Genomic DNA, 53970 nt, shown 5'->3' with positions numbered 1-53970 from the left:
CGGAAGGTGTTCTTGCGGCGACCTCTGTAACCCTTGGCTTGGGAGATGACCTTGCGGTGGCGGGCGTGAGCGGTCGTGCCGCCTTTCACTCGTGCCATGATGAAACCTGTAAGCTGAGAGCGTGAAAAGAGAACCCCGGCGGCGCGTCAGCGCGCGTAGGGCATGTACTTCTTGACGACCTTCTGGTCGGCTTCGGACATCACGGTGAGGCCGCGCTTCTGGCGGATCTGCTTGGGCGTGCGCTTGATCATGCCGTGGCGCTTGCCGGTCTGGCCCGCCTTGATCTTGCCCTTGCCCGTGATGCGGAAGCGCTTCTTCGCGCCCGACTTCGTCTTCAGCTTCGGCATTTGAGACCTCGTGATGGTACGTGTGGGGCCGCCTGGGCATGCCGTTCGCCCGGCGGCCGGAAGGGGGGCGCTATAGGCGCGGGCGCGCGTCCGCTCAACCCCCCGCGAGGATGCGGCCGAGGGCCGGCAGGGTCAGGGCCAGGACGACGGAGATGAAGAGCCCGAGCCCCGCCTTGCCGGCATCGGAGAGGACGATCTTGCTCGTGCCCTTGAGGTCGCGCGTCTTGAAGAGGTGCGCCATCACGTACTCCCGCCCCGCGATGAGGCCGAGGAAGACGAAGGTCGTCGACATCGGGATGTTCGAGAGCTGCAGGAAGAAGAGGAGGAGCGAGGCGTAGGTGAAGTCGATGATCGTCGCCGAGCGGATGTCCGTGACGGCCGTCTTGGAGCGCAGGATGCGCTGCACGGGCCCGCCCTGGTTCGCGAAGGTGATGCCGAGGAGGACGATGATCACCGCCATCGCTGAGAAGGACTGGGCGGCCGAAAGCTCGCGCGGCAGGAAGACGAAGATGTTGGCGAAGTCCTGCGCCAGCCACACGCCCCAAAGATAAGCGGTGACCGTCCATTGAAGCCCGATCCAGACGAGGCCGCGCGGCCGGTCCTCCGTGCTGCGGAACCAGCGCTCGAGCGTCGGGGTCAGGACCGCGTAGACGACGCCGCCGGTCACGAAGGCGACGACGTAGCCGATCAGCGACTTGTTCAGCATGGAGGTGAGGCCCGACGCCTCCGCGAAGATCGCCAGCACCATGAAGGAGGTCGAGACCGGGATGCCGAGCCGCGTCAGGACCAAGAGCACGAGGGGCGGAATGGTGTGGTACCACCGGACTTCGAAGACCGGGTACTTCGCCGTGTTGGTCAGGCGCCCGAAGGACGGATCGCCGCCGTTCCTCATCCAGCCATAGGTGAAGACCGCGACCAGGATGACGGCCGCGAAGGCGAAGAGCAGCGTCCAGTGGACGTGCCGGTTCGAGTTGATGAACGTCCCCAGCGTCTGCAGCGCGTCGTTGCCGACCACGGCGTAGGCCGCGAAGGCGAAGCCGAGCATCGCCCAGAACTCAATCCCCAGAACCATGGAATGCCCCGCTCACGCGTCGTCGTTCGCGGGCGGTAGCTGCGTCGTGCGAAGCTTTCGTGACACTCTCTTCGAGTGCGCTACCGCCTTCGGCTACTTGAGCGCATGAGGTGCGCTACCGCCTTCGCTACCTGAGCGCATGAGGTGCGCTACCGCCTTCGGCTACGTGAGCGCATGAGGTGCGCTATCGCCTTCGGCTACGTGAGCGCCTGGGCTGCGCCGCCGGCCTCGAATCCCGTCGCGGGCGCCGCCGCCCTGCTCCCTGCCCTGGCGCCCGTCGGCTCGGGCTCTACGTCCTGCGCAAGGAACAGAACGACTGCGTAAGGAGACGGACCATGGACGGCAGCTTCACGATGATCGGGCTCGGCAGGATGGGCGCGGGCCTGACCCGGCGGCTGATGGCCGCAGGCATCGAGGTCAACGTCTTCGACGTCCAGTCGGAGGCGGTGGACGCGCTCGCGAAGGACGGCGCCTCGCCGCTGAGCGGGCTGGAGGCCATCACGGACCTGCCCGCGCCCCGAACGGTCTGGGTCATGCTGCCCGCCGGGCGGATCACGGAGGACACGATCCGGCAGCTCGGCGAGATGCTGGACCCGGGCGACTGCGTCATCGACGGGGGCAACACCTACTACAAGGACGACGTGCGGCGGGCGGGCGAGCTTGCGAAGCGCAGCATCGACTACGTCGATGTCGGCGTGTCCGGCGGCGTGTGGGGCCTGCGCGAAGGCTTCTCCTTGATGATCGGCGGCAACGAAGCGCAGGTCGAGAGGCTCGACCCGGTCTTCGCCGCCCTCGCCCCCGGCGAGGACGCGGCGCCGCGCACGGAAGGGCGGAAGGCCGAGGACGACCGGCCCGACCGCGGCTACGCCTATTGCGGCCGGACGGGGTCCGGGCACTTCGTGAAGATGGTCCACAACGGCATCGAGTACGGCCTGATGCAGGCCTATGCCGAGGGCTTCGATGTGCTTCGCAACGCAAGCTCGTCCTTGCGCGCCGACGACCTCTGCTACGACCTCGACCTCGCCGGCATCGCCGAGGTCTGGCGGCGCGGCTCGGTGATCCGGTCCTGGCTCCTCGACCTCAACGCCAACGCGCTGAACGCGGATCAGCACCTCGAGTCCTACTCCGGTCACGTCTCGGACAGCGGCGAGGCGCGCTGGACGCTGGAGGCCGCCGTCGAGGAGGAGGTGCCGGTGCCGACCATCGCCGCGGCCCTCTTCGCGCGGTTCGAGTCGCGGCGTCAGAGTTCGTTCGGGAACAAGCTCCTCTCCGCCATGCGGCATCAGTTCGGCGGCCACATCGAAGGCGGCGGCGAGGCCGGCCCCTCCGTCCCCGCAGAGCCGCGCGACTGAGCTAGCGCCGCCGGCCGCCCACCTCATCGAGGTGGCGAAGGAGGTCGGCGGGGTCCTCGAAGACGCGGAAGGCCCCCGCCTCCTGCAGCTCTCCGGTGCCGTAGCCGCCGGAGAGAAGGCCGATACCGAGCGCGCGGCAGCGGATCGCCGCGTGCATGTCCCAGATCGAATCGCCGATCACCATGGCGCTCTCGATCGGCACGCCGAGCCGCTCGGCCGCGGTGACGAAGAGGTCGGGGTCGGGCTTGGCGAAGCGGACCTGGTCGCGGGTGACGATCGTCTTCTTGCCCGGGTCGACGCCGAGCCGTTCGAGGTTCACCGCCGCCGTCTCCATCCGCCCGGACGTCGCGACCGCCCAGGGAATGCCGCCCGCGTCGAGCGCGTCGAGCAGCTCAACGGCGCCCGGCAGCGGCCGCACCCCGCCCGCGAGGTCCTTGTAGGCCTTGGCGTGCGCCGCGCGGAGCTTGTTCGAGTGCTCCTCGGTCACCTCGACCCCCGTCTCGCGCAGGAGCTGGTTCGTGAAGAGGCCGCCCGACATGCCGATCTTGCGGTGGATCCGCCAGACGGAGAGGGCGATCCCCTCCTCGTCGAGCGCCGCCTTCCAGGCGAGGACGTGCTGGTAGACGCTGTCGACGAGCGTGCCGTCGAGGTCGAAGAGGAAGACGGGATCGTGCACCATGACGGCCTCGAAGTCGGCTATGACGAGCGTTCTGGGCCCCTACCGCTGAGCGCGGAAGAGGCAGAACTGCGCAGGGTTTACCCCTTCCGCCGCTTCAGGAACACGTAGAACGCGCCCCGCCCGCCATGGCGCTGGTGCGCGCCGCGGACCGAGGCGATGCGGCTTCGCAGGGGTTCGGTCTCGACCCAGTCCAAGAAGCGCTCGCGCAGGATCCCGCGGGGGGCCTCCGCGAAGGGCACCCTCGCCTCGCCTCTGCCCTTGCCGGTGACGACGAGGAGGGTCCGCGCGCCGGTCGCCGCGCCGACCTCGACGAAGCGCAAGAGGCGGACATAGGCCTGGTCCTGGGTCAGGCCGTGAAGGTCGAGGCTCGCGTCGATCTCGCGCCGCCCGCGCGCGACGCGGCGCGCCTCCTTCGGGTCGCCGGCGCCGAGGCGGGCCGCGGGGGCCGGGACGGGGGCCAGGGCGGGGGGCGGGTTCGGCGGCTTGGGCCGGGGGGCGGGGCGCTCGGTCTTCTCGGCTCGGGGGTCGGGCACGGCCGCCTCTTGGGCCGGCAAAGCAGGCCTCGCTTCCAGCGGGGTCACCTTGTCCGAGACCGCGCGCCACAGCGCCGCCTCCGATGGGCTGAGGCGTCTAGACCTGCGCATCGAGAAGCCGGGCCGCCAGTCGTTGCGGAAGAAGAACGAACAGGCGGCCCTCCGCGTTCATCGTACCCGCCGCCTCGGCGGCCGCTTCGCCGGCACCGAAGAAGACGTCGCCGCGCACGGGTCCGCGGATCGCGCCGCCCGTGTCCTGCGCGACCATGAGGCGGGCATAGGCCGGGTTCTCCTCGGTCCGCTCCGTCGCGAGGAAGACCGGCGCGCCCATGGCGTGAAACCGCCTGTCGACCGCAAGGCTGCGTCCCGGCGTCAGCTGCACGCCCTGCGCGCCGAGCGGGCCGAGCGCATCGTCGGCGAGCGTCAGCGGACGGAAGAAGACGTAAGAAGGGTTCGAGTGCCGCACCCGCGCGGCGTCCTCCGGCGAGGCGCTTCTCAGCCAGGCCATGATCGACTGCATCGAGACGTCCTCGAGCGCCATCGCGCCGTCTCGGACCAGCGTCCGTCCGACCGCGACGTAAGCGCGGCCGTTCTTCGCGGCGTAGCCCGCGCGCAGCACGCTGCCGTCCTCGAAGACGAGGCGGCCGGAGCCCTGGATCTGCAGGAAGAGGAGGTCGTTGGGGTCGATATAGGCGAGGGCCTCCGCCCCTTCCGGGGGATCTGCGGCGATCGTCTCGGCGTCCGGATAGGGCACGAAGCGGTCGCCTTCGACCCGGCCGACGATGTCCTGGCCTTGAAGGTCCTCTTTGAACGCGCCGAGGTCGGCGGTGAGAAGGTCCGGCGGACGGGTCAGGACGGGCGCGGTGTAGGGCGCCTGCGCCTGCGCCCTCGCGGGGTAGGAAGGCTCGAAGTAGCCGGTGAAGAGCGAGCCGTCCGCCCGCACCTCGACCGGCGTGAACTGCATCTCGAAGAAGCTGCGGGCCGCGGCGGGCGACGGGGCCTCTCGCAGCGCCTCCGCCGCGAGGCAGGCCTCGCGCCAGTCCGCGACCGTGCCCGAGAGCGTCGGCACGTCTTCATGGCCGAGCCGTTCGAGCGGGTTCATCGCAGCGTCGTCCGAGCGGCCCGCCATCGCGGCGCAGGACCGCCTGAAGGCCGGCAGCGCCGCCTCGACCGCGTCGGCGTTCCAGCCCGGCAGGTCCGAGAAGCGGGCGGCACGAAGCTCGAACGGTCCCGCCTCACGCCCGCAGGCGGCGAGAGCGAGCAAGCCCAAAAGAGCGAGAGCCCCCCGGCGCACCGGGCGGTCAGTCCCTTGCGTCGCCGCCCGTGGCGACCAGGGTCCAGTTGGGATCCTTGGACCGAAGCGGCCGCGCGAAGGTCCAGCGGTCGCGCACGGCGTCGATCCTGGCAGGGTCGCCGTCGATCACTTCGCCGCCGGCATCGCGCGTGACGCGGATCTGGTCGGAGGCGAAGTCGACCGTGACCTCGATGTGGGCGCTCTGACGATGAGCGTCGACTACGTCCGCCCGCTCGATGCCGACGAAGGTGACGTCCAGCGTCTGCTTCGCTTGCGTCCGTCCGTCGATCGCGACCTCGAAGGCCTTTCGGACGGAGGGGTCGAGGTAGTCGGCGACTTCGGAGAGGTCGCCGCGCGCGAAGGCCGTGACGATCATCTCGTAGGCCGCCTTGGCGCCGGCCTGGAAGGCGGCGGGGTCGAAGCGGGGATCGTCCTCGCGGATCACCTGCGCCCATGCGGGCAGCGGCTTGGACGGCCGGGGCTCTTCGGTTTCCGGCTCGGCCTCGGCCGCCTCGGTGCGCGCTTCGGCGGTCGGCACGACGCGGGGCCGCTCGTTCTCCTCGGGCTCGTGTCCGCCCTTCGTGCCCAGCACCGTGAACAGCCGGTAGCTGAGGAAGGCCGCAAGGGCGAAGAAGAAGATGACGCTCGGATCCATGAAGCTTTCGGAGCGCCCCTGGCGGCGCCCCCTCGTTGCGCAGGCTTGGTTTCCCTATGTAGGGCGAAGGGGGTTACCATCCCACCCCCAAGAACCGTCTTTCCCTTCTCGCCCGCGCGGAGGCGCCATGTTCGTCGCCCTGATCCTTCTGTTGCTCGTCCTGCCGATCGTCGAGATCGCGTTGATCGTGGAGGTCGGACAGGCGACGAACTGGCTGGTGGTGGTGCTGATGACGATCGGCACGGCCGCTCTCGGCGCCTTCGTCCTCAAGCGTCAGGGGCTGGGCGTCGCGCGGGACTATCGCCGCACGGTGCGGTCCGGTCAGGTGCCCGTCGGGCCGACGGTGGACGGCGCGGGGCTTCTGCTCGCCGCGCCGCTCTTGATGACGCCGGGCTTCGTGACGGACGCGATGGGGTTCGCGCTGCTCATCCCGTTCGTGCGGCGGGAGTTGGCCCGGGTCGCGCTGCGAGGGATCAAGCGCAAGATCGATCGGGGAGAGGTGCGGGTGATCCGCCGGTAGCACGCGGCGCTACGACTTGAAGCGTGAGAGGCTCGGCGCGGCGGGGCGAACGCCGCGCCGTCCCTCCTGGCTTAGCGCTTGCCGCGGGGCTTGTCGCCCGTCTTCGGCTGGGTACCAGCTTTGCCGGCCTCGGGCTTCTTCGAGATCTCGGGTTTCGAGGGCTTCTTGCCCCCGGTCTTCTTGTCCATCACGGGACTCCTAAGCGCGGGTCCGCCGCGTGAGCGGAATTGTGCGCCTTGATCAGGGTAGGAACAATCGTCCCGCCCCATCACTTCTTCGTGCTGCCGCGGTGCCCATAGCGGAGGACGCGCCAAAGGTAGGCGGCGGCGACCGCCACCACGACGACGTTCGTGACCGGTCCGAGCCAGGCCTCGACGTCCTCGAACGCGTTCTCGAGCCAGTAGCCCGCAAGGACGAGCGCGGAGGTCCAGATCACCGTGCCGGCGGCCGAGTAGAGGACGAACCGGCCCATCGGCATGCGGGAGAAGCCCGCCGGAAGCGAGATGTAGGTCCTGAGGCCCGGCACCATGCGGCACAGGAAGACGGCGAGGCCGCCGCGCGTCTTGAACCACTCGAGCGCGCGGTCGAGGTCCTCGGGCGAGGCGGTGACCCAGCGGCCGTGCCGCGCCGCGAGGCGGCGCAGGCGGTCCGCCCCCACCCAGACGCCGATGTAGTACCACAAGACCGCCCCCGCGAGCGAACCGATCGAGCCCGCGACGATGATGCCCGGCAAGGTCAGGTCGCCGTCGACGGCGACGAAGCCCGCGAGCGGCAGGATGAGTTCCGACGGGATCGGCGGGAAGACGTTCTCCGCGAAGGTCAGGAACGCGATTCCGAAGAGACCGCCCGAGCGGATGATCCCGGTGATGAAGTCGAGCATGGCGCGCCCCGGTGGCAAAGGCCGCGAACGGCCCTAGCCTCCGGGGCGTTCCCCGCGGCCCGCTCCCGATAGGCCGCGGGGATGCTCAGCGCCGCGCGTAGGCCGGACGCGCCTCCCCCTCGTGAAGCGCCGTCAGCCGCGCGTCGCCGACCTGGTCCACGAACTGGTCCATGAGGTCCGCCATGCAGATCTTGGCCTGCCGAATGGTGGAGGCGTGGCGGGGGTGATCGATGCAGCTGCGCGCCGCGGCGCGTTCGAACTTCGCGTAGATCTTCTCGCGTCCCGTGCTGGTCGAGAGAAGCTCCGCGTCGAAGCGGAGGGTGACGTCCGCCGTCGCCGGCGCGGCGTGAAGGCTCGCCGCGGCGAGCAAGGCTTGCAGGATCATGAGAGTCTCTCCCTAGAGGCCGCCTTCCTGGCGGTGACCCGGCTTACGCCCCCCGGCGGGAACGCTTCTGTGATCCGCCGCACAGGGAGGGAAGGTTTTCTGCAGTCGCGCCCTGTGCCGCGCCGCGAACGGTGGCAGGGTGGCGGCAGCCGTACCGAGGATGAGATGAGCGTGCCGGGAGCGAACGAAGAGGACGAGTTCTCAAGCTCGGAGATGGGCGCCCTCGCCCATCTCTACCGAGGCGAGATCTACCGCTCGACCATCTGGCGGACGCGGCTCGACGCCACGACCAACTGGTCCGTCGTCAGCTTGGGACTCGCGCTCACGATCTCCTACGCCTCGCCCGAGGCTTCCGCGATGCCGCTCCTGCTAGTCTCGGCGCTGATCGGCGTCTTCTTGTACCTGGAGGCGCGCCGCTACCGCTACTTCAACGTCTGGCGGGCGCGGGCGCGATGGATCGAGATCCACTTCTACGCCCCCCTCCTGCGCGGCAATCCGGTCACGGGCCAAGCCTGGCAGGACCGCCTGGCGCAGGACTACGAGCGGCCCGAGCACCACATCCAGTTCAGACGGGCGCTCGGTCGGCGCCTGCGCCGGAACTACATGTGGATCTTCACGGTGCAGACCATGGCCCTCTACGGCAAGGTCTTCGGCCCGACGCACGACCAGGCCGCGTGGGACGCCCTCGCTCTCGGCCCCCTGCCCGGTCAGGCCGTCGCCGCCCTGGCGGGCGTCGTCTATGCCGGTCTCGCCGTCTTCACCTTCGTCATGTGGCGCTCGGACAAGCGGCGGTTCCGCAACAAGTTGAACCCGATCTCGATGGGGTGACGTCGGACGTCAGCCCGCCACCCGCTGCGCGAGGACCCGCTGCACCTCCGCGAAGGGCGTCCCCTTGTCGAGCTTGATCTCGATGGGGGCGAGACCGGAGACGTAGAGCTTCAGCTCTGCATCCATGTCGAACGTGCCCGCGCTCTCGATCGAGAAGGCGGAGACCTTGGACCAGGGGATCGTCCGCAACTCCTTCTTGGAGCCGGTCACGCCCTGGACGTTCAAAGACAGGATGCGACGCGTCGTCAAAGCGTGGACGTCGCGGACGACCTTGAAGGCGAGGAGGATCTCCTCGCCTTCAAGAAGGAAGTCCTGAAGCTGACGAAGCGCCTTGTCGTTACCGATCCGGCCCGCAGTGCCGAAGAGCAGGCTCATCGCGAGTTCTTCCGCATCGCGAACGGTTCCTGCATCCTCAGAACGCCTCGGCCGGAAGCGCCATCATCGCGTCCGAGCCGGTCTTGACCTTGGCGAGGTGCGCGCTCGTCTCGGGCAGGACGCGCTCGAAGAAGTAGCGCGCGGTGACGAGCTTGTTCTTGTAGAACGGATCGTCCTCGCCCTTCCTGTCTTCGGCCTCCTTCGCCATCAGCGCCCACATGTAGGCGAGCGCGACGAGGCCGAAGAGGTGGAGGTAGTCGTGGCTGGCCGCGCCCGCGTGGTCGAAGTTCGCCATCGCGTTCATGCCGAGCCACTGGGTCGCTTCCAGAAGCTCGCCCTTCGCCTCGAGCAGCTTCTCGATGTGGCCGTCGAGCTCTTCGGAGACGCCCTTGTTGTCCGCGCACCACTCGTCGAGCTCGGCGAAGAAGGTCTGCCAGTAGCGCCCGCCCTCGGCCATCAGCTTGCGGCCGACGAGGTCGAGCGCCTGGATGCCGTTCGTCCCCTCGTAGATCATGGCGATGCGGCAATCGCGCACGAACTGGCTCATGCCCCACTCCTCGACGTAGCCCGAGCCGCCGAAGACCTGCATCGCGTCGTTCGTGCCCTGATAGCCCTTGTGGGTCTGGTAGGCTTTGATGACGGGGGTGAGCAGCGCCATGTAGTCGCCGGCCTTCTGCCGGGTCTTCTCGTCTTCGCCCTTGTGCAGGAGGTCGGCCTGCAGCGCGGTCCAGTAGGTGAGCGCCCGCGCGCCCTCGACGAAGGCGCGCGTATCCATCAGCATACGGCGCACGTCCGGGTGAACGATGATGGGGTCGGCGGGCAGGTCCGGCGCCTTGGCGCCGGTCACCGAGCGCGACTGCAGGCGGTCGCGCGCGAAGGCGGCGGCGTTCTGCATCGCGACCTCGGCCTGGGCCATGCCCTGGAGGCCGACGCCGAGGCGCGCCTCGTTCATCATCACGAACATGGCGCGCATGCCCTTGTGTTCCTCGCCGACGAGGAAGCCGGTCGCCTCGTCGTAGTTCATGACGCAGGTGGCGTTGCCGTGAATGCCCATCTTCTCTTCGAGGCCGCCGCAGGAGACGCCGTTGCGCTCGCCGAGCGAGCCGTCCTCTTCCACCATGAACTTCGGCACGATGAAGAGGGAGATGCCCTTGATCCCCTCGGGCGCCCCTTCGATCCGGGCAAGGACGAGGTGGATGATGTTGTCCGCCATGTCGTGCTCGCCGGCGGAGATCCAGATCTTCTGGCCCGAGATCTTGTAGCTGCCGTCACCTTGAGGGACGGCCTTGGTGCGGATGAGGCCGAGGTCCGTGCCGCATTGCGGCTCGGTCAGGTTCATGGTGCCGGACCACTTGCCAGTGACCATCTTGGGCAGGTACTTCTGTTTCTGCTCGTCCGACGCGTTCTGATGGATCGCGTGGTAGGCGCCGGATGACAGGCCCGGATACATGCCGAAGGCCTGGTTCGCCGACGAGGTCATCTCGTTGATCGCGTAGGCGAGGACGAGGGGCAGGCCCTGCCCGCCATAATCGGGATCCATCGCGATCGAGATGAAGCCGTTCTCGCAGAACTGCTTGTAGGCCTCCTTGAAGCCTTTGGGCGTCGTCACCGAGCCGTCCTCGGCGCGCTTGCAGCCCTCCATGTCGCCCGTCCGGTTGAGCGGCGCGATCACGTCGCGGTGCCACCGGCCGGCCTCTTCGAGGAAGGCGTCGATCACGTCCGGCGAGGCATCGGCGAAGCCTTCGAGGTTCGAGAAGTTCTGAAGCTTGAGGACGTCATGCAGAAGGAACTGCATGTCGCGGATCGGCGCGTCGTAGACGGGCATGGGCGGGCTCCCTTTGAAGGCGTGTCGGCCTGATCGTTCTGTTGTGAAGACGGTCTAGCAGGACGCTCGCCGGGGGCAAAGAATACGGCCTCGCGCCGGACGGGCGAGCGGCAGCGCGTCGTTAACGGAACTTATGATTTTGTTAACCACGACTCTTCACCTTCTGGGGAAAACGTCTTAACCCAAGGACGGGTCGGGCGCGGCGAGAGGGCCGGGCTGGCCCGCCGGCCGCCGTGGGATCGAAGGGGCATCATGAAGTCCAACGTACCTTGGAGCGTCAAAGGCATCGACCCCGAAGCGCGGGTCGTCGCCAAGGAGGCCGCGCGCAAGGCCGGCATGACGCTCGGTGAGTGGATGAACCAGGCGATCCGCGAGGTCGGTGAGCATGGCGAGCCTGGGGACAAGGCTGGGGAGAACGCCGCCGAGGGCGCTCCGGCCGCCCTCTCGCCGAACGCCGGCACGGGCGTCACGATCGAGCAGCTGCGCGCCGTCGTCGACAGCCTCAACCGCATCAACGACCGCCTGCGCCTGACCGAGGACAGCGTGCGCCAGTCCGAGGAACGATCGCGCCGCGTCGCGGGCGACCTAGGCCACGGACTCGAGACCGTCTTTGAACGGATCAAGCGGGTCGAGCGCGAGAAGGCGCAAGGCTCGAGCGAAGGGCTCTCCGAGCGCATCGAGCGGCTGGAGCGCGGCGAAGGCAATCGGGGCCAGATCGACGGGCTCAAGACGCTCGAGCGCGCCCTCACCTCCATGGTCGAGGCGCTCGAGGTCACCCGCTCGGAATCCCTCGACAAGATCCGCGAGAACGAAGAGGCGCTGAGCGCGCTCGCCGGCCGCGTCGACGTCCTCGACAGCCGCCTGAGCGCGGGCTTCGCCGAGGTGCACGACGCGATCGACGCGGTCGGCCAGCACCTCGACCGGACCGAGCGCACGGCGAAGGCCGTGATGGAGGAGGCGCAGCAGGCGGCGGGTTCGACCGATACGGCCTTCGTCGAGCAGACCTCGAAGCGGCTGCAGATCCTCGGCAACGAGATCAAGCGGTCCGGCGACCAGATCCGCATGGTCGAGGAGATGGTCGGCCGCCTGTCGGACAAGATCGAGGCGGCAGAGCACAGAAGCGCCGAGGGCATCGGCGAGGTCGCGGGCTCCCTCGAGACGCTGCGCCGGGCGGTGCTGGGCGCGGAGGCCTCGAACGAAGCCGCCGAGACCGGCGAAGCGCCGCTCGAACTCGAAGGGCTGGGGGGCGAGAGCCTCGCTCAGGCGACCCGCGAGGCGGACCTCAAGGTCTCGCAGCTGCAACGCTCCTACGAAGCGATGATGGCACGGCTGGAAGGACGCCCGCTGCCTGCGGACGAGCCCGACGGCGAGGCCGAACCGCCCTTCCCCGACGAGACCCCCGCCCCGCTCCAGGCCGACTCGCTCGACGGCGACGTCGCGAGCGGCGACGAGGAGTTCGATGCGGTCTTCGGCCAGCTGAGCGACGCGCCTTCCGGCGAGAAGGGCTCCGCCCAACCGCTCGCCGCGGCCGACCCGACCCTCTCGGCGCCGCTGCCGCCCGAGGACGGACCCGACGACGACCTGCCGGCGAGCAGCGGCGCGAAGGAGCGCCTCGCGCGCCTCTCGCCCCGCCAGAAGGTGCTGCTCGCGGCCAAGGCCCGCCAGAAGCGGATCGAGGCCGAGCGCGAGGCGGACGCCGCCCCCGCCGCCCCCGCACCTGCGTCCGAGGCGCCGGCCTCCGATCCCGACATCGGCGCGCCGGTCTTCGAGGCCCCCGAGGCGGAGGAGAAGCCCCGCCTGGCCGAGCGCCTTCTCGGCGGCGCGACGAGCGAAGGGCGGCGCTTCGGCGTGGTCCACATCGCGCTCCTGACGGTCCTCGTCCTCGCGGCCGCGGTCGCGGCCTGGGCGATGTTCGGCGGCGAGGCGAAGGAGGCCCCGCGTCCGGCCCCTGCCGCAGCGGCGAGCGCGGCGCCGGTGATCGCCCCCACCCCTGCCCCCGTCCAGGCCGAGCCTTCGATCGACGCGGGCGCGCTCTACCGGGAAGCGAAGGTCCGCCAAGCCACCGCCACGACGGCCCCCGAGGCCGCCGAGGCCGTCCGCCTCTTCGAAGAGGCCGCGGAGGCCGGCTCCATCCCTGCCCGCTTCGAGATCGGCGAAGCCTACTACAAGGGCACGGGCGTACCGGAGAACCCACTCATGGCCGAGCGGCACTTCTCCGACGCCGCGATGATGGGCAACGTGCTGGCCATGCACCGCCTGGGCTCGATCGAGGTCTTCGGCACGACGGGTCAGCAGAACGTGCGCGCGGCGGTCGACTGGTTCGACAACGCGGCGAGCTACGGCGTCGTCGATTCGATGTACAACCTCGGCTACCTCTACGATCCGTCCTCGCCCGACAACCCGATGCCGGCGGGGGACCGAGACGCGGCGCGCTCCTACTACTGGTACGCCCTCGCCGCGAAGCAGGGTGACCGCGACGCCGCGGAAGCCGCGAGCCTCGTCGCCGGAAGCCTGACCCCTGAGAAGCTCGCCGAGCTCGATGCGGACGTGGCGGGCTTCGTTCCGATGACGGTGAACCCCGCCGCCAATGACGGCCTGCACCTGACGGACTGACCTAACGGGTCGTTGCGGAGGCGGAACGGCGGTTCCCGCGTCAGGTATTCAAGAAGCGCCGCCGTCCCCTCTCCAGCCACAGCGCACTCAGCCGCGACGACCAGACCGCGCCCGTGTCCACGTTCACGCGCCAGGATAGGTTCTCGGGCCGGTCGACCGGCGTGTGGCCGTGCACGACGACGGGCTCGAAGCGGTCCTTGCCGCCTTCCAGCCACGCCCTCCTCACCCAAAGAAGGTCGCGCTCCCGCTGCGCCTCGATCGGCCGATCAGGGTGAAGGCCGGCGTGGACGAAGAGGTAGCCCGGCACCTCGTAAGTCAGCGGGAGGCTCATCAGCAGCGCGAAGTGCTCATCGGGCAGCGCCTCGGCGAAGCGGTCGCGCAGCGCGCGCGGCTCGTCCTGCTCGCCGACCGCGACGCCGTAGCTGCGAAGCGTCTCGCGCCCGCCCCAGGACAACCACGCGTCGACCTGATCCGGCTCGGCGAGGAAGTCGAGGAGGCCCTGCTCGTGATTGCCCTTGAGGAGGATCGTATCCGGCCGCCGGGCGCGAAGCGCCAGGAGGCGGTCGAGGACGCCGCGGCTGTCGGGTCCGCGGTCCACATAGTCGCCTAGGAGGACGAAGCGGCAACGGCGCCCCTTGGCCTTGCGCTCCGCCTTGTCGATCAGCGCGTCCAGAAGGTCCGCCCGGCCGTGCACGTCCCCGACCGCGATCAGGATCGGCGGCTCCGTCTCTTCGGGGGCGGCTTCGTTCATCATGAGAAGTGCTTAGGACTAAGGAGAAGCGATTGGCAGACATTCCCGCGCTGCAGGTTCGGGGCCAAGGGGCCGCGGCGGGGGGGAGTGCCCCTAGCGGGCGGGGGCAGATCGCTTTAACGAGGAGGCTCGCGGCGAGCGCGGAGCGCGGCATGAATACGGGACCCGAAGGCCAGCGGCAGTCGGCTCTCCAAAAGCGGAACCGTCAGGGAGGCGGCGCGTGACGACAGCAGTCATCGGGGCAGCCGGCTACCTCGGCACGCAGATGCTTCTCTGCCTTCAGGACGAAGGCCGCCCAGCCGTGGGCATCGACGTTTCGGGCGCCCTCGTGCCCGCGCTTTCGACCGTTCCGTTCGTGCTGGTCGGGCGAGACGACCCCACGCGCCTCGCGACGGCGCTGACTGAGCATGGGGTCACGCAGATCGTGCACTTCGCCGGCGGGTCGGGCGCCGTGGACCTATCGGTCAGCGATCCGCTCGCCGAGTACGAGGACACGCTGATCCGCACCCTCACCGCTACGCGCGCCGCCGTCGAGGCGGGGGTGGACCGGCTCGTCTTCTCGTCGACCGCCTCGGTCTACGGCGTGCCCGACCGGATGCCCATCGCGGAGGAGACGGCGCTCCGCCCCATCTCGCCGTTCGGCGCGGCCATGGGCATGGCGGAGCGGGTGGTCGCGGACGCCTCTCGCGCGGCGGGCATTCGCGTCGCCACGCTCCGCTACTTCAACGTCGCGGGCGCCGACCCCGCCTTGCGCGCCGGGGAGACGGGCCGTCCGCGCCACCTGATCCGCGCGGCGGCGCAGGTCAGCGTCGGCACCCGCAAGGAGCCCTTGCGCATCTACGGCGACGACTACGAGACGCCCGACGGCACGCCGATCCGCGACTTCCTGCACGTCGCCGACATGGCGGAGGCGCACCTCGCCGCGCTCGACTACCTCTGCGAGGGGGGCCGGTCGGTGGTCCTCAACTGCGGCTACGGCGAAGGGGCCTCCGTCCGCGAGGTCGTCTCGGCGGTGGCCCGCGTCACAGGACGCGCTCTTCCCACCGTCGTCGCCCCGCGGCGTGCGGGCGATCCGCCGCAGCTCATCGCCGACGACGCGAAGGTCCGAAGCACGCTGCGCTGGACGCCGCGCTTCAACGACCTGGACCTGATCGTGCGCAGCGCGATCGATTGGGAAGCCGCGCAAGAAGACGCCCCGGGGCGGCAGGCCGCGGAGTGACGCCCCTTTCCGCCGAGACGCGCCGACGCGCACGCCTGACCCTGCGCGCGGCGACCTTCGCGCTCGCCGCCATCGTCCTCGTCCTCAGCCTGATGCCGGACCCGACCGAGGCGACGGGCGGGACCGACCCGGGGGTTCTGATCTCGCGCTTCTTGTTCGGCACTGCGGCTTACGGGGACAAGGTGAACCACTTCATCACCTATGGCGGCCTGAGCGTCGTCGCCTCGCTCGCCTTCGGCCGCCACCGCGACGCCGCCGCGCTGACCCTCGGCGCGCTCCTTCTTTATGGCGGGGTGATCGAAGTGCTCCAGGCGATGGGCGGCGTGCGCCAGGGCGACCTTCTCGACCTCACCGCCAATGCCCTCGGCATCCTCGCGGGGGGCGGCGCGGCCGCGGCGCTTCGCACCCTCCTACCCCAGTACAGGCTGTCGTGAGCGCGCGGGCTCTGATCGTCCTGCCCGCCCGTTGGGGCTCGACGCGCCTGCCGGGCAAGCCGCTCCTCGACCGGACGGGCAAGCCGCTGATCCAACACGTCTGGGAGGCCGCTGTCGGCGTGAAGGACGCAGACGTGCTGGTCGCGACGGACGACGAGCGCATCGCGGCGGCGGTTCGCGGCTTCGGCGGCGAGGCGGTGATGACCGATGCCGGGCACACGACGGGCAGCGCCCGCATCGCCGAGGCCGCGCGAGGGACGGGCGCGGGCATCGTCGTCAACCTTCAAGGCGACGAGCCGGAGGTCGACCCGGGCGCCGTCGAGGCGTTGATCGAACTGCACGCCAAGACGCTGCGCGGGGATCGCCCCGCCTTCGTCAGCACCCTCGCCGCCCCCTTCCCGGCCGACGCCGATCCAGCCGACCCCAACGCGGTCAAGGTCGCGCTTTCCCAACCGGACGAGGACGGCATCAGGAACGCGCTCTACTTCTCGCGAAGCCGGATTCCCTATCCCCGCGGCGCCGCCGCCTATCACCTTCACATCGGCCTTTACGCCTACACCCCGGAGACGCTTCAGGCCTTCGCGGCGACGCCGCCGACGCCGCTCGAAGGCGCCGAGAGCCTGGAGCAGCTCCGCGTTCTCGAGACGGGCGGGCGGATCGCGGTCGGCTTGGTCGAGGGGGCCGCGGCGGGCATCGACACGCCCGAGGACTACGAGACCTTCGTCTTGAGGACGACCGGGTGACTGAGGACGAGCTTCGCGGTCTGATCGAGGCCCACCCCGTCGAAGGCGACGTCGCCGCGATGCGGACGGGCTTCGCGGCGCTGGCGAGGGCCGCGGGACCGGTGGACCTCAGCGGCCTCGCTTTGTCCGAGAGCACGCTCGGGCCCCTACGCACGCTGGAGGTCGTCCCGAAGGGCACGGCGAGAACGCCGATCGTTCACCTCCACGGCGGCGGCTACGTCTTCGGCAGCCCGGAAAGCCATCTGGCGCTCGGCGTGCACCTCGCCCGGGCGGCGGGGCGGCGCGTGATCCTGCCCGCCTATCCGCTGGCGCCCGAGGAAGCCTGGCCAGCGCAGCGCGAAGCGGTGCTGGCGGGCGTCGCCACGCTTCAAAGCACGTTCGTCCTTTCGGGCGACAGCGCCGGCGGACACCTGGCCCTCGCCTGCGCGCTTCACGGTGCGAGGCCGGATGCTCTCCTGCTCTTCTCGCCCAATACGAGCCGAGCCTATGGGCGCAGCCGCAGTCGCGGGAACCCGGACGATGCGATGAACGCGCACGCGCAGGACGACAGGCTGGCGGCGATGGCGTTCGGAAGGTCGCGTGCGGCGGACCCCGATCAGACGCTGCTCGAGAGGAACCTCAGCGGGCTGCCGCCTACCTTCTTGGACCTCGGCTCAGACGAGATCCTGCGCGACGAGGGCCTTCGCCTCGCGCAGCGTGCGGGCGAGGACGGCGTTCGCCTGACCCTTCGCCTGCGGAGCGGCTTCCACATGATCCAGCTGTTCGCGCAGGGCTTCGCCCCTGGGGCCCGTAGCTTGGACGCGGCGGGGGCGTGGCTGCGCGCTCACGACGCGGCCCTCGCGCCGGGGGCCTGACGCAAATCTGCGGACCATTCGGGGTGCGCCTCGGGCTTTCCGATCAAGAAGCCCTGCAGGTAGTCGACGCCGAGGCCCTTGAGGAGCATCGCGTCGGTCTCGTTGTCCACCCACTCGGCCACGGTCTTCATCTCGAAGTTCCGGGCGAGGTCGAGAAGGGTGCGGACGAACAGCTGATTCTCGCGGCTGGAGCTGACGCCGGTGACGAAGGACCCGTCGATCTTCAGGACGTCGATGTCGAGCGCCTTGAGGTTCCGGAAGCTCGTGTAGCCGGCGCCGAAGTCGTCGATCGCGAAGCGGCAGCCGAGCGACTTGATCTCGGAGACGAACTCGACCGACGCCTCGATCGCGTCCACGGCCTGCGTCTCGGTCAACTCGACCGTCAGTCGGTCCGCGAGGTGACGGTTGGCGCGGAGATGCGCGATGTAGCCCTCGGCCCAGAGCGGGTCCTTCACCGTCTCCCAAGAGATGTTCACGTTGAGCGCGATGCCGGGCGCCTTCACCAGCGCCTCGGTCGCGAGCTCGAGCACGCGGCGGTCGAGGAGGTGGACGAGGCCCAGGCGTTCGGCCGCAGGAATGAAGGCAGGGGCCGGGATCTCTTCGCCGTTGTCGCCGCGCATGCGGATCAGGCACTCGTACTTGGTGTAGGCGTTCGGCCCCTCGGTCAGATCGGTGACGATCGGCTGATAAGCGAGGTAGACGCGGCGCTGGTTGAGCGCGGTCAGGATCACGTCCGACATCTCGGTGTTCCGGCGCCGTGCGGAGGTCATCTCCGTCCGCTCGGAGAAGGCGGACCAGGACGAAGGACCGGTCTGACGCGCGGCGTCGAAGGCGGCGTCGGTCATGCCCATGGCCGCCTCGGCGCTCTCGACCTCCGTGCCGAGCGTTGCCGCCCCGACGCAGACCGAGACGGCGACGCCGCCCGCGCTGGTCGAGACGACGCTCTCGCGCATCGCGTTGAGGATCGCGACCGCACGCTCGCGCACGGTCTCGCCCTCGCCGAGGCGCAAGATGACGCCGAACTTGGTGCCTGCCACCCGGCCGCATAGGCCGCGCTCGCCTACGACGCCGGACAGGCGCTCGGCGACGGCGATGATGACCTGGTCGGCCACGTCGAACCCGAAGCCTGCGTTGATCGCGCCGACATCGTCGATTCCGACGAGGAGGTAGGCGATGGAAGACCCGTCATGGGCTTCCTTGAGAGCGTCTTTCAGCTCTTCCTTGATCCGGGCACGGTTGAGGGCCCCGGTGAGGTCGTCATAGGCGGCGAGGTAGGACAAGCGCGCCTCGCGCTTCTTCTGCTCGTCGATGCGTCGGACGACGGCGATCAGGCGCTCGGTCGCGCCGAACTGCATCCAGGTGCCGCGTTCCTCGACCCAGCGGGGCGCGAGGTTCCGCCCCGTCTCGTCCCGGGGATAGAGCGCGTACTCGACGGCGTAGGACCCGCCCGAAGCGCGCGCTTCCTGCACCGCGGCCTCGCGGCGCAGCGCGTCTTCCGGGTTCAGAAGATCACTGAAGACGCTGTAGTCGGTTAGGGTGCTGCCGCCCAAGACCGCTTCGGCGCCGCTCGGGTCCGCCCAGCGAAGTGCGCCTTCGGCGCCCGCGTCGTACTCGAACATGGCTTGACCCGCCGCTTCGAGCGCAAAGCGCACCGTATCCGGACCTACGGCCTGTGCGTCCTTCATTCCGAGCCCCTGCCCATCCGCCCGGGAGCCCGGGCCGCGAGGTGACCCTTTAGACAGGGGGCCGTAAAGGAACGTTGAACCGATGCTAGAGTCGCGAAGCGCCGCCGGAGCGGGCGGCGCCCCCTTACGCTTCCTCGATCCGCTCGGGGCTGCGGCCCCTCGCGAGGAGCCAGGTCACGCCCATCAGGTCGCGGGCCGCGACCGCAGCCCGGCCGAGATTCGTATACTTCGAGACGCCCGCGGTCCTCGGGCGGTGGGAGACCGCCGCGAACTCGACCTCGAACCCTTCGCGCCGCATCAGCGCGGGCAGGTAGCGATGCAGGTGATCGAAGTAGGGAAGGCGCAGGAAAGCGTCCCGCCGGAACACCTTGAGACCGCAGCCGGTGTCCCCCGCCCCGTCCTTGAGAAGCGCCTGCCGGAGCGCGTTGGCGGCTCGCGAGGCGACGAGCTTCCGCCGGGTGTCCTGGCGGCCTTGCCGCTCGCCCGCCACCATCGCGAGGAGGGGCGGTGCGTCCGCCCGCGTCAGCTGCCTGTAGAGGGCGGGCACGTCCGCAGGCACGTTCTGTCCGTCGCCGTCCAGGGTCGCGATCAGCGGCGCACGGGCACCGAGGACGCCCGTGCGCACGGCACGGCTCTGCCCTGCGTTTCGGGCGTGGACGAGGACGCGGAGCGGCGCCTCCGCCTTGGCCGCGACGAGCTCTTCCCGGGTGCTGTCGGTCGAGGCGTCGTCGACCGTGACGATCTCGAAACGAAGCTCGGGAAGCGAGGCGGACAACGCCGCCGCGATCTCCCGGACCAGCCGGCCGGCATTTCCGGCCTCGTTGTACATCGGAAGCACGACGGAGAGGTCCGGCGCCTCGCGCGCGGCGGGCTCGGCGTCGAAGAGCGGCGCGGGCACACCGGTGGGGGAACGGGGCGGGGTCATGCCGCCATCAAGCATGCGCGCGCGCGCCTGACCAGCGCGCAGGCGTCGGGCGCTTTCCATGCAGGGTCGCCGCCGCTACGCCCCGGCCGCGGGCAAGCGTCGGAGGAGACATGTCGGGGGCGGACCGAAGGAGCACGCTTCGCGACCTCTTCCTCGTCGCGCTCTTCGCCGCGCTGAGCGGTCTGTCCGGCCTCTTCGTCGTGCCGCCCCTCGACCGGGACGAGAGCCGTTTCGTCCAAGCGACGACGCAGATGATCGAGACGGGCGACTACGTCCGCATTCGTTTCCAGGACGAAGAGCGGAACAAGAAGCCGGTCGGCATCCACTGGCTCCAGGCCGCAAGCGTGAGCATGCTCGCCGACGTCGAGGATCGCCCCCTCTGGGCGTACCGCCTGCCGAGCCTGCTCGGCGCGGTGCTCGCCGCGCTCTTCACCTATTGGGCGGGCTGTACCCTCTTCGGCAGGCGCGCAGGGATCGTCGCCGCGCTCCTGCTTGCGAGCGCCCCCATCGTCGCGGCGGAGGCGTCGATCGCGAAGACCGACGCCGCGCTCCTGGGCGCCGTCTGCTGCATGCAGGCCGCGCTCGCTTCGCTGTGGGCGAACCGTAAGGGCCGGCTCGGTCCCGCTCTCGGCTTCTGGATCGCGCTCGGCGCCGGGGTTCTGATCAAGGGGCCGATCGCACCGCTGATCGCCGCGCTGACCGTCGGTACGCTCGCGGTCGCGGGACGGCGCAGAGGCCTCGACTGGCTTCGCCGCCTGCGGCCCCTGACCGGCCTGCTCGTCCTCGGCCTGATGCTCGCGCCCTGGTTCGTCGCCATCGGCGTCGTCACCGACGGGCGCTTCTACGCGGAGGCCATCGGCACGGACATGCTCGGCAAGGTCGGCGCCGCGCAGGAGAGACATGCGGGCCCGCCGGGCTATCATCTCCTCCTGCTGCCGCTCCTCTTCTGGCCTGCAAGCCTCGTCCTGCCGGCAGCGCTGCGCTGGGCGGCCGGCGCGCGCGCGGCGCCGAGCGTCCTCTTCTGCCTCGCCTGGCTCGTTCCCGCCTGGCTCGTCTTCGAACTGTCGAGCACCAAGCTGCCTCACTACCCGATGGTGGCCTACCCCGCCCTCGCCCTCCTGGCGGGCGGGTTCCTGACCAGCGGGCGCCTCGCGGACTTCAAGCGGTGGCGGTGGGGCAGCGCGGTCCTCTACGCGTTGGTCGGGCTCGTGGCCGCCGCGGCTGGCCCCGCCCTCCTCGCCCAGTACCGGACCGGCGGCGTTCCGGCCTGGTCGTTCGGTCTTAGCGGTCTCGTCCTCCTCGGAACGCTGGGCGCCCTCCTGCTGGCAAGGACGGCCCCCCTTCGCGCTGGCCTCGTCGCTTCGGCGACCTCGGCGGGCCTCGCCTGGGTGCTCTTCCAAGCCGTCCTGCCGAGCCTCGACGTCCTCGCGGTGAGCCCCCGCCTCTCCGCCTTCCTCGAGAGCGAAGGCGTTCACCCCCGCCTCGACGGCGCGCCCGACGTGTCGCTCGCCGGTTACAGCGAACCCTCGGCCGTCTTCCTCCTCGGCACGACCACGCGGCTGACCGACGGGGCGGGCGCGGCGGTCTGGCTGGGTACGTCCGGCCACGTCGCGGTCGTCGAGCGTCGGGCGCTTCCCGATGTGACCGAAACCAGAGCGACCGTCCTCGGCAGCGTGACCGGGCTCAACTACTCGAACGGAAAGACGGTGGAACTGATCGTGCTGAGGGCTGAGTGACGGATCCAGCGACCGGAAGAAACAGCCTCTCGCCGCTCGCGGTGGCGCTGGGCGTGACTGTGGCTGTCACCGCTGCCCGCCTCGTCCTTCTGCCGCTCTACGAGACCGCTCTCGGACCGGACGAGGCGCAGTACTGGTTCTGGTCCCGATCGCTCGACTGGGGGTACTACTCGAAGCCGCCGGTCATCGCGTGGCTGATCGCGCTACCCACCGCCTTGTTCGGCGATCACGCCTGGTCGGTCCGGCTGTTCTCGCCCATCCTGATCGGCGCTACCGGCCTCTTTCTGTTCGGCACGGCTAGACGCCTGTCAGGCCCGACCGCGGGCTATTGGGCCCTCGTGCTTTGGCACTTGATGCCGGCGGTAATGCTCGGCGCCACCATCATTACGACCGACATACCGCTTCTCGCCTGCTGGTCGGCGGCGCTCTACGCCCTGGTTCGACTGACCGAGGTCGGCGCGCCGCGCTACCGGTGGGGGGCAGCGCTCGGTGCCGCGCTCGGCCTCGGCCTCCTGTCCAAGTACGCCATGATCTACTGGCCGCTCGGACTGCTATTGGCCCTACCCTTCACGCCCAGGCTGCGATCCGCAGGGGTTGGCCCCTACGCGCTCGCCTGCACGATCGCGGCCCTCGTCTTCGCGCCCAATGTCGCATGGAATTTGAGCCACGGGATGCAGACGGTCGGCCATACCGCGGACAACGCCTCTTGGTCCGGCGGTCTGCACTGGGACGAACTCGGCGACTTCCTCGCAGGGCAGATCGGCGTTTTCGGTCCGCTCACCTTTCTCGCCCTCTTGGCCCTACTCGTCCGAAGGCCCCGCTCGGCTCTGTCGAACGCTGGGTTCCTCCTCGCCTTCATCGTCCCGCCGCTCGCGCTGATCTGCGCGCAGGCCCTGCTGTCGAGGGCCCATGCCAACTGGGCGATGACGGCCTACCCCGCCGCTACAGTTCTTCTGCCGATCTGGCTCGGGCGGGCCCGGTGGGTTCTTCCGAGTAGCGCCGCCCTGCACGCCGTCGTCGGGCTCGTCTTCACGGTCGTGCTTCTCCACCTTCCTCTTGCCGATGGCCTCGGGCTCTCGAACGTGGTGAAGCGCCTTCGGGGGTGGGACGAGACGGCTGCCCAAGTCGCGCGGGCGGCGGCGGGGTATGACGGGCTGCTCCTGGACGACCGCGAACTTGCCGCGCACCTCGTCTGGGAGCTTCGGGCATCGAACACTCCCATCCGCGTGCTCGATGTCGGCGGCGGGCTCGACAACACCTACGAGTACGCCTTGCCCTATCGACCTGCGCCTGGCGACAGGTTCCTCCTCGTCACGCAGAACGACATCACCGCTGCGCCCTATCAGGTGTTCGGCACCATCCTCCCCGTCGGCGAGGTCTTTGTGGACCTAAACGCGACGCGCCGCGGTCGTCGTGAACGCACGTTAGACCTTTGGGCAGCCTCCGACCCGAGCGCGCCCTAACCTCGCCGCGAGCCTGCGGCACGGTCCCGCCTTCGCAAGAAGAGGGGCAACCATGCGAACGCTACTGATGATCAGCGCCGCGCTGACGGCGCTCTGCGGTTCGGCCGCCGCGGCCGGGCCGAAACCCTGCCCGCCCGGGCTCGCGGACAAGGGCTGCACGCCGCCCGGTCAGGCGAAGAAGTACGCTGTCGGCGCGCCTCTGCCGTCAGGCTATCCTTACGTGCGTGACCGGCGCGCCTACCGCTTGCCGCCCCCGCCCGAGGGCCATCGCTACGCCAAGGTGGATCGGGACATCGTTCTGGTCGCCGAAGCGAGCCGGAAGGTGGTCGAGGTCGTCGCGATCATCGACGCCCTGGGAGACTGACACCGATGAGGCGGGCGGCTTCAGTCCGCCCGCTTCACGTACTCCATCGTCTCGGTGTTCACGACGATCTTCTGCGGCGTCGAGATGTGCGGCGGCACCATGACCCGCAGTCCGTTCTCTAGGATCGCGGGCTTGTAGGAGCTCGAGGCGGTCTGCCCCTTCACGGTCGGCTCGGTCTCGGTGATCTCGAGCGTGACCTGCTCCGGCAGCTGAACGCCGATCGGGCGACCCTCATGGCTCTCGACCACGACCGCCATGCCGTCCTGCAGGAAGGCGCGGCGCTCGCCGACCAGGTCCTGCGGAATCGAGACCTGCTCGTAGCTCTCCGTGTCCATGAAGACGAGCATGTCGCCTTCCTCGTAGAGGAAGGTGTGGTCCTTCTGCTCGAGGCGGACGCGCTCGACCGTCTCCGAGGCCCGGAAGCGCTCGTTGAGCTTGCGGCCGTCGAGGAGGTTCTTGAGCTCGACCTGCGCGTAGGCGGGGCCCTTGCCGGGCTTCACCGCGTCGGTCTTCACCGCCACCCACAGGCTGTCCTGGTGTTGGATGACGTTGCCGGGGCGGATCTCGTTGCCGTTGATCTTCATGCTGGAGTGGCTCTTTGAGTGAGGCGGACGCCGCCGCGCTCCGCGAGCGCCGCGCCGCCGAACAAGGTCAGGGCGAAGAGGACGTCGCCGATCAGCGACGCCCGGAAGAAGGGCAGGCCCGCCGCGTAGGACGTCAGGAGGCCGGCGGGACCGGGGGCGTAGAAGTCGCCGAGCGCCCATACGGCCGCGTTGGTGACGAGGAAGAAGGCGAGCGCGCCGCCTAGGGCCGCCAAGGGCGAGAAGGCGAAGGCCCGCCCGGCACGCGCTGGAAGGAACCGTGCGAGAAGCGCAGGGGCGAGCAGCATCGCCCATACGATCCCCTGAAGGGCGGGGTCGTAGCTGAAGCCGCTGAGGAGGCGCCCGAGCACCGCGTCCGAGACGATCAGCACGGTGAGCGAGAGCAGCGCGCCGACCCAAGCCCGCCCGGTCGCCCAGGCTGCGAACAGAGAAAGCGCCGCGACCGGCGCGACGTTCGGCATGTGCGGCAGCACGCGCCACGAGACGGCCAAGCCCGCGAAGGCGAGGACGAGCAGTGCGGCTTGCCGGGAAGGAGCGCGAGCGGTCATGGCGCGCTCCTGCCAGAGGGGGCGGGGCCTCGCAAGCGGCCCTGCGACTTCCAGGGGCTTGGCGCGGCGAGCGCTCGTCCTGCCTTCGCGCTGATGATTGCTCACTCATTCGTGCCGCCCGAGCACGACTGCATTGCACCGCAGCAACGAATCTATTTGTGACGAGGTCTTACAGGCGCTACACGAACGCCAACGAGCCGCCCGGTCAGAGGTGGCCGGGAGGAATCGGCCCCCGCGGGCCCGCAGCCTTCTCTGGCGCGGGTCCGCGATGAGGGTCGCAGTCACGACCAACTTCGCTTCACGCTTCGGCCAAGACGCATGTCGGGGCCTGCCTCATATCGAGACAGGCCTGCCCCCCATACAACTCGGCGGGCCGTAAGGTTCCCGGCCCCTGCCGGTCCTAGTCGTCGCCGTACCGACGGCCTGCGACCCGGATGCCGTCGCCGCGCGCGTCGACGGCCCCTTCGGCCTCCGCGACCTCGATGTCGCCGGAGCCCCGTGCGCGCAGGACGGGCGAGATGGCGGTGCCGCCGAACTCGATGTCACCGGAACCAGTCAGGGTGGCCTCGAAGGGATCGGCACGACCGTCACGGAGCGAAACGTCGCCCGAGCCGCGAAGTTCCACGCTGACCGCGCCGTCCACGCGGCCGACTTCGATGTCACCTGACCCGACGAGCGCAACGTCGAGTGCGCCCGTCTCGCGAACGCCGACGTCGCCCGAGCCTCGCAAGGACAGCGCGGTCGCGCCGCTTACCGCTCCTAGCGTCACGTCGCCGGAACCTTGAAGCTCGATACGCGCATCGCCGTTCACGGCGCCCCCTACGATGTCGCCCGAGCCCTTCAAGGTGAGCCGGGCCGTGCCGGCGTCCCCGAAGGCCACGTCGCCCGAGCCGAGAAGGTCGACCGCCGCGTCCCCCTCGATCGCGCCGAGCTTGATCTGACCGACGCCCGACAGGGTCACCGCGGCACTCTGCGCATCGCCGAGGTCCGCGACGAGATAGGTGTTCGGCCCCAGGCTAAGCGCCCCTGCCGCTGCCCCTTCCCCCCGTAGGCGCAGAGCCGAGTCCTCCACCGTGAGCGCCGTACCCCGCGGCGCCCGGATCGCGATGACGGGATAGTCCTCGAGCAGCCTTGCGAAGGCGGGGTCCTCGCCGTCCTCCCGGACGATGGTCCGCCTGCCCATGTCGATGCGGATCGGGCCGACGCCGAACCCGCCCTTGGCGTAGCGTTGATGCTCGGCCCAGAAGTCGTCCTCGTCGATCGCGTCCGGCCCTTCGATCTCGATCCTATCGCCGTCCTGACGCACCGTCAGAGGGCGGGTGTTCCCGTCCGACAGAGCGACGCGCACGTCCTCCCCATCGTCGAAAGTGACGGTGACCGTCCCGATCGCATCCTCGATCGAGACGGTGTCGGCATCGAAGCGCTGGACGTTCTCCCGCTGAGCGGCGACGGCGGCAGCGCAGCTCAGCGCGAGGGGAACGGAAAGGGTGAGAAGAAGCGGCTTCATGAGGTGACCTCCTGCGACGGCCCGCCGCAGGTAGGAACGCGGTTCCTTATCGACAACCGATAAGGACAGCGAAGGTCAGCCGCCGAGGCGCTCAGCCGCCTCGTCCGACAGCTCGAAGTTCGCGTAGACGTTCTGCACGTCGTCGAGATCGTCCAGAGCGTCGTAGAGGCGCATCATCGTCTCGGCTTTTTCAGGCCCGAGTTCGATCGTGTTCTGCGGCCGCCAGTCCGGCCCCGCCTTCTCGGGCTCGCCGAAGCGGTCCTGCAACGCGGTCGCGACCTCGTTCAGGTCCTCGAAGGCACAGTAGACGCGGTGGCTCTCGTCCGAGGAGACGACGTCGTCAGCCCCCGCCTCGATCGCAGCTTCCAGGACCTCGTCCTCCGAGCCGATCTCGGCCGGATACTCGACGAGGCCGACCCGGTCGAAACCGAAGGAGACCGAACCCGTCTCGCCGAGGTTCCCGCCGTTCTTGGAGAAGCCGCTGCGGACCTCGGACGCGGTCCTGTTGCGGTTGTCGGTCAGGGCCTCGACGATGATGCCGACGCCGTCCGGGCCGAAGCCCTCGTAGCGGATCTCCTCGTAGTCGTCGCCCTCGCCTGCCGTCGCCTTGCTGATCGCGCGCTCGATGTTGTCTTTCGGCATCGAGACGGCCTTGGCGTTCTGGATCGCCAGCCTCAGGCGCGGGTTCATGTCAGGGTCGGGCGCGCCCATCTTGGCGGCGACGGTGATCTCCTTCGACAGCTTGGAGAAGAGTTTGGACCGCTTGGCGTCCTGACGGCCTTTGCGGTGCTGGATGTTGGCCCATTTGGAGTGGCCGGCCATGGGATGCCTCCGGGTGTGAGGGGTAGGCGACGCCTCTAGGGCGAGCTTGCGCAAGCTTCAACGTCCCAGCGCCTCGGCAAGGTGATCGATCAGGGCCCGCAGGCGGGCGGGGACGTGATCGCTCGGCGGTCGCACGGCGTAGAGCGCGGCACCCGGCCAATCGGTCCCGGGCAGGATCTCCGTCAGCCGCCCCGCATCGATGCCGGCCTTGGCGATGAAGCGAGGGCCGAAGGCGATCCCGAGCCCCCGCTCGGCCAGCGCGGTCAGCAGGTCGCCATTGTTCGCCTGGAGAACCGGGCGCAGGCGCACTTGCCCCTCTTCGGTCCCGTCGCGCCAGGAGACCACTTCGCCTCGCGGCGCACCGGAGTAGGCGAGGATCGGAAGCCCCTCGAGTTCGCTCGGCGTTCGAAACGGCCCCCTCGCCTCCGCAAAGTCGGGGCTCGCGGTCAGGGCGAAGGGCACTTCGCAGAGCTTGCGCGCAACGAGGGAGGACGAGGCGAGCGTGCCGATCCTGAGGGCGAGGTCGAAGCCGCCGCCGACGAGGTCCTGCGCCGTGTCGGACAGGTCGAGGTCGATCTCGACGGCGGGATGCTGCGTCATGAAGGCGGAAAGGACGTCCGGCAGCGCGGAGACGCCGAAGGAGAGCGGCGCGGTCACCCTGATGGCGCCCGAGATCGTGCCCGAGGCCTCCCGCACGCTTTCCTCGAGCGCATCGAGGTCGGCGAGCACGCGTTCCGCCCCGCGAAGGTAGCGCTGGCCGTAGGCGGTCAGCACGAGGCGCCGCGTGTCACGGCCCACGAGCTGCGTGCCGAGCCGGTCCTCGAGCGCCTTCAGCCGCCGGGAGACCGCCGACGGCGCGACGCCGAGCGCGTTCGCCGCGCCGGTGATCGTTCCCTCCCTCGCCAGCACACGGAAGGTGTTCAGCTCCTCGAAGACGTCCATTATTCGAGCGCTGAGCCCGCCGGGGTCCAGACCTGGGTCTTGCAGAACGGGCCGAGGCAGCCCTTTACCTGCAACGTGCCGCCCTCGCGCCAGATCTTGGAGCGGTAGGTCTTGTCCTCCTCCGGATCGAGGATGCGCCCGCCGCCCCAGGCCTGCCCGTCCTCCTCGAAGCCCCAGAGGAGCCGCGCGCCGATGACCTCCTGCCCCTCGGGGCCCGCTTCCGCCGGCACCGAGGTGAGGACGCCGCAGGGCGTGCCGTCCTGCGCCTCCGGCACGCTGGCGCAGCGCGCGATGGTGACGGTCCCTCGGCCGCCCTCGACCACCCAGTCGCCATAGACGTCGAGGGGACCTTGGACGGCCTGGGTAAGGCCGATGAGGAGGGAGAGCATAGGGCGTCCTTCGTGAGCGGGGACGAGGCTAGAAGGCGGGAAGCGCCTCCGCCAGCCTGCCGCCCACACGAAGGGGCGCCGCCCGCAGGGCGAGGCCGGTGCGGTCGTCCGTCTCGACCACGATGCCGCAGACCGTGGCGGGGCCGGAGGCGGGCTGCATCCGCGGGCCCCGCATCTTGGAGACGAAGCCTTCGAGGATGACGCCCTTGTCCATGCCGATGACGGAGTCGTAGTCGCCGCACATGCCGGCGTCGGCCTGGAAGGCGGTGCCGCCGGGGAAGACCTGCACGTCGGCGGTCGGCACGTGGGTGTGGGTGCCGACGACGAGGCTGACGCGGCCGTCGAGGTAGTGGCCGACCGAGTACTTCTCGGAGGTCGCCTCGGCGTGGACGTCGACGACGATCGCGTCCGCCTCGCGGCCCATCTTCACGTCCGACAAGGCGCGCTCCAACGCGGGCACCATGTCGTCCATCGGGTTCATGAAGCGCTGGCCGTGGACCTGGACGACGAGGACCATGCGGCCGTCGGGCAGCGGGTACATGCCCGCGCCGCGCCCGGGGTTCGAGGGCGGGAAGTTGGCGGGCCGGAGCAATCTGCGCTCGTCGTCGAAGTGGTCGACGTCGTTCTTCTGGTCGTAGGCGTGGTTGCCCGTCGTCAGGCAGTCCGCCCCCGCCGCGAGCACGTCGTCGCAGATCGTCCGCGTGACGCCGAACCCGCCCGCCGCGTTCTCGACGTTGACGACGACGAAGTCCAAGCGGAGGTCGCGGCGGAGCTGGGGCAGCCGCTCGATCACGGCCTCCCGGCCCGTGCGGCCCATGATGTCCCCTAGAAAGGCGATGCGCATCGGGCGCGTATCGGCGTAAAGGCGAAGAGGGTAAAGGGCGAAGGCCCCCTCAGGGCGCGAGGCTGAGGTTGGAGAGGTGCCAGCGGCGGTCCTCCGGCGTGCAGCCCGGCACGTCGTTGCAGCGGCGCAGGAGCGCCTCGCCGTCCGACGCGAAGGGCTCGCCCCGCCGCGTCCCCGTCACGCGGATCGGCACGGTGGCGTAGAGCGTGCCCGCCGCGCCCTCGATCCTCGTCTCTCCGACGGCCTTACCCTCGACCGCCTGATAGGGAGAGAGGGAGCGGGCGAAGTCCTCGGGCGTCTCGGTGCGCTTGTCCGTCCCCGCCGCCCAGAGGGCCTGCGCCTCCTCGTAGCGGACCTCGGAGAGGAGGCGGTAGTAGCGCTCGACGACCGCCTCGGGCCCCGTCTCGTCGGCCGGCGCGGGCTGCGCGCGCGGCGCGGCGCAGGCGGCGAGCCCGAGGAGAAGAAAGAGGCGCGCGGCGGTCATGAGAGCCGAACACGCGGGCGCGTCCGCCGTCGCGCGAGGCTCAGTCCTCGCCTCGCCGGTCACTTCGATCGTCCGGTTCCTTCGCGACGCCCTTATAGGGGTCGGGCGCGGCCTTGTTGTCAATGAAGGTGCCGTCGCCCGCGTCGCGCTTGGCCCAGCTGCCGTCGTCCTTCTGGACCTGGGAGCGGTCCTTGACCGCGCCGATGCGGTAGCCCTCGCCGGTGTTCTTCGCCATGGCCCGAACTCCTCTCGCGTGGTGCGGGGGTACAGGAGCGGGCGGCGGGTGTGAAACCGCCAGCGCAGCGCGAAGCGCCCGCTAGGGCGGGGTGTACGATGGCCGGGTGTCCGGACGTCCCCGCGCTGAGCGCGAAGGGAGAGTGATACTGTAGCCCAGAACGGTGAACGTCCGGCGGTGATCTTGCCAAGGGGCCCTCGCAGGGGGCGACCTTTCGGCGCCTTGGTCCGCGATAGCGCTTCAAACCCTCGTCCCTCGGGAATGAACGGCAGGCCCCGATCAGCCACCTGCCGCACGGACCGCTACGTCCGCTCCCCTCAGGATCACCGTCCCCCGAACCGATGAGTAGCGTGCACACCGCCCGGCCCTGCTCGGGAGAACGCACGCAGCATGGCATAGGGAAACGGGGCGGGGACAAGTTTCGAGCCGATGCGACGACCGCGCCGCGCTCCCCCCTCTCCCCGCCGGGGGAGAGGGGTGCAAGGCGAGGCGTCGCCTGCTTTTTCTTCGAACACGAAGAGAGTAGCGGCCTTACGCCGCAAGTAAAACCCGCCCATCTCTTAGGCGTTGCCAACAGAGCTTAACGCTCGGAAAAGTGCTTCGTCATGTCTCACCCTAAGAAGCCGCACTCTAGACCCAAGACCGTCGCGCCGAGCGCGGACAGCAAGGACGGCCAGTCCGCCAAGGCCGCGAACGACGCGAAGAAGGGCGGCGGCAAGAGCGGCGGCGGGTCCTCTTCGAAGAAGTAAGCGCTCGCGCCGCGAGGCCGCGCCGTCCGGCGCGGCCCGCCCCCACCCTTCCACCGGAGCCTGTCATGGCCAACCGCATCTGCAAGCATCAGGTCGCCTTCGCCTACCCCTTCACGCTGAAGGGGATCAGGGACGAGTTCCCCGCGGGCGCCTACACCGTCGAGACCGAGGAGGCGCCGGTCACGGGCGACGCGCACCGCACGCACCGTGCGATCGGCTCGATCCTCGTGCGCCGCCATCCAGGGGCGCGGCGGCCCGAGTTCTGGGACATCGACCTTCGCAGCCTCGCCAGCGCGCTCGACCGCGACGCGGCGCTCGGCGATGCCCGCCGGTCCGGCGCACAGTCCGTCATCGCCCTGCCGATGGACCATACGATGGACGCGATCGGCCGCGCGGAGGACGAGGGATGGCCCCTGCCCGGCGCTGCGCGCGCGGGGTGAGGGGCCGGTTCGCGGGAACGATGACGTAGGGCGGCTCGCGAAGCGTGCCGCCGATGATCGCGCCAGCGGTCAGTCTTCCTATCTGCGTAGAAGAAGGTACTATGAGGCAGGACCGTCAAACGTTCGACAGATAATGCCGATCATGCAGACGAGACCGAACAATTCCCAGTAAAGAGGATCGATTACAGCTCTCGCTTCGGGTGGCAACGGACCGAGCACCGAACCGAGCTGTACAGTGATCCAAGCCACGATCGCGACGAGAGTGAGAGCTTTCCCAATGAACGGTCTCAAAGCAGCGTCGTGAGCAAATGTGAGAGCTCCGCGACGGTTGCGCCGGCGACGAATTTCGAGAGTCGGTTTGATCATCGAATAGACGATCGATCCAACCACCTTGGAAGCGAAAGACAGAAAATCAAACATGCGCATCCCCATTCACAGCATAAGGGCAACTTAGTGATCCAGGGGCGGCTACGTCAGCTTTAAAGCTCGCTATTCTGCGAACCTGAATAAATAGGATGGCGGCCTCCGGCCGCCTCGGCGGCACGCTTCGCGAGCCGCCCTACGGCGCGACCGAACCTACGACAGCGCGCAAGTCCGCCGTCGTGCATGCAGGCGACAGTGCCGCGAGGGGGCCAAGGCCTAAACGTGACGTGGGAAGACATAGACGATCATAGAACGATACCCGAACGCCCACCATAGAATGAACCTAGTCACGCTGTATATCGCCTCACGTGCCCCGCCACGGCGCCAGGCCTACGAGCGTAGCGAGCAACTATATTACAATCACGCGCTCCCTGAACATAGATTGCGCGATCTCCAAATACTTACTCTCTCTCCGAAGGTAGAATACTGACTGATTATGCAATTTCGCTGGCCTAAGATAACGAAACGGATCGCGCGAATAAAGATCGAAACCCACTACCTTTCCGCACTCGTCAATCGCTGTATAATCAGAACAAAACGCTACGCCGTCAATTCTCGATGTGCTTCTAAATGCCATTTCAGCCGCGGACGCAGTACATATCTCACGTTCTGAATACCGATTCCCGCTTCTTGCACCTTCTCTAGAGGTATATATCTCCCCTGCCTCAACCCTGCGCAATTCAATTATAAGAAGGTTGCATGCACTCGGGTTTAGGAATTTTCTCCTTACATCTTCAATCTCGTTCTTTACCCTTTTTATAAAACGCTTCTTCGGCGCTGATTGAATAAGATAATATCTATTACTAGAACTGGAAACTTTTCTCATAAAAGTTGAACCAATTTCTACGCCGCATCTTAGACTGTATTTCTCAATCAGTTTCTCAACTTCTTGTTCAGAAACCACACAGTCACTGAAAAGAGCTCCTACCTCGCCTTCGACTTCTTCGAACACGCGAAATCTGATATTATCCACTGTGAGGTCGGTCTCTTCCGCTGATATTCCTTTAACAAAACGCTTGGCAACATGGCCTAATCGTTCATCGCTGAGGTTTAGATCGCCATTATAAGTTACTACAATTACTGCCGAACCGTTTCTATCAATATTCTCCCGTAGCAAACCGCTTTCAACGTGCGAAAGCAGCAAGGATATGCGCTTATATGCAGATGAAGCCTTTACATCGAGACTCTTCAACTCAGCCAGAATAGTAGCTCGAGGATGGTGTATGGAAAAATCAACCACGCTTGCCTGCTCGTCTGATGATAGAAGATCATCAGGATAGACAAAATATTTGGATGAAACATTTTTGTAAAAATCAAGCTCCATACTAGTAGCTCGGCCGTTACCAATCTTTACTTGGCCGATATAGCCAGTAATCAGCTTTGTTATTGTCAGACTATCTTTGTTTTTACTACAAAAATGTAGAAAGTTTTCAATAAACTTAAAAGCAAGCAGATGGGAGTAGAGCGTAGGGTCAAAAATCACCCTACGCCCCTGCTGAGATAAACCTATCCAAAACCCGAGCTGTGCGTTCTGAATTTGTGGAAACTTATCCACTCCGCCCTGAAGCAAACTTCCAATCGCGTCAGCGTCCGATTCGGCCTGCTGCAATATTGCAATAGACTGCTCAGAACCTAGCAGGCTCCTGAACCGGACCACGGCTTCGGTTATATCGCACTTGTGAGTAATCATCTCCTAGTTGCGACTACTACCTTACTGACAAGCCAAGCACTCGTCATAATCCGTACGCGCAGCGCCGGCCATCAGCGCCTCGCCGGCGTCCTTCTTGGTCCCGCCCGCATAGGCCGTACGCTGAACGCTCTTCGACCGGCAGTAGTAGAGCGACTTCACGCCCTTCTCCCACGCCGTCCAGTGCAGCATGTGGAGGTCCCACTTGTCGATGTCGCCGGGGAGGAAGACGTTGATCGACTGGGACTGGCAGATGAAGGGGGCCCGGTCGGCCGCAAGCTCGATCACCCAGCGCTGGTCTAGCTCGAAGGCGGTCTTGAAGGTGTCCTTTTCGTCCTGGGACAGAAAATCGAGGTGCTGAACAGAGCCCTCGTGCTCCAGGATCGAGGACCAGACGTCGTCGTCGTTCTGGCCCTTGGCTTCCAAGAGCTTCTCCAGCGCCTGGTTCTTGACCGTGAAGCTGCCGGACAAGGTCTTGTGGGTGAAGACGTTGGCGGGGATGGGCTCGACGCATGGGCTCGCGCCGCCGCAGATGATCGAGATCGAGGCGGTGGGGGCGATCGCCATCTTGTGGCTGAAGCGCTGCATGTGGCCCTGCTCGGCCGCGTCCTCGCAAGGACCCCGCTCCTCTGCGAGCGCGACCGACGCCGCGTCGGCGGCCATGCGGATGTGCTTGAAGAGGCGGATGTTCCAGCTCTTCGCCATCGCGCTTTCGAACGGGATGTTCTTCTGCTGCAGGAAGGAGTGGAAGCCCATGAGGCCCAAGCCCACCGAGCGTTCGCGCTTGGCCGAGTAGACGGCCTTGGCCATTTCGGGCGGCGCGCGCTGGATGAAGTCCTCAAGCACGTTGTCGAGGAAGCGCATCACGTCCTCTACGAATTGCGGCTCGTCCTTCCACTCGTCGTACTTCTCCGCGTTGATCGAGGAGAGGCAGCAGACGGCCGTGCGCTCATTGCCTAAGTGATCCTCGCCCGTGTGCAGCATGATCTCTGCGCAGAGGTTGGATGTGCTGACCTTGAGCCCGAGGTCGCGCTGGTGCTTGGGCATGGCGCGGTTCACGGTGTCGGAGAAGACGAGGTAGGGCTCGCCCGTCTGCAGGCGGATCTCGAGGATCTTCTGCCACAGGTTCCGCGCGTTGACGCGGCGCAGGACCTCGTTCGTCTTCGGCGAGCGGAGGCCGAACTCCTCGTCGTTCAGCACCGCCTGCATGAACTCGTCGGTGATGTTGATGCCGTGGTGGAGGTTCAGGGACTTCCGGTTGAAGTCGCCGGACGGCTTCCTGATCTCGAGGAACTCCTCGATCTCCGGGTGGTGGACGTCGAGGTAGCAGGCGGCCGAGCCGCGGCGGAGGGACCCTTGGCTGATCGCGAGGGTGAGGCTGTCCATCACGCGGATGAAGGGGATGATGCCGGAAGTCTGGCCCGAGCCCTTCACCTGCTCGCCGATCGAGCGGACCTTGCCCCAATAGGTGCCGATGCCGCCGCCGTTCGACGCGAGTGCCACGTTCTCGTTCCACGTGCCGACGATGCCGTCGAGGCTGTCCCCGACCGCGTTGAGGAAGCACGAGATCGGCAGGCCGCGGTTCGCGCCGCCATTGGAGAGCACGGGCGTCGCGGGCATGAACCAGAGCTTGGAGATGTAGTCGTAGACGCGCTGCGCGTGCTCGGCGTCGTCGCCGTAAGCGGTCGCGACGCGGGCGAACATGTCCTGGTAGCGCTCGCCCTTGAGGAGGTAGCGGTCGTCCATCGTCTTCTTGCCGAAGGCGGTGAGGAGGGCGTCGCGGCTGTGGTCGACGACCACCTCGCGCACGACCCGGAGCGCAGGCCGCGCCTCTGTGCCAGGGCGGACCTCAGCCGACGCTTGGGTCGAAGCTTGCGGTTTGGTCGTTTGTGCTTCGGTCGCGCTCATGCTCTCCACTCTCCTTCATGCCCTGCCCGGTGATCCGGCGGCGGTTCACCCGTTAACACCAAGTCTTGCGCTTCGTGCTCAGGATACCACCAGACCTAGTTATCCACAGCGTGGGGTGATTCGTGGGGAGAAGTGTCGAAGGGCGTTCGTTAACGAGGCTTTAACCGTAAGGTTTGCGCCGCTAGGAGGCCCGAAGAGCCCGGGCCGGGGGCAGGCCGAAGCGGCACCAGGAGGTTTTGCACCATGAGAAGAACACTGCTGACGGGGGCCTGCACCCTCGCCCTCGTCGCCTGCGGCGGCAATGACGACGCGCCCGAGGCGGCGCCTGCGACCGAGACGGCGGCGACCGCGACGGACGGCGCGGCGGCGCAGCCCGCGGGCAGCGCCTTCCTCGAAGAGAACGCCGCGCGCGACGGAGTGACGGTCACCGAGAGCGGGCTGCAGATCGAGACGCTCGAAGAGGGCGACGGGCCGAGCCCGACCGAGGAGGACGTCCTCAGGATCGAGTTCGAGGTGCGCCGCCCGGGCGGCGAGGTCCTCGGCAGCTCCGCCGAGAACGGCGCCCCGGTCGCCATCCCCTCCTACCGCGTGCTGCAGCTGCCGGGCCTCCTCGAGGGGATGCCGACCATGAAGGAGGGCGGCAAGACCCGCTTCGTCCTGCCGGCGGACCTCGCTTATGGCGCCGAGGGCGGGCCCGGCCTCTCCCCCGGCGAACCCGTGATCTTCGACATCAGCCTCGTCGAGGTCATCGATCCCGAGGACGAAGCGCGCCTGACCGAGGTCCAGGAGGAAGAGATGGCGCGGATGGAGGAACGCCGCGCCGCCGCCATGGCGGAGTTCGAGGCCATGGGCGCCGAGAACGCGGCGGCCTCCGAAGCCTTCCTTGCCGAAATGGGCGCTCGCGACGGCGTCGAGACGACCGATAGCGGGCTTCTCTACGAGGTGGTCGAGGCCGGCGGCGAGGGCGAGAGCCCGGCCGCGACGGACGTGGTCGAGGTGAACTATCGCGGCACCCTGCCCGACGGCACGGAGTTCGACAGCTCCTACAGCCGCGGCCAGTCCGCGACCTTCCCGCTGAACCAGGTGATCCCCGGCTGGACCGAGGGCGTGCAGCTGATGAACGTCGGCGACACCTACCGCTTCTACGTGCCGTCCGACCTCGCCTATGGCGAGACGGGCACGCCGGGCGGGCCGATCGGGCCGAACCAGGCGCTGGTCTTCGACGTCGAGCTCCTCGGCATCGAGCCCGCGCCCGCAGAGGGCGCCGAGGCCGAGCCTCAGGACTGAGCCCGGCCTTGGACCGGGAGGCCGCGCTCTACGCCGAGTTGGGCCGCTTGGGCATCGCGCACGTCACCCACGAGCACGAGGCCGTCTTCACCGTGGCGCAGAGCGCCGGGGTGAAGGCCGCCCTTCCCGGCGGGCATTCGAAGACGCTGCTGGTGAAGGACAAGGCGAGCCTCTTCCTCCTGGTCGCGCTGGGCACGGTCCGGGTGGACCTCAAGGGCGTGGGCCGAGCCCTCGGCGCACGCGGCCGGCTCTCCTTCGCGAGCGCCGAGACGCTCTCGAACGTGCTCGGCGTCACGCCCGGCTCGGTCACGCCCTTCGCCTTGATGAACGATCAGGACCGCCGCGTCCGCACGGTCGTTCTGGACACGAACCTAACCGTCCACGACCCGGTCTGGTTTCATCCCTTGCGCAACACGGCCTCGACCGCGGTGAGCCCTGAAGGGCTGCGCCGGTTCTGTGCCGAGCATGCGCAGGAGGTCAGAGACGCGGACTTGGCGGCGCCTGCCTGAGACGGCGCCCACGCAGGCCGCTTGCGTTCGGTTGCGGCCGGCGCGCGACGCCCACGCCTTCGTGTACAGATATATCTGTCTCAAAATGGAACAGGTATCCTGTTGAACGAGTTGCACTCTCGTCGGCGGCTTACGCACGGGCCGCCGCGTTCCCGCAACGCCGTACGCGGCGAGCCAAGGAGAGAGCCCATGTACCTCCACGACAAGCGTCTTCAGTACCCGGTCAAGGTCGAGAAGCCGAACCCCGTCTTCGCCAAGGCCCTGCAGCAGGCGATCGGCGGCATCGAAGGCGAGATCCGCGTCTGCCTTCAGTACTTCTTCCAGGCCTGGGGCGCGCGCGGGCCGTCCAAGTACCGCGACATGCTGCTCGAGACCGCGACCGAGGAGCTCGGCCACATCGAGATGCTGGCGACGGCGGTGGCGCTGAACCTCGAGGGCGCGCCGCAAGCGCTGCAAGAAGAGGTGTCCTCCGATCCGATCAACGGCTCGGTGCTGAACGGCATGGACATGCGGCAGATCCTCTCGACGGGGCTCGCCGCGCTGCCGACGGATTCGAACGGCGTGCCCTTCGACACCTCGCACTGCTACGCCAGCGGCAACCTGGCGGCGGACATGTTCGCCAACGTCACGGCCGAATCGACGGGCCGCGTCCTTGCCACGCGTCTTTACAACATGACCGACGACCCCGGCATGAAGGACATGATCTCCTTCCTGATCGCACGCGATACCATGCACCAGCAGCAGTGGATGGCCGCGATCGAGGACATGGGCGGCGTCGAGAAGATGTTCCCGATCCCGAACTCCTTCCCTCAAGAGCAGGAGGCGAGCGAGTTCTCCTACAAGTTCATGGGCACGAGCGCCGACCGCGGCGAGCCTACCCAGGGGCGGTGGTCCTCGGGCAAGTCGATGGACGGCAAGGCCGAATTCACCTCCGGCCCGATGGAAGCGCACGGCGAGGAGCCCAAGCTCGCGCCGCCCGACCCCATGATCGGCGGGGCCCAGAAGGAGCAGATGAGCATGGTCGCGCAGGGCGCGAAGATCGTGAAGGACGCGCTCAGCTGAGGACGCTTCGGCGCCGCGGCCTCTCTCCCTGAGCACGACGAGGCCGCGGCAGGCCGGACGCCTTCGAAGGCGTCCGGCCTCCTTCTCGTAGGGCTCGGGTTTGGGCGGATGACCCTCGTGGGCGCTCGGGGGCGGCCGCGCCCCCGCAAGAACGAAGCCGGACACGAAGCCCCCCGCGCAGCTGAAGCCAGCGACGAGAAGCGGTCCGCCCAGCGGCCTCGGCAGGAGGCGGGATCGAAGGCCATCACCGCCCGCCCCGATCGAACATTCGGCGCCGCGCTACGAACGCTCGGGCCTTACCGCCGCGCAGGCGACGCGGATCGCGGGCAAGACCGAACGGCTGATGGCGGAGGAGCGGCCCTTCTTGGAGCCCGACTTGTCCTTGGATGGCCCGCAGCGCGGAGGGGGGCGGAGGGGAAGCTCGTGTCCCGGACGCTGAACGAGGCGATGGGGACGACCTTCTTCGACTACGCGAACCGGCACCGGGTCGAGGCGATGGCTTCAACGCGCGGCCGTCCTTCTACCGCGGCTTCCGCCGCGAGACGGGCACGACCCCGAAGCCGTTCAGAAGCGGGGCACGGAAGGCGCAGCCCGCCCCGGCGCCTCTCCCCGACCTCGCGGGAAGGAAAAGCTGGGCTGCGATCCTGCCGCGGCGCCTTGTCCCCCTGCGTCCCGCCCGCCATCTAGCCAGCAAAGACCCTGCGCCGAGCGAGCGCGCCACGATTTCAGGAGACTTCCATGTCCCAGACCTCCACCCCCTTCGCTGGCCTTGGCCAGAACTCGGGCCAAAACACAGGTCAGAACGGTGCGGGCGGCGCCGCGCCGAACGGCCTCGTCAAGGACGCGACCATCGAGACCTTCCAGGCCGACGTGATGCAGGCCTCGCTCGAGGTGCCGGTCATCGTCGACTTCTGGGCGACCTGGTGCGGGCCCTGCAAGACGCTGGGGCCGATCCTCGAGAAGGAGGTCGCAGCGCGCGGCGGCGCGGTCCGCATGGTCAAGGTCGACGTCGACAAGAACCAGATGCTGGCCCAGCAGCTGCGCATCCAGTCCATGCCGACGGTGATGGTCTTCCTCGGCGGCCAGCCCGTCGACGGCTTCGTCGGCGCGGTGCCCGAGAGCGAGGTGAAGGCTTTCGTCGACCGGGCGCTGCAGATGGCGCAGCAGATGGGCCTTGGCGGCGGCGCGGGCGCGCAAGCCGAAGGCCCGCAGGCCCGCGACTACCTCGACGCGGCGGCCGAAGCGGTGGGCGCGAACGACCTCGCCCAGGCCTCCGGCCTCTTCGCGCAGGCGAGCCAGATGGCCGAGGAGGGCTCGGACGAGCAGGCCGAGGCGCTGGCGGGCCTCGCCGCCTGCTTCGCGAGCGCAGGCCAGGTGGACCAGGCGCGCCAGGCCCTGGACGCCGTGCCGCAGGCGAAACGGTCGCACCCGGCGGTCGCGCAGATCACCGCGCAGCTCGACCTGATCGGCGGCGGCGGGAATGACGGCGCATCGGCGGAGGCGCGCGCCGCCTACGAAGCGGACCCGTCCATGCAGAACGGCATGGCGCTGGCCGAGGCGCAGTCCGGCGGCGGCGACATGGAAGGCGCGATGGAGACGCTGCTCGGCCTCATCGAGCGCGACCGCGAGTGGAACGAGGGCGCGGCGCGGGCGAAGCTCCTGCAGGTCTTCGAAGCGCTCGGCCCCACCCACCCGGCGGTGAAGACCGGCCGCCGGCGCTTGTCTTCTCTCCTGTTCTCCTAAGTCTCGAAGGAGAAGGGGGAACGGCGGTGCGCTGGGGCGGCGCGCCTATGACCTGAGGCTCGCATGACTGCATATCGACGTCCGGGACCAGGGCAGGAAGGCGCGGTGCTGCCGGACACCCTGCCGCTGTTTCCCTTGCGGGAAGCCATCCTGCTGCCGCGCGGGCGGCTGCCGCTCAACGTGTTCGAACCGCGCTACCTCGCCATGACGGAGGAGGCGCTGCGCACGGGCCGCCTGATCGGCATGGTGCGCCCGCGCGACGACGACGACGTGAACCCGCGCCTCTACGAGGTCGGCTGCGCGGGCCGGATCACCTCCTTCATGGAGACCGAGGACGGCCGCATCCTCATCACGCTCACCGGCGTCTCCCGCTTCGAGCTGACCGACGACGAGCTCGTCGAAGGCGGCTTTCGCAAGGGCGACGTGCGCTGGTCGCGCTTCGAGATGGACCTGTCGCCCGATCCGCAGGAGACGCCGGCGCTTCGCGAGCGGGTGCTCGAGATCCTGATGGACTACCTCGAGGAGGTGGGACTGCGGGCGGATTGGGACTCGATCGAGGGCGCGTCCGCCGAGACGCTGATCAACTCGGTCGCCATGGCCTGCCCCTTCGAGGCGGACGAGAAGCAGGCGATCTTGGAGGCCCCGACGCTCTTCGACAGGGGCGATACGCTGGTCGCCTTGATGCAGATGGCCGTGGCCGAGCAGCGGCGCGAGAACGGCGAAGAGCGCTCGGAGAGGCTGCAATGAGCAAGACCGACGGCCCCCGGCGCCCCGACCCCGCCCTCCTCGCTCTGCTCGTCTGTCCGGTGACGCGCGCGCCGCTGACCTATGACGAGGCGCGAAGCGAACTCATCAGCGAGAAGGCGCGCCTCGCCTATCCGATCCGCGACGGCATTCCCGTGATGCTGGAGGCCGAAGCGCGCCGCCTCGACGAGGACGCAGCACCGATCACCCAAGGTTGAAAGCGCCGCGCGCGGTTCGCTTAACGCCGCCTTAAGCAAGATGGCGGCATTCAGGCCTCGTTCATCAAGAAGAACGGGAGCTTGCCATGCGGATAGGTGTCGTCGGTCTGTTCCTCGCGGTCGCCCTTGCGGGGGCGAACGCCGCCCCTGCGCGCGCGGGAAGCCCCGACGCGTCGCCCATGGCCGCGCCCCACCCCGAGACCCGCGTCGTCATCGGCCCCTCCGGCCTGCCCGTGCCGCGCTTCGTCGCGCTGAAGAAGGACGAGGTGATCGCCCGCTTCGGACCGAGCTTCGACTATCCGATCGCCGCCACCTACCGTCAGCGCGGCCTGCCGCTGAAGGTGATCGCGGAGACCCGCGACGACGTCTGGCGGCGGGTCGAGGATCAGGACGGCGGCCGCTACTGGATCCACCGCTCCATGCTGATGGGCAACGACAACGCCGTCGTCCGGGCCGAGGAGGCCGTCCTTCGGGCCAAGCCGTCCGACGCCGCGCCGGGCCGCGCGCGGCTGACGGCGGGCGTGATGGCGGAGGTCGAGCACTGCGAGGACGGCTGGTGCCGCCTGCGGGCCGGATCGTACAAGGGATGGCTGCCGCAGACCCTTCTTTGGGGCGTCGGCGGCTGACGCCCGCCTAAGCGCGTTGACGCGCAAAGGCTGCCGCGACTAACCCCTGCGGCATGAGCGAAACCACGGAACGCGCGCACAGCTTCGGCAAGGATGCGCTGATCGAGTGCGGGCTTCACGGCCTGCGCGGCCCCGGCTCGGCGCAACTGCCGGTGCCGCCCATGCTGATGTTCGACCGGATCACCTCGATCACGGAAGACGGCGGCAAGTACGGCAAGGGGCAGGTCACGGCCGAGCTCGACGTGACGCCGGACCTTTGGTTCTTCGAGTGCCACTTCCCGGGCGACCCGGTCATGCCGGGATGCCTCGGCCTCGACGCGATGTGGCAGCTCGTCGGCTTCTTCATGACCTGGGGCGGTAGCCCCGGCGCGGGCCGGGCGCTCGGCGCCGGTCAGGTGAAGTTCACCGGCCAGGTCACGCCCGCGGTGAAGTGCGTCCGCTACGAGATCAACATTCGCAGAGCCATGCGGGGCCGCCTCGTCCTCGGCATCGGCGACGGAACCATGTTCGCTGACGATCGTCCGATCTACGAGGCAACGGACCTGCGCGTCGGACTGTTCAGTCAAGAACAGCTGAACGCCGGCGCGATGTAGGATGCGAAGCATCCCCAGTCGGAGAGTCACGGAGCACCATGCGTAGAGTCGTCGTCACGGGCCTTGGAATCGTCTCTTCCATCGGGAACACGCTGGACGACGTCACGCGGTCCCTGCGCGAGGGCCGTTCCGGCCTGACCCACTCTCCCGAGATGGCCGAGCGCGGTTTCAAGTCCCAGGTCTGGGGCCGTCCCAAGCTCGACGTCGAGGACATCCTCGACAAGAAGACCCGCCGCTTCATGGGGGAGGGCGCGGCCTGGAACTACGTCGCGATGCGCGACGCGATCGCCGATGCGGGCCTCAGCGAAGCGGAAGTCTCTCACGAGATGACCGGAATCGTCATGGGCTCCGGCGGCCCCTCGACCGAGACCATCGTGGCGGCGGCGGACAAGACCCGCGAGACCGGCAGCCCGCGCAAGATCGGCCCGACCGCCGTGCCGAAGGCGATGTCGAGCACGAACTCGGCCTGCCTGGCGGTGCCCTACAAGATCAAGGGGCTGAACTACTCGATCAGCTCGGCCTGCGCGACGTCCGTGCACTGCATCGGTCACGCCTACGAGCAGGTCGCGATGGGCAAGCAGGACGTGATCTTCGCCGGCGGCGGCGAGGACCTCGACTGGACCCTCGCCAACATGTTCGACGCGATGGGGGCGATGAGCACCCACTTCAACGACACGCCGGAGATCGCGAGCCGGGCCTATGACGAGGACCGCGACGGCTTCGTCATCGCGGGGGGCGCCGCGGTCCTGGTCGTCGAGTCGCTGGACCGGGCGCTCGCCCGCGGCGCGAAAATCTGGGGCGAGGTCGTGGGCTACGCCGCGAACTCGGACGGCTTCGACATGGTCGCCCCTTCCGGCGAAGGCGCCGTCCGCTGCATGCGCGCGGCGCTGAAGGGCGTCGACGGCCCCATCGGCTACGTCAACACGCACGGCACCTCGACCAAGGTCGGCGACGAGCGCGAGGCGGAGGCCCTGCGCGAGGTCTTCGGCGAGAAGGTGCCGCCCTTCTCGTCCACGAAGTCGCTGACGGGGCACTCGCTCGGCGCCGTCGGCGCGCAGGAGGTCGTCTACGGCCTCCTCATGATGAAGGAGCGGTTCCTGGCCGCCTCCGCCCACATCAAGAAGCTCGACCCCCTCTTCGACGGGCTGCCGATCCTGCGCGAGCGGGCCGAGGTCGCGATCGACCGGTTCCTGTCGAACAGCTTCGGCTTCGGCGGCACCAATGGTTGCCTCGTGATGCAGCGCTACGCCGGCTAGCGGGCGTGGCGCCCAGGCCTTGATCTCTCAACGCGCCCGCTACGCCCTGCGGGCGCTGATCGCGCTCGCCAAGCGGGAGGGCGAACGCCCGGTCAGCATCGCCGAGATCGCCGCCGACCAGAACATCCCGCAGAAGTTCCTCGAGCAGATCCTTCTCGACCTGCGCAATCGCGGCTTCGTCGCGAGCCGCAGGGGACCGCAGGGCGGCTACAGCCTTCTGCGGCCCGCGTCGGAGATCACCTATGGGGACGTGCTGCGCCTGATCGACGGACCGATCGCCCCCCTGCCCTGCCTCAGCGTGACGGCCTACCGGCGCTGCGAGGACTGCCGCGTCGAGGCCGATTGCGAGGTGCGGCGAACCTTCGCCCGGGTCGCGGCCGCGACGAGGGACGTCCTGGACGAGACCACCATCGCGGCCTCGCTCGAGCCGAACGGCCTTTGAAGACCCGCCATCGCCGCGCCCCCCGTCGCGGGAACGTGCTCGCCGCCATACTCGACAATCTCTACCTACTAAGTCGAGATTAGACCGTCTTACAGAGGGACGGTTCGTATGGGACGTGCGTGGACGGCAGCAGCGTTGGCGGGCGGCGCGAGCTTCATCGCTTTGACATCGGCCTTCGCCCAGGAGGCCGCGCCGCAGGAGGACGTCATCACGGTGACGGCGCGGCGGGTCGCCGAGGACCCGAACCGGGTGCCGATCCCCCTGACGGTCGTCTCCGGCGACGTGATCGAGCGGACCGGCTCCTACAACCTCGACCGCCTGAAGCAGCTGACCCCGACCTTGCAGTTCTACTCGTCGAACCCGCGAAACTCGGCGATCAACATTCGCGGCCTCGGCGCGCCCTTCGGCCTGACCAATGACGGCATCGAGCCCGGCGTCGGGCTCTACATCGACCAGGTCTTCTACAGCCGCCCGGCGGCGGCGAGCTTCGACTTCATCGACGTGGCGCAGGTCGAGGTCCTTCGCGGGCCGCAAGGCACCCTGTTCGGCAAGAACACGACGGCGGGCGCGATCAACGTGACGACCCGGCCGCCGAGCTTCACGCCGGAAGGTCAGGCCGAGGTCTCCTACGGGAACTTGGGCTACGTGCAGGCGCGGGCCTCGATCAGCGGTCCGCTGGCGGACGAGACGCTCGCGGGGAGGCTCTCGGTCTCCGCCACCCGCCGGGACGGCACCTTGACCAACGTCGAGACCGGCGCGGACGTGAACGAGCTCAACAATCTCGGGGTCCGCGGCCAGCTCCTCTTCGAGCCGAGCGACGCTTTGACCCTTCGCCTCTACGCGGACTACAACCGGCAGGATACGGAGTGCTGCACGCAGGTCGCCGCGCTGATCGCGCCGACCCAGCGGTCGGAGGAGCGCCGGTTCCCGGCCATCGCCGCCGACCTCGGCTACGCCCTGCCGAGCCTCGATCCCTTCGATCGGCTGACCGACATCGACACGCAGGTCCGTTCGGACCACGAGCTCGGCGGGTTGTCGTTCCAGGCCGAGTGGAAGCTCGGCCCCGGCACGCTGACGTCGATCACGGGCTGGCGCTATTGGGACTGGGACCCGTCCTCGGACCGGGACTTCATCGGCCTGCCGATCACGACGATCTCGGCCAACGCGTCGAAGCAGCACCAGTGGACGCAGGAGTTGCGTTACGCGGGCACGCTGACGGACAGCCTGTCGGTCGTGGGGGGCGTGTTCTACTTCGACCAGACGATCGACTCGACCGCGGTGCAGGAACAGGGTGCCGCGGCGGCCCGGTTCCTCCTCGCCCCCGGCGAGGGGGTCACGCCCGATCTTCTCGACGGCTACCGGCAGACGACCGGCGTCGACTACGAGAACCGCAGCGCCGCCGCGTTCGGCCAGCTGAGCTGGCGGATCACGGACCGCTTGAGCCTCGAGCCGGGGGTCCGGGTGAACTGGGACCAGAAGGAGGCGAGCGTCGAGCAGACCGTCTCGGGCGGGCTGCAGACGGACGATCCCGACCTGATCGCGCTGCAACGTTCCGTCCTCGCGCCGCAGTCCTACGACGCGGACTTCGACGACGTGAACGTGTCGGGACGGGTGACCGCGACCTACGCGCTGGCGGGCCGGACCAACCTGTTCGCGACCTACGCCCGCAGCTTCAAGTCGGGCGGCGTGAACCTGTCCGGCGTGCCGGCGAACGCGGAGGGCGAGCCGGCGCTCGATGCGGCCTCGATTGATCCGGAGACGGTCGATCACTACGAGGCGGGGCTGAAGACGGCGCTCCTTTCCGGCCGCGCCCGCCTCGACCTCACCGCCTTCCGGACGGACGTCGAGGACTATCAGACCAACGTGGTCAACGCCTCGGTCGGGGTGCTGCGCGGCTATCTGGCGGGCGCCGAGGCGGTGCGGGTGCAGGGCGTCGAGCTCGGCGCCGGGCTCGACGTCGGCGACGGCTTCTCGCTCTACGCGAACGGAGCCTACACGGACGCCGAGTACCGCTCCTTCCCTGACGCGCCCTGCCCGCTCGAGCTGACGGGGGGGCCGACCGCCTGCGACGTGTCGGGCACGAAGCTGCCCGGCGTCTCGCGATGGGCGGCTTCGGGCGGCGCGGAGTACGGGCGGCAGGCCCGCCTCCTCGGCGCGCGGGGCCGCGCCTATCTCGGCGTCGATGCGAGCTACCGCTCGTCCTTCTCGTCGAGCGCCTCCGCGTCGGACGACCTCGAGGTGCCCGCCTATGGGCTCGTGAACCTCCGAGCGGGCTTCGAGGCGGATGACGGCTGGGAGCTCTTCGCCTTCCTGCGCAACGCGCTGGACGAGGACTACTACGAGCTCCTCACGGCGCAGCCCGGGAACAGCGGCCTGGTCGTGGGCCAGCTCGGCGACCCGCGGACCTACGGAGCGACGCTGCGCACCCGGTTCTGATCGGCTTCGCGCGCGTCGTTGCGCGCCGCCGCGACGCGCGCGAAGCTCTCTTCATGGAACCGAACCACCCGGCCGAGGGGCGTCTGCCCGACTTCGTCGTCATCGGCGCGATGAAGGGCGGGACGACGACGCTCCACGTCCTCCTCGGCCAGCACCCCGAGGTCTTCACGACGGCCGAGAAGGAACTGGAGTTCTTTCAGGACCGGGGGAATTGGCACCGCGGCGAGGCCTGGTACCGGCAGCAGTTCAGGACGGCGCGCCGCGTCTGCGGCGAGAGTTCGCCCGGCTACGCGATGTGGCCCCGCGTGACGGACGTGCCCGAACGGATGCGGGCGCTCGTCCCCGACGCCAAGCTGATCTACTGCGTGCGGGACCCGGTCGCGCGGGCCGTCTCGCACTACAAGCATCGGCTGGCGGCGGGGGTGGAGCGGCGCGCGCCGGACGAGGCGCTGACCGATCCGATCTACGTCGACCCGGGGCGCTACCACGCGCAGATGCTGCGCTACTTCGAGGCGGGTTGGCATGAGGACGCCATCCACCTCGTCCAATCCGAACGCTTGCGGACCGAGCGGCCCCAGGTCCTGGCCGACCTCTTCGGCCTTCTCGGGGTCGATCCCGGCGCCGCGCTCGAAGCGCAGGGGCGCGACCTGCACGCCTCCCGGCACAAGCGCGTGCCGACGCCGCTCGGCCGCACCGTCAAGCGGCGAACGCGGGCCTTCCGCGAGCGGTTGCCCTGGTCGCTGCGCAGCCACGTCGAGTTCGCGCTTCTCTACCCGTTGAGCCGCCCGATGCCGAAGGTGGTGATCGCCGAGGCGACCCGCGAGCGGCTGAAGGAAGCGTTCGCGCCGGAAGCGGAGAAGCTCCGGCGCGAGACGGGCCTTCGGCTGGAAGGCTGGTCCGTCTGACGGACCAGCCCCGCGCGCGCCTTACTCGGTCATCGGCTCGACGGTCTCGATCGTGCCGTCGGGACGGAAGGTCAGCTCCGTCATCTTGACGTTGCGCAGATGCGTCTGCCCCGACAGCTGCGTGTCGTGATAGGCGAGGTACCACTGGCCTTCATACTCGAAGATCGAGTGGTGGTTGGTCCATCCCTGCACCGGGTTCAGCACGTTCCCCTGATAGGTGAACGGGCCGTACGGGTTGTCGCCGGTCGCGTAGGCGATGAAGTGCGTGTCGCCGGTCGAGTAGGTGAAGTAGTAGACGCCCTCGCGCTCGAAGACCCAGGCCGCCTCGAAGAAGCGCCGGTCGTGGTCGCCGCCGAGGATCGGATTTCCGTCCTCGTCGAGGATCTGAACGTCCTTGGGCTCCTCGGCGAAGGTCAGCATGTCGTCCGACATCCGCGCGATCTTGGGCGCCAGCGCCGGCTGGTCGTCCTGTTCGAGGTCGGTGACCATGTCCGGATCGTCGTTGTAGGTGCCCGTCGCCCAGCGCTGAAGCTGGCCGCCCCAGATGCCGCCGAAGTACATGTAGTACTGCCCGTCCGCGTCCTCGAAGACCGCCGGGTCGATCGAGAAGCTGCCGGGGATGGGTTCCGCTTCGGGCTCGAACGGGCCGGTCGGGCTCTGCGAGGTCGCAACGCCGATGCGGAAGACGCCTTCGGGGTCCTTGGCGGGGAAGTAGAGGTAGTAGGTGCCGTCCTTGTAGGCGGCGTCGGGCGCCCAGAGCTGGCGCTCGGCCCAGGGGACGTCCTCACGCGTCAGGGCGACGTCGGAGATGGTGACCTCGCCGCCGGGGCGGTCCATCGACAGGACGTAGTAGTCGCGCATGTCGAAGTGGCTGCCGAGGTCGTCCTCGGGGATGCCCGCCTCGACGTCGTGGGAGGGGTAGATGTAGATCCGGCCGTCCTCCCAGACGTGCGCGGAGGGGTCGGCGGTGTAGATCTCGCTGACGAGGGGCTGGTTGAGGTAGCGGCCCTCGCCCTCGCCCTCGCCCTCGGTCTCGGCCGTGACGGCCGCGGCGTCGTCCTGCGCCTGCGCGACCTCGGCCTGCGGTTCGCCCGAAGCGGTCTCGGCCTCGTCCGAGCCGCAGGCGGCGAGCGCAAGGACGGACAATCCCGTCAGAAGAGCGGTGTTGAGAATTGAGCGAGACATGAAGACCCCGGTAGCTGTGCGTTTCCGCCGGGCACTATGTTCGGCTGCGCCCGCCGGGGCAAGACGCCGAGTGTGAGCGTTAACAGCGAAGACCCGCGCGACGCCGCCTGCGCGCCGGGTGGGCGCGAACGGGCCCTGACCGCCCTCAGCGGATCCAGAACGAGCGCGAGAACATCACCAGCAGGGTGAAGAACTCCAGCCGGCCGGCGAGCATCTCGAAGGCGAGGACGAGCTTGGCGCCGTCGGGCAGCGGCGCGAAGTTGCCCGACGGACCGATGATCGGGCCCAGGCCCGGCCCGACATTGGCCACCGCCGTCGCGCTGGCGGTCAGCGAGGTGAGGACGTCGAGGCCCATCATGCCGAGGATGAGCGTGCCGAACGCCACGGTCGCGGTGAAGAGGATCAGGAAGGCGAGGATCGAGATCGTCACCTCGGGGCTGACGTTGCGGCCGTTGTAGCGCAGCGGGACGACCCGGGACGGGCTGATCAGGCCCTTGAGGTGCGCGACGACGAGCAGGACGAGGACCTGGAGCCGGTAGATCTTGAGGCCGCCCGCCGTCGAGCCCGAGCAGCCGCCGACGAAGGTCAGGAGGAAGAAGGCCCCGACCGCGGGCGCCCCCCACAGCGTGTAGTCGGTGCTGGCGAAGCCGGTCGTCGTGACGACCGAGACGATGTTGAAGGTCGTCAGCGTCATGGCCTTTCCGAGGCTGATCTCCTCCACCCGCGCGAGCCACAGCGCCATGATAAGCGAGACGGAGGCCAGGAAGGCGAGGAAGACCGGAACCTGCGCGTCCGAGATGATCGCGTTGCGGCGCAGGTTCATCGCCTTGACGTAGACCACGAAGGGCAGGCTGCTGAGCATCATGAAGAGGGCCGCCGCCCACTGAAGCCCTGCCGGTTCGAAGTAGCCGAAGGAGGCGTCGTGGGTGGAGTAGCCGCCCGTCGAGACCGTGGTCATGGCGTGGTTGAGCGCGTCGAAGCCCGACATGCCGAGCGCCTCATAGGCGAGGGTGCAGCCGATCGTCAGGCCGAGGTAGATCGCGCAGATCCAGCGCACGAGTTCGGTCGGATCGGCGAGGACCTTGTCGGACTTGTCCGAGCTTTCGGACTGGAAGAGCTGCATCCCCGCGACGTGCATGAAGGGCAGGAGCGACACGGCCATGACGATGATGCCGATGCCGCCGAGCCATTGCAGGAAGGACCGCCACAGAAGAAGGCCCGGCGCGAGCCGGTCGAGGCCGGTCAGCACGGTCGAGCCGGTCGTCGTGAACCCCGAGACCGCCTCGAAGAAGGCGTCGACCGGCGTCAGGCCCGCCCCCAGGAACGGAATGGCGGCGAAGACGGGCAGGACGATCCACGCCCCGGCCGTGCAGAGGAAGGTCTGTCGGCGATCGAGCTCGAAGCCGCCCGGCCTGTAGCCGATCAGGACGAGGTTCATGCCCGCGACGAGGCTCATCAGAAGGGCGAACTCGATGGCAGGCAGGTCGTCCCGGCCGCTGATCAGGTCGATCGTGAGCGGCAGCATCATCGCCAAGGCGAGGATGACGAGCAGGCTGCCGACCACCCGGGCGACCGGCGCGTAGTAATGCATTCAGGCTCCCGCCGCGGCGACCGCCGCCTCGCGTTCCTCGTCGGCTCTCAACATGGCTCCACCGCCCCTTAGAGCAAGCACCCGTCTCACCGGGCCTCGACGTGCACTGCGCCCGACTCGCGCGCGGCCTCGTCGGAACAGAACCGGCGCGTGCCCGCAAGGACCCGTACGTCGTCATAGTCCCGATCGGAAGGGACGAGGTAGATGCGCCGCCCGTTCCTCACCGTTCCGATGATCGGACAGGCCTGCGGCTCGCGCTCCTCCGCCGCCAGGCGCTCTCCCGCCCGCCACGCAGCGGGCTGGACGTGCTCGCCGCGCCAGACCCCGAGGCGGGCGGTGCGGGCCTCATCGGCAAGGGCGCGCTGGGCGGCCGGGGCCCCGTCGACCGCGTAGGCGTAGCCGTCGGCGAGCTGCAGGTCCCCGAGCGACTGGTCCGCGCTGCCGCAGACGAGTTCGTCGGCGCGGGCGGGCGCAGGCTCGCAAGAGAGCTCGTCCAGAAGCGTACGCTTCTCCAGCGCATGGGCCGCGTCGAGCCCGCAAGGATAAAGATGGGTTCCGGACAGGCAACGCTGGCCGAGTTCGGGCGCGTCGATACCGTAGAGGTCGGCCGTCCTTCCCTGCCAGACCACCGTGTCCCCGTCGATCACGCGCACGGACGACTCCGGCTTGTCTCCGCCGCCGGCGCGCCAGCAGGCGGCGAGGACGGCGAGCCCGAGGAGCAGGTAGACGGCTCTTCGCATGGCTGTCCTTCGAAAGCTGCGGGGATGATCGTGCTAGGCTCAACGCCCCATCGTCGCCACCCAAGAAAGGTGACGAGTTGTTGGGGCCCCGAAACCGAGCCGCCGCGGACCGCCCTGCGCGCTTGGGCTCGTCGCCGACGGCCGCTAGAGGGACGCAAAACCAAAGCAAGAGAGGCGCCCGATGTCCGAAACTCCCAACCCCTATCCGCAAGGCCAGATCATGGCCGGCAAGCGCGGCGTCGTCATGGGCGTCGCCAACAAGAACTCGATCGCCTGGGCCATCGCCCAGCAGCTCGCGGCGCAAGGGGCGGAGCTCGCCTTCACCTACATCGAGGCGATGGAGAAGCGGGTGCGGCCCCTCGCCGAGGAACTCGGCGTGACCCAGCTGATCCCGGCCGACGTCACCTCGGACGAGTCGATGGAGGCGGCCTTCGCCACGCTCAAGGACGAGTGGGGCAGCCTCGACTTCCTCGTCCACGCCATCGCCTTCTCCGACAAGGAGGAGCTCAAGGGCTCCTTCGTCGAGAACACGAGCCGCGCGAACTTCGCCCGCTCGATGGACGTCTCGGCCTACAGCTTCGTCGACGCCTGCCGACGGGCCGCGCCGATGATGTCGGAGGGCGGCTCGCTCGTCACCCTGACCTATCTCGGCTCGGAGCGCGTCATCCCCTCCTACAACGTGATGGGCGTCGCCAAGGCCGCGCTCGAGGCCTCGACGCGCTACATCGCGCGGGACCTCGGCCCCCAGGGCATTCGGGTGAACGCGATCTCGGCGGGCGCGGTCAGGACGCTGTCGCTCGGCGGCATCTCGGGGGGCCGCTCGCTCCTCTCCGAGGCCAAGGCCTGGGCGCCCCTGCGCCGCGACACCGAGGTCGAGGGCGTCGCGGGCGCGGCCCTCTACCTCCTGTCGGACCTCGGCCGGTCCTGCACGGGCGAGGTTCTGCACGTGGATGCGGGCTTCCACATCGTCGGCATGCCGGACGAAGACGCGATCAAGGCGTCGCGCGAGGGCTGACCTCGAGGACGAAGCCGCTTCTCGGCACCGCCGGGAAGCGGTGAAGCGGCACGCGGAGGTCCTGCTCGGGCACCGCGTAGTCCGTCGCGAGAAGGCGCCGGACCGCCGCCTCGGTCAAAGCGACGGTCGCGCGCTCGCCCGGGCAGCGATGCGTGGTCGCGTACGCCCCCGCCCCTTGCGGGACGACGTCGTAGGGCGTCGGTGCGCGGTCCTCGAACCGCTCGGGCCTGAAGTCGTCGGGAGCCGCCCAGGCGCCAGGATCGCGGCTCGTGCCGAAGAGGTCGAGGAGGACCCAGTCGCCCTCTGCGAACTCGTGCCCGCGCCAGGTGAAGCCTTCGCGCGCGACGCCGCCCATGGCAGGAATAAAGGGGGCGAGGCGGCGCATCTCGGTGACGAAGGGCGAAACGAGCGCAGGGTCGCGCCCGAGCCGCTCGCGCCAGTCCGGGCGCTCGTGAAGGTGCAGGGCAGAGAAGACGACGTAGCGGGCGACCGCGACCGTGGGGCGGATGACGTTCAACAGCTCGACCGCCGCGACCGAAGGGCTGAGCGGTCTGCCGTCCGCGTCGCGATGGGTCGCGAGCGCGCGCAGCGGCGTGCCGCCCGGGCTCGCTTCGGGGTCGGCGAGCGCCTGGGTCATCACCGCGCGGGCCCAGTGTTCGGAACGCGCGCGCAGCACCTGGCCCTTCGCCTGGCGCGGGCCGAAGCCGCCCGCCCCTTCGATCATCGCCGCCATCTCGCCCGTCCGGCGGCGAAGCGCCCTGCCCTCTTGGCGGATGCCGGCCCAGCCGCAGGCCGCCTCGCAAAGCGCCGCCTGCGCGAGGCGATGGAGCCGGTGCGTGCCGGGGGTCAGCCGCGCCGCGAAGGCGGCCCCGAACCGGCGCACCACGTCCTCCACCGCGCCGTCCGAGGCGACCATGCGCATCCAGGTCGCCTTCCGGGCCCGGTGCGCCTCGCCGTCGAGCGACTGAACCGAGCCGTAGTCCTGAAGCAGGCTGACCGTGCTTGGCGGCATGGCGGCATGGCCGCGCGTGAAGGGGCCGCCGTAGAACATCTCGGCCGCTTCGGGCCCCCGCACGCAGACGACGGGCCGCAGGCCGATCCGAGCACGAAACGCGTCCGTGCCGAGCCGTTCGCAGCGACGGCGGATGAAGTCGTAGCCTTCGCGCAGGAAGGCGATCGAGGCGTCGGGGGCGGGGTCGCGCGGGAGGGGAGAAGCCATGAGACCAGAACGCGGTGGCCGCGCCGGCGGTTCACCGGAACCGCATCCCCCGCGCAGCCGTTCTTGCTTCATGGCAAAGAACGACGACCCCGAAGGCGCCTCCGCCGTCCTCGACAAGCTGGACGAGGAGGCCGACCGTCAGAAGGACAAGGACGACGACAGCCCGAAGGGGAAGATCTCCATCGGCGACGTCGTGAACGGCTTCGGCAGCCAGTCCTACGCGCCCTTCCTGATCGTGCCCGCCCTGATCGAGATCTCGCCGCTCGGCGGCGTTCCGGGAGTGCCGAGCTTCCTCGCCTTCATCGTCGCGGTGGTCGCGGTCCAGATGCTGATCGGGCGCAAGCAGCTCTGGCTCCCGGGCTTCATCGAGCGCCGCGCGGTCTCGACCGACAAGATCCACGGCGCGACCAAGAAGCTGCGTCACGTGACGGACTGGATCGACCGGCACACGACCGACCGGCTCGACGCGCTGACGAAGCGGGGCGGGACCCGCGCGGCGGCGATCTGCTGCATCCTCCTCGCCGCGACCGTGCCGCCCCTCGAGCTTCTGCCCTTCGCCTCGACCGCGCCGATGGCGGCGATCCTCGCCTTCGGCATCGCGCTTCTGGTACGTGACGGGCTGTTGATGCTCTTCGCCTTCGTCCTGACGGCCGCCTCGCTCGGGGTCGGAACCTACCTCGCGATCGCGCAGCTCGGGGGCTGATGCCGACGCGGACCGTCCACCTGCGCGCGACGCCCGCCGAGGTCGGCGAGGCGTTGGCGGACCATCTGCTCGGCCTCGTCCGCGCGAAGCCGGACGCCGTGATCGGCCTTGCGACCGGCGCGACGCCGGAGCCGCTCTACGACGCGCTCGCCGAACGCGCCGGCACCGCCTTCCGGCACGCGCGCTTCGTCGCGCTCGACGAGTATGTCGGCCTGCCCGAGGGGTCGCCTCTAAGCTTCGCCGCGACCTTGTGGCGTCAGGTCCTCGGTCCGGTCGGCGCGGATCCGGGCCGGGTCTTCCTGCCGGACGGCCGGTCCCCGGACCGGGCCGCCGCCGCTGCGGCCTACGAGGCGCAACTCGAACGGCTCGGCGGCGTCGACCTGTGGCTCTTGGGGCTCGGGCGGAACGGGCACGTCGCGTTCAACGAGCCCGGCAGCGCCGAGCGAGGCCGGACGCGGGACGTCGTGCTGACGGCCTCGACGCGGGAAGCGAACGCGGCGGCCTTCGGCTCGGCGGGCGCCGTGCCCGACGCCGCGATCACGGTCGGGCTCGGCACGCTTCGCGAGCATGCCCGCGAGCTGGCC

General features: G+C 68.9%; 58 protein-coding genes (2 of these 58 running past the window's edge). 28 read left to right on the top strand and 30 right to left on the bottom strand.

Translation table 11 applies throughout. The annotated features are described in order from the left end of the window. The 3 genes from rplT to GGQ59_RS03680 form a co-directional block, all read right to left on the bottom strand. Positions 1–98: the 5' end (the start) of a 50S ribosomal protein L20 gene (gene rplT / locus GGQ59_RS03690; RefSeq protein WP_183815912.1), read on the bottom strand. 259 nt of this gene lie to the left of the window's left edge; the window shows 98 of its 357 coding nt (coding positions 1–98); the start codon lies at positions 96–98; its stop codon lies off the left edge, out of view. A gap of 48 nt (positions 99–146) precedes the next feature. Beyond that, positions 147–347, bottom strand: a complete 201-nt coding sequence (gene rpmI, locus GGQ59_RS03685; RefSeq protein ID WP_183815910.1) for a 50S ribosomal protein L35 — start codon at positions 345–347, stop codon at positions 147–149. Positions 348–441: 94 nt separating this feature from the next. Continuing rightward, on the bottom strand, positions 442–1413 hold the full coding sequence (locus GGQ59_RS03680) for a hypothetical protein (RefSeq protein ID WP_425511348.1): 972 nt from the start codon (positions 1411–1413) through the stop codon (positions 442–444). A 341-nt stretch (positions 1414–1754) separates the two neighbouring features. Between GGQ59_RS03680 and gnd the strand changes: the two genes are divergently transcribed. Continuing rightward, the gene (gene gnd, locus GGQ59_RS03675; RefSeq protein WP_221400850.1) at positions 1755–2771 is read left to right on the top strand and encodes a phosphogluconate dehydrogenase (NAD(+)-dependent, decarboxylating); all 1017 of its coding nucleotides are present in this window, start codon (positions 1755–1757) and stop codon (positions 2769–2771) included. Between the two features lies 1 nt (position 2772). Here gnd and GGQ59_RS03670 read toward each other — a convergent pair whose 3' ends face one another. From GGQ59_RS03670 to GGQ59_RS03655, 4 genes are all read right to left on the bottom strand, one after another. Further along, the gene (locus tag GGQ59_RS03670) at positions 2773–3450 is read right to left on the bottom strand and encodes an HAD family hydrolase (protein ID WP_183815906.1); all 678 of its coding nucleotides are present in this window, start codon (positions 3448–3450) and stop codon (positions 2773–2775) included. 77 nt (positions 3451–3527) lie between these two features. Then, on the bottom strand, positions 3528–4094 hold the full coding sequence (locus tag GGQ59_RS03665) for a Smr/MutS family protein (protein WP_183815903.1): 567 nt from the start codon (positions 4092–4094) through the stop codon (positions 3528–3530). Further along, on the bottom strand, positions 4081–5247 hold the full coding sequence (gene mltA / locus GGQ59_RS03660) for a murein transglycosylase A (RefSeq protein WP_221400849.1): 1167 nt from the start codon (positions 5245–5247) through the stop codon (positions 4081–4083). Before mltA ends, GGQ59_RS03665 begins: the two co-directional genes overlap by 14 nt. A gap of 37 nt (positions 5248–5284) precedes the next feature. Beyond that, the gene (locus GGQ59_RS03655; protein ID WP_183815901.1) at positions 5285–5932 is read right to left on the bottom strand and encodes a Tim44/TimA family putative adaptor protein; all 648 of its coding nucleotides are present in this window, start codon (positions 5930–5932) and stop codon (positions 5285–5287) included. 127 nt (positions 5933–6059) lie between these two features. Here GGQ59_RS03655 and GGQ59_RS03650 point away from each other — a divergent pair, with 127 nt between their 5' ends. After that, positions 6060–6452: an FxsA family protein gene (locus GGQ59_RS03650; RefSeq protein ID WP_183815899.1), complete on the top strand. Its 393-nt coding sequence runs from the start codon at positions 6060–6062 to the stop codon at positions 6450–6452. 268 nt (positions 6453–6720) lie between these two features. Here the strand turns inward: GGQ59_RS03650 and GGQ59_RS03645 are convergent, their stop codons facing one another. Further along, complete coding sequence (locus GGQ59_RS03645; protein ID WP_183815897.1) at positions 6721–7332, bottom strand: DedA family protein; 612 nt, start codon at positions 7330–7332, stop codon at positions 6721–6723. Between the two features lie 85 nt (positions 7333–7417). Then, positions 7418–7717, bottom strand: a complete 300-nt coding sequence (locus GGQ59_RS03640; RefSeq protein ID WP_183815895.1) for a UrcA family protein — start codon at positions 7715–7717, stop codon at positions 7418–7420. A gap of 165 nt (positions 7718–7882) precedes the next feature. Here GGQ59_RS03640 and GGQ59_RS03635 point away from each other — a divergent pair, with 165 nt between their 5' ends. Then, positions 7883–8545 carry a DUF2270 domain-containing protein gene (locus tag GGQ59_RS03635; protein WP_221400848.1) on the top strand — a complete coding sequence of 221 codons (663 nt, stop codon included), beginning with the start codon at positions 7883–7885 and terminating at the stop codon, positions 8543–8545. Positions 8546–8554: 9 nt separating this feature from the next. On the opposite strand, the gene GGQ59_RS03630 is transcribed toward GGQ59_RS03635, so the two are convergent. Both GGQ59_RS03630 and GGQ59_RS03625 read right to left on the bottom strand, forming a co-directional pair. Beyond that, a complete protein-coding gene (locus GGQ59_RS03630; RefSeq protein WP_183815892.1) occupies positions 8555–8920 on the bottom strand; it encodes a PH domain-containing protein in 366 nt (121 codons plus the stop codon). A 37-nt stretch (positions 8921–8957) separates the two neighbouring features. Continuing rightward, on the bottom strand, positions 8958–10745 hold the full coding sequence (locus GGQ59_RS03625; protein ID WP_183815890.1) for an acyl-CoA dehydrogenase C-terminal domain-containing protein: 1788 nt from the start codon (positions 10743–10745) through the stop codon (positions 8958–8960). 252 nt (positions 10746–10997) lie between these two features. On the opposite strand from GGQ59_RS03625, the gene GGQ59_RS03620 reads away from it, so the two are divergent. Next, positions 10998–13358, top strand: a complete 2361-nt coding sequence (locus tag GGQ59_RS03620; RefSeq protein ID WP_183815888.1) for a tetratricopeptide repeat protein — start codon at positions 10998–11000, stop codon at positions 13356–13358. 40 nt (positions 13359–13398) lie between these two features. On the opposite strand, the gene GGQ59_RS03615 is transcribed toward GGQ59_RS03620, so the two are convergent. Further along, a complete protein-coding gene (locus tag GGQ59_RS03615) occupies positions 13399–14112 on the bottom strand; it encodes a metallophosphoesterase family protein (protein WP_183815886.1) in 714 nt (237 codons plus the stop codon). Between the two features lie 217 nt (positions 14113–14329). Here GGQ59_RS03615 and galE point away from each other — a divergent pair, with 217 nt between their 5' ends. The 4 genes from galE to GGQ59_RS03595 are packed head-to-tail and all read left to right on the top strand — an operon-like array spanning position 14330 to position 17359. Beyond that, positions 14330–15328, top strand: coding sequence for a UDP-glucose 4-epimerase GalE (gene galE, locus GGQ59_RS03610; protein ID WP_183815884.1), 999 nt, complete (start codon positions 14330–14332; stop codon positions 15326–15328). Beyond that, positions 15325–15762, top strand: coding sequence for a VanZ family protein (locus tag GGQ59_RS03605; protein ID WP_183815881.1), 438 nt, complete (start codon positions 15325–15327; stop codon positions 15760–15762). The genes galE and GGQ59_RS03605 overlap by 4 nt, the downstream gene beginning before the upstream one ends. Continuing rightward, the gene (kdsB, locus tag GGQ59_RS03600) at positions 15759–16505 is read left to right on the top strand and encodes a 3-deoxy-manno-octulosonate cytidylyltransferase (RefSeq protein WP_183815879.1); all 747 of its coding nucleotides are present in this window, start codon (positions 15759–15761) and stop codon (positions 16503–16505) included. Before GGQ59_RS03605 ends, kdsB begins: the two co-directional genes overlap by 4 nt. Beyond that, entirely contained in the window at positions 16502–17359 is an 858-nt protein-coding gene (locus tag GGQ59_RS03595; protein WP_183815877.1) for an alpha/beta hydrolase fold domain-containing protein, read from the top strand. Before kdsB ends, GGQ59_RS03595 begins: the two co-directional genes overlap by 4 nt. Here the strand turns inward: GGQ59_RS03595 and GGQ59_RS03590 are convergent. Next, positions 17329–19044 carry an EAL domain-containing protein gene (locus GGQ59_RS03590; RefSeq protein WP_183815876.1) on the bottom strand — a complete coding sequence of 572 codons (1716 nt, stop codon included), beginning with the start codon at positions 19042–19044 and terminating at the stop codon, positions 17329–17331. The genes GGQ59_RS03595 and GGQ59_RS03590 overlap by 31 nt on opposite strands. Positions 19045–19168: 124 nt before the next feature. Then, positions 19169–20029, bottom strand: coding sequence for a glycosyltransferase family 2 protein (locus GGQ59_RS03585; protein WP_246408244.1), 861 nt, complete (start codon positions 20027–20029; stop codon positions 19169–19171). 50 nt (positions 20030–20079) lie between these two features. On the opposite strand from GGQ59_RS03585, the gene GGQ59_RS03580 reads away from it, so the two are divergent. The 3 genes from GGQ59_RS03580 to GGQ59_RS03570 are packed head-to-tail and all read left to right on the top strand — an operon-like array spanning position 20080 to position 23532. Next, complete coding sequence (locus GGQ59_RS03580; RefSeq protein ID WP_183815875.1) at positions 20080–21705, top strand: ArnT family glycosyltransferase; 1626 nt, start codon at positions 20080–20082, stop codon at positions 21703–21705. Further along, positions 21702–23168 (top strand): glycosyltransferase family 39 protein, encoded by a 1467-nt coding sequence (locus GGQ59_RS03575; RefSeq protein WP_183815874.1) that lies wholly within the window; start codon positions 21702–21704, stop codon positions 23166–23168. Before GGQ59_RS03580 ends, GGQ59_RS03575 begins: the two co-directional genes overlap by 4 nt. A 52-nt stretch (positions 23169–23220) precedes the next feature. Next, on the top strand, positions 23221–23532 hold the full coding sequence (locus GGQ59_RS03570) for an RcnB family protein (protein WP_183815873.1): 312 nt from the start codon (positions 23221–23223) through the stop codon (positions 23530–23532). 20 nt (positions 23533–23552) lie between these two features. Here the strand turns inward: GGQ59_RS03570 and efp are convergent, their stop codons facing one another. The 9 genes from efp to GGQ59_RS03525 all read right to left on the bottom strand — a co-directional run bounded on the left by efp (position 23553) and on the right by GGQ59_RS03525 (position 29905). Then, a complete protein-coding gene (gene efp, locus GGQ59_RS03565) occupies positions 23553–24116 on the bottom strand; it encodes an elongation factor P (protein WP_183815871.1) in 564 nt (187 codons plus the stop codon). Next, on the bottom strand, positions 24113–24682 hold the full coding sequence (locus GGQ59_RS03560) for a DUF6580 family putative transport protein (RefSeq protein WP_183815869.1): 570 nt from the start codon (positions 24680–24682) through the stop codon (positions 24113–24115). Before GGQ59_RS03560 ends, efp begins: the two co-directional genes overlap by 4 nt. A gap of 400 nt (positions 24683–25082) precedes the next feature. Further along, a complete protein-coding gene (locus GGQ59_RS03555) occupies positions 25083–26189 on the bottom strand; it encodes a head GIN domain-containing protein (RefSeq protein WP_183815867.1) in 1107 nt (368 codons plus the stop codon). A gap of 75 nt (positions 26190–26264) precedes the next feature. After that, complete coding sequence (locus GGQ59_RS03550; RefSeq protein ID WP_183815865.1) at positions 26265–27011, bottom strand: YebC/PmpR family DNA-binding transcriptional regulator; 747 nt, start codon at positions 27009–27011, stop codon at positions 26265–26267. Positions 27012–27068: 57 nt separating this feature from the next. Continuing rightward, positions 27069–27953: a LysR family transcriptional regulator gene (locus tag GGQ59_RS03545; RefSeq protein ID WP_183815863.1), complete on the bottom strand. Its 885-nt coding sequence runs from the start codon at positions 27951–27953 to the stop codon at positions 27069–27071. Continuing rightward, a complete protein-coding gene (locus GGQ59_RS03540; protein ID WP_183815862.1) occupies positions 27953–28342 on the bottom strand; it encodes a DUF2147 domain-containing protein in 390 nt (129 codons plus the stop codon). The genes GGQ59_RS03545 and GGQ59_RS03540 overlap by 1 nt, the downstream gene beginning before the upstream one ends. 28 nt (positions 28343–28370) lie before the next feature. Then, positions 28371–29186: a TIGR00282 family metallophosphoesterase gene (locus GGQ59_RS03535; protein ID WP_183815861.1), complete on the bottom strand. Its 816-nt coding sequence runs from the start codon at positions 29184–29186 to the stop codon at positions 28371–28373. Between the two features lie 49 nt (positions 29187–29235). Continuing rightward, positions 29236–29670, bottom strand: a complete 435-nt coding sequence (locus tag GGQ59_RS03530) for a hypothetical protein (protein ID WP_183815860.1) — start codon at positions 29668–29670, stop codon at positions 29236–29238. Positions 29671–29710: 40 nt separating this feature from the next. After that, positions 29711–29905, bottom strand: a complete 195-nt coding sequence (locus tag GGQ59_RS03525; protein WP_183815859.1) for a hypothetical protein — start codon at positions 29903–29905, stop codon at positions 29711–29713. A 605-nt stretch (positions 29906–30510) separates the two neighbouring features. On the opposite strand from GGQ59_RS03525, the gene GGQ59_RS03520 reads away from it, so the two are divergent. Next, on the top strand, positions 30511–30654 hold the full coding sequence (locus GGQ59_RS03520; RefSeq protein ID WP_183815858.1) for a hypothetical protein: 144 nt from the start codon (positions 30511–30513) through the stop codon (positions 30652–30654). A 65-nt stretch (positions 30655–30719) separates the two neighbouring features. Beyond that, positions 30720–31094, top strand: a complete 375-nt coding sequence (locus tag GGQ59_RS03515; RefSeq protein WP_183815857.1) for a hypothetical protein — start codon at positions 30720–30722, stop codon at positions 31092–31094. A gap of 99 nt (positions 31095–31193) precedes the next feature. Here the strand turns inward: GGQ59_RS03515 and GGQ59_RS03510 are convergent, their stop codons facing one another. The 3 genes from GGQ59_RS03510 to GGQ59_RS03500 all read right to left on the bottom strand — a co-directional run bounded on the left by GGQ59_RS03510 (position 31194) and on the right by GGQ59_RS03500 (position 35112). Then, positions 31194–31514: a hypothetical protein gene (locus tag GGQ59_RS03510; RefSeq protein WP_183815856.1), complete on the bottom strand. Its 321-nt coding sequence runs from the start codon at positions 31512–31514 to the stop codon at positions 31194–31196. A gap of 352 nt (positions 31515–31866) precedes the next feature. Continuing rightward, complete coding sequence (locus GGQ59_RS03505; protein WP_183815854.1) at positions 31867–33207, bottom strand: hypothetical protein; 1341 nt, start codon at positions 33205–33207, stop codon at positions 31867–31869. Positions 33208–33228: 21 nt separating this feature from the next. Continuing rightward, positions 33229–35112, bottom strand: a complete 1884-nt coding sequence (locus GGQ59_RS03500; protein WP_183815852.1) for a ribonucleoside-diphosphate reductase subunit alpha — start codon at positions 35110–35112, stop codon at positions 33229–33231. Between the two features lie 243 nt (positions 35113–35355). Between GGQ59_RS03500 and bamJ the strand changes: the two genes are divergently transcribed. From bamJ to GGQ59_RS03440, 12 genes are all read left to right on the top strand, one after another. Next, positions 35356–36399 (top strand): BamJ family beta-barrel-assembly machinery protein, encoded by a 1044-nt coding sequence (gene bamJ, locus GGQ59_RS15535; protein WP_183815850.1) that lies wholly within the window; start codon positions 35356–35358, stop codon positions 36397–36399. Positions 36400–36407: 8 nt separating this feature from the next. Next, positions 36408–36908, top strand: a complete 501-nt coding sequence (locus tag GGQ59_RS03490) for a prolyl-tRNA synthetase associated domain-containing protein (RefSeq protein ID WP_183815848.1) — start codon at positions 36408–36410, stop codon at positions 36906–36908. 189 nt (positions 36909–37097) lie between these two features. Next, positions 37098–37970: a manganese catalase family protein gene (locus GGQ59_RS03485; protein WP_183815845.1), complete on the top strand. Its 873-nt coding sequence runs from the start codon at positions 37098–37100 to the stop codon at positions 37968–37970. Positions 37971–38708: 738 nt separating this feature from the next. Then, positions 38709–39713, top strand: coding sequence for a thioredoxin (trxA, locus tag GGQ59_RS03480; RefSeq protein WP_183815843.1), 1005 nt, complete (start codon positions 38709–38711; stop codon positions 39711–39713). 63 nt (positions 39714–39776) lie between these two features. Continuing rightward, positions 39777–40460, top strand: coding sequence for an LON peptidase substrate-binding domain-containing protein (locus tag GGQ59_RS03475; protein WP_183815841.1), 684 nt, complete (start codon positions 39777–39779; stop codon positions 40458–40460). Beyond that, the gene (locus GGQ59_RS03470) at positions 40457–40675 is read left to right on the top strand and encodes a Trm112 family protein (protein ID WP_183815839.1); all 219 of its coding nucleotides are present in this window, start codon (positions 40457–40459) and stop codon (positions 40673–40675) included. The genes GGQ59_RS03475 and GGQ59_RS03470 overlap by 4 nt, the downstream gene beginning before the upstream one ends. 86 nt (positions 40676–40761) lie before the next feature. Then, entirely contained in the window at positions 40762–41301 is a 540-nt protein-coding gene (locus tag GGQ59_RS03465; RefSeq protein WP_183815837.1) for an SH3 domain-containing protein, read from the top strand. 53 nt (positions 41302–41354) lie between these two features. Next, positions 41355–41894, top strand: coding sequence for a bifunctional 3-hydroxydecanoyl-ACP dehydratase/trans-2-decenoyl-ACP isomerase (gene fabA, locus GGQ59_RS03460; protein ID WP_183815834.1), 540 nt, complete (start codon positions 41355–41357; stop codon positions 41892–41894). Positions 41895–41932: 38 nt separating this feature from the next. Next, entirely contained in the window at positions 41933–43150 is a 1218-nt protein-coding gene (fabB, locus tag GGQ59_RS03455; protein WP_183815832.1) for a beta-ketoacyl-ACP synthase I, read from the top strand. 19 nt (positions 43151–43169) lie between these two features. Next, positions 43170–43592 (top strand): RrF2 family transcriptional regulator, encoded by a 423-nt coding sequence (locus tag GGQ59_RS03450; RefSeq protein WP_183815830.1) that lies wholly within the window; start codon positions 43170–43172, stop codon positions 43590–43592. A gap of 108 nt (positions 43593–43700) precedes the next feature. Further along, the gene (locus tag GGQ59_RS03445; protein ID WP_183815828.1) at positions 43701–46028 is read left to right on the top strand and encodes a TonB-dependent receptor; all 2328 of its coding nucleotides are present in this window, start codon (positions 43701–43703) and stop codon (positions 46026–46028) included. A gap of 53 nt (positions 46029–46081) precedes the next feature. Then, positions 46082–46933: a sulfotransferase family protein gene (locus GGQ59_RS03440; RefSeq protein WP_183815826.1), complete on the top strand. Its 852-nt coding sequence runs from the start codon at positions 46082–46084 to the stop codon at positions 46931–46933. 21 nt (positions 46934–46954) lie between these two features. On the opposite strand, the gene GGQ59_RS03435 is transcribed toward GGQ59_RS03440, so the two are convergent. The 3 genes from GGQ59_RS03435 to GGQ59_RS03425 form a co-directional block, all read right to left on the bottom strand. After that, positions 46955–48118 carry a glycoside hydrolase family 43 protein gene (locus GGQ59_RS03435; protein WP_183815824.1) on the bottom strand — a complete coding sequence of 388 codons (1164 nt, stop codon included), beginning with the start codon at positions 48116–48118 and terminating at the stop codon, positions 46955–46957. A gap of 145 nt (positions 48119–48263) precedes the next feature. Beyond that, positions 48264–49709 (bottom strand): TrkH family potassium uptake protein, encoded by a 1446-nt coding sequence (locus GGQ59_RS03430; protein WP_183815822.1) that lies wholly within the window; start codon positions 49707–49709, stop codon positions 48264–48266. Between the two features lie 86 nt (positions 49710–49795). After that, positions 49796–50449: a thermonuclease family protein gene (locus tag GGQ59_RS03425; RefSeq protein WP_183815820.1), complete on the bottom strand. Its 654-nt coding sequence runs from the start codon at positions 50447–50449 to the stop codon at positions 49796–49798. A 181-nt stretch (positions 50450–50630) separates the two neighbouring features. Between GGQ59_RS03425 and GGQ59_RS03420 the strand changes: the two genes are divergently transcribed. Next, positions 50631–51464 carry an enoyl-ACP reductase FabI gene (locus tag GGQ59_RS03420; protein WP_183815818.1) on the top strand — a complete coding sequence of 278 codons (834 nt, stop codon included), beginning with the start codon at positions 50631–50633 and terminating at the stop codon, positions 51462–51464. Here the strand turns inward: GGQ59_RS03420 and GGQ59_RS03415 are convergent. After that, positions 51442–52683, bottom strand: coding sequence for a cytochrome P450 (locus tag GGQ59_RS03415; protein ID WP_183815816.1), 1242 nt, complete (start codon positions 52681–52683; stop codon positions 51442–51444). The genes GGQ59_RS03420 and GGQ59_RS03415 overlap by 23 nt on opposite strands. 70 nt (positions 52684–52753) lie before the next feature. On the opposite strand from GGQ59_RS03415, the gene GGQ59_RS03410 reads away from it, so the two are divergent. Then, positions 52754–53386 (top strand): exopolysaccharide biosynthesis protein, encoded by a 633-nt coding sequence (locus tag GGQ59_RS03410; protein ID WP_183815814.1) that lies wholly within the window; start codon positions 52754–52756, stop codon positions 53384–53386. Further along, a protein-coding gene (locus tag GGQ59_RS03405) for a glucosamine-6-phosphate deaminase (RefSeq protein ID WP_183815812.1) crosses the window boundary here: on the top strand, positions 53386–53970 show its 5' portion. 141 nt of this gene lie beyond the right edge of the window; 585 of the gene's 726 nt are visible here — the first part of the coding sequence; the start codon lies at positions 53386–53388; the stop codon falls past the right edge of the window. Before GGQ59_RS03410 ends, GGQ59_RS03405 begins: the two co-directional genes overlap by 1 nt.

The organism is Parvularcula dongshanensis (genome assembly GCF_014199615.1).
Taxonomy (GTDB): Bacteria; Pseudomonadota; Alphaproteobacteria; order Caulobacterales; family Parvularculaceae; genus Parvularcula; species Parvularcula dongshanensis.
The sequence above is the reverse complement of the archived record's forward strand: the minus strand, read 5'-3'. Positions and strand labels throughout refer to the sequence as shown.

Excerpts from the sequence above, each read along its gene's own strand:
- GGQ59_RS03590 (WP_183815876.1), bottom strand. The coding sequence starts at position 19,044 with ATGAAGGACGCACAGGCCGTAGGTCCGGATACGGTGCGCTTTGCGCTC.
- GGQ59_RS03515 (WP_183815857.1), top strand. The coding sequence starts at position 30,720 with ATGGCCAACCGCATCTGCAAGCATCAGGTCGCCTTCGCCTACCCCTTC.
- GGQ59_RS03420 (WP_183815818.1), top strand. The coding sequence starts at position 50,631 with ATGTCCGAAACTCCCAACCCCTATCCGCAAGGCCAGATCATGGCCGGC.
- GGQ59_RS03440 (WP_183815826.1), top strand. The coding sequence starts at position 46,082 with ATGGAACCGAACCACCCGGCCGAGGGGCGTCTGCCCGACTTCGTCGTC.
- fabA (WP_183815834.1), top strand. The coding sequence starts at position 41,355 with ATGAGCGAAACCACGGAACGCGCGCACAGCTTCGGCAAGGATGCGCTG.
- GGQ59_RS03485 (WP_183815845.1), top strand. The coding sequence starts at position 37,098 with ATGTACCTCCACGACAAGCGTCTTCAGTACCCGGTCAAGGTCGAGAAG.
- GGQ59_RS03415 (WP_183815816.1), bottom strand. The coding sequence starts at position 52,683 with ATGGCTTCTCCCCTCCCGCGCGACCCCGCCCCCGACGCCTCGATCGCC.
- GGQ59_RS03615 (WP_183815886.1), bottom strand. The coding sequence starts at position 14,112 with ATGATGAACGAAGCCGCCCCCGAAGAGACGGAGCCGCCGATCCTGATC.
- GGQ59_RS03635 (WP_221400848.1), top strand. The coding sequence starts at position 7,883 with ATGAGCGTGCCGGGAGCGAACGAAGAGGACGAGTTCTCAAGCTCGGAG.
- GGQ59_RS03555 (WP_183815867.1), bottom strand. The coding sequence starts at position 26,189 with ATGAAGCCGCTTCTTCTCACCCTTTCCGTTCCCCTCGCGCTGAGCTGC.
- GGQ59_RS03425 (WP_183815820.1), bottom strand. The coding sequence starts at position 50,449 with ATGCGAAGAGCCGTCTACCTGCTCCTCGGGCTCGCCGTCCTCGCCGCC.
- GGQ59_RS03570 (WP_183815873.1), top strand. The coding sequence starts at position 23,221 with ATGCGAACGCTACTGATGATCAGCGCCGCGCTGACGGCGCTCTGCGGT.
- GGQ59_RS03525 (WP_183815859.1), bottom strand. The coding sequence starts at position 29,905 with ATGGCGAAGAACACCGGCGAGGGCTACCGCATCGGCGCGGTCAAGGAC.
- efp (WP_183815871.1), bottom strand. The coding sequence starts at position 24,116 with ATGAAGATCAACGGCAACGAGATCCGCCCCGGCAACGTCATCCAACAC.
- GGQ59_RS03670 (WP_183815906.1), bottom strand. The coding sequence starts at position 3,450 with ATGGTGCACGATCCCGTCTTCCTCTTCGACCTCGACGGCACGCTCGTC.
- GGQ59_RS03585 (WP_246408244.1), bottom strand. The coding sequence starts at position 20,029 with ATGGAAAGCGCCCGACGCCTGCGCGCTGGTCAGGCGCGCGCGCGCATG.
- rpmI (WP_183815910.1), bottom strand. The coding sequence starts at position 347 with ATGCCGAAGCTGAAGACGAAGTCGGGCGCGAAGAAGCGCTTCCGCATC.
- GGQ59_RS03620 (WP_183815888.1), top strand. The coding sequence starts at position 10,998 with ATGAAGTCCAACGTACCTTGGAGCGTCAAAGGCATCGACCCCGAAGCG.
- GGQ59_RS03650 (WP_183815899.1), top strand. The coding sequence starts at position 6,060 with ATGTTCGTCGCCCTGATCCTTCTGTTGCTCGTCCTGCCGATCGTCGAG.
- gnd (WP_221400850.1), top strand. The coding sequence starts at position 1,755 with ATGGACGGCAGCTTCACGATGATCGGGCTCGGCAGGATGGGCGCGGGC.
- GGQ59_RS03520 (WP_183815858.1), top strand. The coding sequence starts at position 30,511 with ATGTCTCACCCTAAGAAGCCGCACTCTAGACCCAAGACCGTCGCGCCG.
- GGQ59_RS03505 (WP_183815854.1), bottom strand. The coding sequence starts at position 33,207 with ATGATTACTCACAAGTGCGATATAACCGAAGCCGTGGTCCGGTTCAGG.
- GGQ59_RS03560 (WP_183815869.1), bottom strand. The coding sequence starts at position 24,682 with ATGACCGCTCGCGCTCCTTCCCGGCAAGCCGCACTGCTCGTCCTCGCC.
- GGQ59_RS03410 (WP_183815814.1), top strand. The coding sequence starts at position 52,754 with ATGGCAAAGAACGACGACCCCGAAGGCGCCTCCGCCGTCCTCGACAAG.
- GGQ59_RS03535 (WP_183815861.1), bottom strand. The coding sequence starts at position 29,186 with ATGCGCATCGCCTTTCTAGGGGACATCATGGGCCGCACGGGCCGGGAG.
- GGQ59_RS03445 (WP_183815828.1), top strand. The coding sequence starts at position 43,701 with ATGGGACGTGCGTGGACGGCAGCAGCGTTGGCGGGCGGCGCGAGCTTC.
- GGQ59_RS03470 (WP_183815839.1), top strand. The coding sequence starts at position 40,457 with ATGAGCAAGACCGACGGCCCCCGGCGCCCCGACCCCGCCCTCCTCGCT.
- trxA (WP_183815843.1), top strand. The coding sequence starts at position 38,709 with ATGTCCCAGACCTCCACCCCCTTCGCTGGCCTTGGCCAGAACTCGGGC.
- GGQ59_RS03655 (WP_183815901.1), bottom strand. The coding sequence starts at position 5,932 with ATGGATCCGAGCGTCATCTTCTTCTTCGCCCTTGCGGCCTTCCTCAGC.
- GGQ59_RS03645 (WP_183815897.1), bottom strand. The coding sequence starts at position 7,332 with ATGCTCGACTTCATCACCGGGATCATCCGCTCGGGCGGTCTCTTCGGA.
- GGQ59_RS03500 (WP_183815852.1), bottom strand. The coding sequence starts at position 35,112 with ATGAGCGCGACCGAAGCACAAACGACCAAACCGCAAGCTTCGACCCAA.
- GGQ59_RS03625 (WP_183815890.1), bottom strand. The coding sequence starts at position 10,745 with ATGCCCGTCTACGACGCGCCGATCCGCGACATGCAGTTCCTTCTGCAT.
- GGQ59_RS03580 (WP_183815875.1), top strand. The coding sequence starts at position 20,080 with ATGTCGGGGGCGGACCGAAGGAGCACGCTTCGCGACCTCTTCCTCGTC.
- GGQ59_RS03665 (WP_183815903.1), bottom strand. The coding sequence starts at position 4,094 with ATGCGCAGGTCTAGACGCCTCAGCCCATCGGAGGCGGCGCTGTGGCGC.
- GGQ59_RS03540 (WP_183815862.1), bottom strand. The coding sequence starts at position 28,342 with ATGCTCTCCCTCCTCATCGGCCTTACCCAGGCCGTCCAAGGTCCCCTC.
- GGQ59_RS03435 (WP_183815824.1), bottom strand. The coding sequence starts at position 48,118 with ATGTCTCGCTCAATTCTCAACACCGCTCTTCTGACGGGATTGTCCGTC.
- GGQ59_RS03630 (WP_183815892.1), bottom strand. The coding sequence starts at position 8,920 with ATGAGCCTGCTCTTCGGCACTGCGGGCCGGATCGGTAACGACAAGGCG.
- GGQ59_RS03475 (WP_183815841.1), top strand. The coding sequence starts at position 39,777 with ATGACTGCATATCGACGTCCGGGACCAGGGCAGGAAGGCGCGGTGCTG.
- GGQ59_RS03550 (WP_183815865.1), bottom strand. The coding sequence starts at position 27,011 with ATGGCCGGCCACTCCAAATGGGCCAACATCCAGCACCGCAAAGGCCGT.
- GGQ59_RS03430 (WP_183815822.1), bottom strand. The coding sequence starts at position 49,709 with ATGCATTACTACGCGCCGGTCGCCCGGGTGGTCGGCAGCCTGCTCGTC.
- bamJ (WP_183815850.1), top strand. The coding sequence starts at position 35,356 with ATGAGAAGAACACTGCTGACGGGGGCCTGCACCCTCGCCCTCGTCGCC.
- GGQ59_RS03530 (WP_183815860.1), bottom strand. The coding sequence starts at position 29,670 with ATGACCGCCGCGCGCCTCTTTCTTCTCCTCGGGCTCGCCGCCTGCGCC.
- GGQ59_RS03465 (WP_183815837.1), top strand. The coding sequence starts at position 40,762 with ATGCGGATAGGTGTCGTCGGTCTGTTCCTCGCGGTCGCCCTTGCGGGG.
- GGQ59_RS03545 (WP_183815863.1), bottom strand. The coding sequence starts at position 27,953 with ATGGACGTCTTCGAGGAGCTGAACACCTTCCGTGTGCTGGCGAGGGAG.
- GGQ59_RS03510 (WP_183815856.1), bottom strand. The coding sequence starts at position 31,514 with ATGTTTGATTTTCTGTCTTTCGCTTCCAAGGTGGTTGGATCGATCGTC.
- GGQ59_RS03640 (WP_183815895.1), bottom strand. The coding sequence starts at position 7,717 with ATGATCCTGCAAGCCTTGCTCGCCGCGGCGAGCCTTCACGCCGCGCCG.
- fabB (WP_183815832.1), top strand. The coding sequence starts at position 41,933 with ATGCGTAGAGTCGTCGTCACGGGCCTTGGAATCGTCTCTTCCATCGGG.